The organism is Howardella ureilytica, assembly GCF_054657495.1.
In genome coordinates this window covers 115,343-166,213 of the sequence record NZ_BAAHYP010000002.1, presented here as the reverse complement: position 1 = coordinate 166,213, position 50,871 = coordinate 115,343, and the positions used below count along the sequence as shown (strand labels likewise).

Here is a 50,871-nt window from a genome sequence, read left to right as displayed (position 1 = left end):
TTTTTACCATCGGATTTTAATATCTAAAGATGCGCTAAGGCAATCGCCTCGGCGCATCTTTTTTATTTTATTTTGAGAGCATAATCGTAGGAATAATAAGCATTTTTTACATATATATTATGAGCATATATATAACCTGTCGTAAAAGTCATGCTTTATGACAATTTTATAAAAATGATAATCAGAATATAAAATTTATTTTACATGGACTTTTCCGGATGTTGATAGATGAAAAATATTGCCTTTAGTAACATATGAGATGTCAACGGGACAAACAATTCAAAACCTAAACACAAAGAGGAATGGTATCAAATGCTTACAATCAAAGAAAAACAGGAATTAAATGTAAAAAAAGCTCTTTCATTCAGAGGAATTATTGAGGAGAGCGAACTTGAATCCATTAAAAGAGATATGGACTCTGTGATTATTAATAACAATATATCCGCAAGAGGCGAGTTTATCACGGTTACATACGGTATAGAAGGCGAAAAGCTGGATATGGAGCTTATTATACCGATAGATTCCGATGTTGACGTTACGGCAGAAGGGTATCGTATCAGAGACGATGTAAGGATTGAAAATGCTGTTGTTGCTTCTTATCAGGGAAGTCCGGATACATTTACGGATGTGTTCATGGAATTAAACCGATACATAACAGACAACAATTTAGAACCTGCAACAGCCGGATACAACGTATTCAGAGGTTCCGTATACAACGAAATTGAAGGTTGTATGGATATATGTGTTGATGTGTATTTGGGAGTTGCCAACTGATTTTTGACATATTTATTCGGTAATAACGGGTATGCCCGTATTACATATACTATTAAAAATCCGGTAAAAGGAGGTGAAGCAGATGGAAAATAAATTCAAAGTTATGACAAATGAAGAACTTATGAAGTGCGAAGGCGGAAGTGTTGCAAGAATACTTATCGATATTGCCAAAGAAGCAATTAAAGAGCTTTGGAGGGATATAAATAAACCTAATCGATTTAGACCTACACTTTGATATATAGGAAAGGTAAGAAGGAGACAGAATCATGGAAAAGTTAAGAACAATGACAGAAGACGAAATTATGGTTTGTGACGGCGGAGTGTATCATCCAAACGGCGGTTGTACTCCAACGATAGAGATTCCTATTTTAAGACCGCAGAGACCTAAAACAAGAGACATTTTTGATTCTGCCTTAAAGAGTCTTTATAAATAATTACCAAAACAAGTTTTATAAAAGGAGAAAAAGTTATGTTAAGAACAATGACAGAAGATGAAGTAATGACAGTAGACGGCGGTATTGTATGGGTACCTGTTGTTTGGGCGGGAGTTAAGTGCGCTGCGGCATTGCTCGGAGGAGTAGGCGCAGGTCTCGCAGTATCAAAAATAGTTTCAAGATGGTAATAAAGATAAATTAAAAAGGATAAAAGATATGTTAAAAGATATGACGAACAGAGAATTAATGAATGTAGAAGGCGGCTCTGTGTTGGTAACGCTCTTTTGTGCAGGTTTTGCTGCAGGTATAGCAATGGGCGTGAAGAAGTGGTTTAAATAATTTGAGGTTTCAAGAGGAGCAAAGTAATGTTAAGAACAATGACAGAAGATGAAGTAATGGCAGTAGACGGCGGTCTTGTAATTTTACCTATTATGCCAACATCTATTCTTAGATGGGTTAGAAAGTTGTTTAAATAATTTTAGATTTCAAGAGGAGAAAAGCAATGTTAAGAGCAATGACAAATGACGAAATAATGGAAGTTGAAGGCGGAATTGTGCCTATAGTAGTCGGAGGATCAGCATTGGCAAAAATATTCGCTGCAGGTTTTGCTGCAGGTATAGCAATGGGCATTAAGAAGTGGTTTAAATAATTTGAGATTTCAAGAGGAGCAAAGTTATGTTAAGAACAATGACAGAAGATGAAGTAATGGCAGTAGACGGCGGTATTGTATGGGTACCTATTCTTATAGCGGGAGCTAAGTGCGGTGCGGCATTGCTCGGTGGAGTAGCTGCAGGCCTCGCAGTATCAAAAATAGTTTCCAGATGGTAATAAATATAATACATATAAAAGAAACAAAAACAATTTTCAGAGTAAAGGGATGAGAATAATGGCGGTTGACAGCAATGTACTCTTAATTCTTTTTCTTACAGGTTTTATAGGCGGCACGGCACTTGGAATTGCAAAGTGGATAAAAAAGAAATAAGTCTGTAAAGCAATATTTATCGGTATGTAACTCTAAAAACTTGTTTATATGACAAATAAGGGTATCTATTGTGTGAAAACACATGGTAGGTGCCTTTATTTGAGATGGAGGTAAACATGAAAAAAGCGTTGACTGTTATTTTCAGTGTCGGATTTATATGCGGGACAGTAATGGGCATTAGATTATTTTTTTAATACCGAGGATCATCCGTCAATAAAATTTAAAAGTATCCGTTTAGAGGCGGATATATATGTGAACTAAAAAAATTCTTGAGGTTACTTATGAGATACTATTGTATAAAACAGCATGACATGACTGATTGCGGTGCGGCATGTATCGCAACAATATGCAGACAAAACGGTTATAAGATCAGTATTACAAAGATACGTGAGGTTGCGGGAACAGACAAACAGGGAACGAATGCCAAAGGCGTTATTAAGGCAGCGGAACAGTTGGGATTTGATGCCAAGGGAGTTAAAGGTGACAGAGAGGCGTTCTTTTCCGGATTTCAGCTTCCATGTATAGCACATGTTATTGTTGATGGGCAACTTTTGCATTATGTGGTGATACATAAGATTACAAAAAAATATGTTATTATCGCGGATCCGGGAGTGGGAATAGTTAAACTCAAACCCGAAGAATTTTTCGGTGATGTTCACGAGCCGGGGAAACCGCCGAAATACAGATGGAGCGGTGTTCTCATTTTATTGGTGAAAAAAGAAACCTTTAAAAAGGGCGGAGAAACAAAAGGATTGTTTAAGCGTTTTTTCAGTTTATTGGTTCCGCAGAGAAAATTGCTTATGCATATCTTTTTTGCGTCACTGATATATACGATACTCGGTATACTCGGAGCTTTTTATTTTAAAGAGCTTATTGACAGTGTATTGCCGGACGGACTGCAAAGGACACTTATGACTCTCTCGGTAGGAGTAATTGCCTTAAATGTATTTAAGGTTATTCTGGATGCGTTCAGATCTCATTTGCTTCTTTATTTAAGTCAGAAGCTGGATATTGCATTATTGCTTGGATATTATCGTCATATAATGGAACTTCCCATGAATTTTTTCGGGACAAGGAAAATAGGCGAGATAATTTCGAGATTTAATGATGCGGGAAAGGTAAGAGATGCAATTTCCGGTGCCACTCTTACCATGATGATTGATACCATTATGGCGGTTGCGGGCGGAATTATATTATTTATGCAGAATGCAAAGCTGTTCGGAATTGCGGTAATAATGGTAGTAATCTACATTATTATCGTTGTGGTCTTTAATAAAAAATATGAAACATTAAACCGCAGGGAGATGGAAGACAATGCTCAGCTTACTTCATACATGGTGGAATCATTAAACGGGATACAGACCGTAAAGGCGTACAATGCAGAGCGAAAGACAAAGCAGGAAACGGAAATCAGATTTGTAAAGCTCTTAAGAAGCGTATTTAATTTGAGCAAAGCAAATAATATACAGTCATCACTTAAAACATTGGTGGAATTGGTAGGAGGAGTCATTATCCTCTGGGTCGGAGGAGTAAGTGTTATAAACGGAGAAATGACGATGGGTTCTCTTATAACATTTAATTCGTTATTGATATATTTTCTTGATCCGATTAAAAATCTTATTGATCTGCAGCCGCAGATACAGACTGCGGTAGTGGCCGCAGACCGCCTCGGGGAAATACTTGATCTTGAAGCGGAAAAGACGGAAAAAGAATATCGCAAAATGTCGCCTTCAAGTCTTGCCGGAGATATAGAGATAAAGAATTTGAATTTCAGATACGGAACAAGGAGACTTATTTTACAGGATATTAATCTTAAGATAGAAAAGGGACAAAAGGTTGCCTTTGTAGGTGAAAGCGGTTCAGGCAAGACCACTCTTTCCAAACTGTTATTGCATTTATATGCTCCGGAATCGGGAGATATACTTATCAACGGAAGAAATATAGAAGATATTCAACTTGAGTGCCTGAGAGAGAAGATTGCATATATTCCTCAGGAAACATTTTTATTCAGCGGCTCAATATATGAAAATCTTACTCTGGGTATGGATAACGTTACCATGGAAGATGTTACGGAAGCGGCTAAAATGGCTCAGGCTCACGATTTTATTAATGAACTTCCTCTTCGTTATGATACGAGACTGGAAGAGAACGGTGCAAATCTTTCCGGAGGACAGAGGCAGAGACTTGCAATTACGAGAGCAATGCTTAAGAAACCTGACATACTTATCCTTGATGAGGCAACAAGCAATCTTGATGCCATTACAGAGCGTGCTCTTGATCAGACTCTCAATGAATATACCAAGGACAGAACCACAATATTTATCGCTCATCGTTTAAGTACAATAAAGAACTGCGATAAGATTTATGTATTGGACAAAGGCAGGATAATAGAGGAAGGCTCACACAGAGAACTTATTAAGCTCGGAGGAAAATACGCTTATCTCATAAAACAGCAGTCGTTGGAGGAGAATACCGAAGAGGAAGGCGGTGATGACAAATGAAATCCACAATAATAGATATTAAGGATATAACCGACAGCTCGGAAGTATACGATTCCAAACCTAACCGCTTCATGGTATATACGATATATGTAATATTAGCCGTATTGGCGGCAGCATTTCTGTGGATGTGCTTTTTCTCGATCGATATAGTGGTAAAGAGCAACGGTATCTTTAAGGGAAATGACACTTCAAATGTAATAAGCAGTGCAGTAGCCGGCAAAGTCAAAGAGACAAAGGTTAAGAACGGACAGTATGTAAATGAAGGAGATACGCTTTATACAGTTGAGGTATCGTCTCTTTCGGACACTTTAAAAAGTTACGGAGAGAGTGTTGAATCGTCGAAGAAGAGACTGGAGATTCTTGATGCATATGAGAAAAGCCTTGACGGAAACAAAGATGAACTGGACAAATATTCAGATAATCCTTACTACGGTGAATTTGTAAATCGAAGAGAACTTTTATTTGCAAATATAAGTATGAATGAAACGGATGTAAACGGTCAGGCATCCGTATATAACGGAAATATAAGCTCAACATCCGAAATGATCGATGAATATAATGAAAAAGTAAATAAACTGAACGAAGTAAAAAAATCGATTGCAAACAGGAATAATACATTATCTCCTTCGGATGAATATTATTACGGCATGGTGGAGAGTTATCTTGCCTCCTACAGTTATACCGAACTCCAATATAATAATAAAGTAAGCGATTATCAGTCACAGATAGATTCATATAGCAGGCAGCTCAAACAACTGAACGGAAATGAGACAGGCGATGAGATAGAAAGTCAAATTAACTCATTGGAAAGAGCAAAGAATTCAGCCGAAAAAGAAAAGAGCGAAGCACTTTATAATCTTGAGCTTCAGCAGACATCATCCGTGGAACAGCAGATTGAAAGCTACAAAAACAACATACTTTCGATGGAATCAAGTCTAAATGCAGACAAACTGCAGCTTGATAATCTTAATAAAGCAAACGGAAATACAAAAGAAAATGCCGCGATTCTTACCGAAAAAAATAACATTGCATCGGAGCGGTTAAGCTACAGTGACAAATTGGCTGAAGGGGAAAGATATCTAAAGAATTATGAGATACAAAACGATAATTGTACGGTAAAAGCAGGTGCTTCCGGATACTACACCATTGATAACGAGATTAAAGAAGGTTCTTTTATACAGGAGGGAACATCTCTGGGAGAGGTGTATCCCGCAAGCGAGTCCGGTTTTTATGCCGAATTATATGTTGAAAATTCGGATATTGCAAAATTAAAAGAAGGTCAGGAAGTTAATTTTGAAATTGCGGCTCTTCCGTCTTCTGAATACGGGTACTTCACAGGCAAAGTTGAATATATTTCAAAAGATATCACAGTCGATCAAAATTCGGGAAACGCATATTACCTTGTAAAAGTGAAATGCGATACTTCATCGTTGAAGAATAAATCCGGCGACGAAATCTCTCTTATTAACGGAATGGCTTGTCAGGGTAAAATTATTGTTGATAAACAAAACGTACTTACATATTTAATGAAGAACTTGGACTTATGGGGCTGAGTAAAAATTTCATATATTATTAATTATTAAATCAGCAGGTATTTTGCGGCATATTCCGCATATGATACCTGTTTTTTTTCATATTATTATATTAACAAAATCGAAAAGTTCTGTATTTATTATGTTTATTCTTTAAATTATAATCATGTAACAAAAGGGGGTGCGATAGATGTGTACCGATATAGAAAAGATAATAACGGAATTGAAGGAAGATCCGCGAAATGCGGAATATACTGAACGGGGGATTCCTCCGGTGTTTCAATTCAGCGAACATGCCCGAATATTGATTATAGGTCAGGCTCCGGGAAAGAAAGTCGAAGAATCTCTTATTCCGTTTAATGATAAGTCCGGTGAAAAATTAATAAGTTGGATGGGCATTGATAAAAATACATTTTATTCCGAAAAGACGGCAATTATACCCATGGATTTTTATTATCCGGGAAAGGGGAAGACGGGAGATTTACCTCCCCGTAAATTTGTTGCTCGTGAATATCATGAAAAGATAATTAATATGATGCATGACATAAGGATTACGATTCTTATAGGAAGCTATTCTCAAAAATATTATTTGGGAGATCGACAGAAAAAGAATCTCACGGAAACCGTAAGGTCATATAGGGAATATTTGCCGGATTACTTTCCGATAGTACATCCCAGCCCTCTTAACTTTCGATGGTTAAAAAATAATCCATGGTTTGAGTCGGATGTTGTGCCGGAATTGAAAATTGAAGTTGAAAAAGCACTTAAGTGAAAATAATTCTGATTTTATGAAAATTTACGGAATAAAAGGAGGGATATACGATGAAAAAAGGAACTGTTTATCTTGCCGGAGGATGTTTCTGGGGAGTAGAGAAATTCTTTGAACAATTCCGCGGTATTACGGATACTTTAGTTGGTTACGCAAACGGACCGACTTCGGAGCCTTCATACGGAGACGTATGTAACGGAAGCGGTCATGCCGAAGCGGTAAGACTGGAATATGATAAGGATAAAATTTCTCTTACAGAGATTATAAAATACTTTTTTATGATAATAGACCCGTTGTCCGTAAACAAACAGGGGAATGATACGGGTATACAGTACAGAACGGGAATATATTATGAAGATGCGGCTGATCTGCCCGAGATAGAGGCGGTATATAACGAAGAACAAAATAGAGTCGGCGCACCTCTTGCCGTGGAACTTGAACCAATTAAAAATTTCTACCCCGCAGAGGAGTATCACAGAAAATATCTAGATAAAAATCCTTTAGGCTATTGTCATATAAATCCGAAATTGTTCGGACTGCAAAAGCAAAGATTTAACATTGAAAACGGTATCGAAAGCGAAGAAGAACTTAAAAAACGTATAGGAGCTTTGTCTTTTGAAGTTACACAAAGGGCTGCGACGGAAAGACCTTTTACAGGCGAATATGACAATTTTTTTGAAAAGGGAATTTATGTGGATATAGTAAGCGGAGAGCCTCTGTTCAGTTCTGAAGATAAATATAATTCAGGCTGCGGCTGGCCTGCCTTTACAAAACCGATTGATAAAAACATTTTGATTGAGAAAACAGATTTGTCATACGGCATGGTTCGTACGGAAGTAATATCAAAGGAAGCATCTTCTCATCTGGGACATGTTTTTGACGACGGTCCGAAAGACAGGGGAGGACTTCGCTATTGTATAAATTCCGCATCATTAAGGTTTATCCCATACGATGAACTTGAAAAGCAGGGATACGGTGAATATAAGAAGCTGTTTGATAAATAACCGTGTTCTTTGAATCACATGACATAGTAAATAATATGTGAGGATAAAAGTTTTATATATCAGAGCAACCGATGTTGTTGATATTTTACCGATAAGTGTATTGCGGTCTAATGTCACAATGTCGGTTGCTTATTTAATTGTAAAAATATCAAAAAATCTTCAAAACAAAAGTGCGGATTAAAGATATGAATCCGGATATGAACTATTTTGCAGTATTTACATTAATAATCGAATTGGGTAAATAAGACTGTTTTAACACGAAATTATATCTAATTAGATACTATTGACGAGTTACATCTAATTAGATATAATTTGTGCAAGTCAGGAGGTGAGCCGATGAGGGAAGATTCATATATTCTCATAGGTATACACAGAATAGTTAAGGATCTTGACCGTGAGACTGCAAGGGTTAGTTCGTCATACGGATTGACATTTCCTCAGTTCATGGTGCTTGAAGCGCTGTTAAACAAGGGGAGTCTGACGGTCGGAGAGATAAAGGAAAAGATATTGAGCAGTAACGGAACTATTCCCGTAATAATTAATAATCTTGTTAAGCAGGGAATGGTACGGCGTACAAAAGATCCGGATGACCAAAGAAGGAGTCTTGTTGAACTTACGGACAAGGGAAGGGAGCTTATTGAACGTGTATATCCGGAAAATGAGAAAATATTTACCGAAAGATTCGGAATTTGGACAAAAGAAGAGAAGAAAGAACTGATGAGCCTTATCGGCAGATATCATGAACGTTTTATAAAAAGGAGGGAATAATGATAAGAGAAGTGATAAAGCAGACACGCGGTCGAAGAAGCAGAGACGGAGCCGGCGTAAATTTGGTAAGAGTACTGGGTAACGGAACGGTAAACGCATATGATCCTTTTCTTATGCTTGATTCATTTGATTCGAGCGATCCCAGAGACTACGAAGCGGGATTTCCGATGCATCCTCACAGAGGTATAGAAACGGTAAGTTTTATAAGCAAAGGACAGATGCTTCACAGAGATCATCTCGGTACGGAAGCGTTGGTACGTGACGGTGAGGCACAGTGGCTTACTGCCGGATCGGGCGCCGAGCATGAAGAGATGCCCGGAGGAGAGAGACTTCTCGGAACGCAGCTTTGGCTCAATATGCCGGCAAAGGATAAAATGAAAGCTAAACCCGCATACCACGGAATAACAAAGGATGAAATAAAAGAAATTCCTTTAAAAGGCGGAATACTCAGACTTATAACCGGCGAATATAACGGAGCAGAAGGATGGCAGGGACGTTATCTGCCTCTGGATTTTTATGATATACATCTTGAACCTCATGCAAATGCAGAAATAAGCATTCGCAAAGGTTGGTCATCATTTGCTTTTACGCTCAGGGGAAGTGTAAAGATAAGCGGTACGGATGTTGAAGAGAAGACAGCCGCAAAACTCGGTGACGGTGACAGCGTAGTGCTTGAAACCGGGGATACGGGAGCCGAAATATTGATTTATGCTTCAAAACCCCTTGATGAACCCGTTGCGTGGTATGGCCCTATTGTTATGAATACAAGGGAAGAACTTGAACAGGCATATTTGGATCTTCAAAACGGAACATTTATTAAAGAGGCTGAAGAATACGATAATTGATATAATATTGACAGTTACAACGGAAAACGATATAATAATGACGGTTACAACATAGAGCATTATAATCATAAAAATATTTTAAGATCGGAGAACGAAAATGAAACTTACGGAGATATTAGGAAAAAGAAGAAGTTATTACGGCTTAAACAAAGAACTTCCCGTATCGGAGGAAGAAGTAAAATCATTGCTTAAAAAAATTACGGAGTCAGTTCCTGATGCATTTAATATGAAGAGTGCAAGAATTGCGGTTGCGCTCGGAAGTAAACAGGATGAACTCTGGGATCGTATTTATGATACTTTCGGAGGAAAGGTTCCAAAAGAAAAGATTGATTCATTTAAAGCTGCAGCCGGAACCGTATTGTATTTCTATGATGAGGATGTTGTGAAAGGCATGCAGGAACAGTTTCCGAGGTATGCCGAGAATTTCCCTGTATGGGCCAACCAGGCAAACGGAATGCTTCAGATTAACATTTGGACGGCTCTCAGAGAAATCGGAATAGGAGCAAACATTCAGCATTATAATCCTGTTATTGATGAGACGGTACGTGAGATGTTTAACCTTCCGGAAAGTTGGAAACTCATTGCACAGATGCCGTTTGGAGGAATTGTTTCAGAACCTGATCAGAAAGAAAAAGAAGAAATTGATAACAGAGTGAAATTCTTTCAATAAACATAAAAAACTTAAAAGATAAAATGATATATAAATAAGGCAAAAGCGCGGATATCGACTTAATATCGGATATCCGTGCTTTTTTTATATGCCGCATGGAATGGCGGATCGGCGGATTGGATGGTATAATATATACAATATTAAGACAGTGTCACGTCGGACTGACAAAGCATATTTCAATATCGGTGGTAAAACTTAAGAAAAATCAAAACCCTGTAACATTCAATATATGAGACGTATAAACAACAGTAATATATCGTAAAAGTTCACGCACGGAGGTAACGAAGATGAAAAAACTTTATCTTGTAACCGGAGCAACGGGACATTTGGGAACAGTGCTTATTTCAGAACTGATTAAAAGGGGAGAAAATATACGTGCTCTTGTAAGAGCAGGCAAAGAAGGACAGGTACAGGGTGATGTTGAAATATGTTTGGGTGATATAAGAGATAAGGAATCACTTAAAAGTTTCTTTAATCTTAAGGGGTATGATACGGTAACATTATTTCACTGTGCGGCAATTATAGATATTACTTCCGGCAACAATTCCGCAGTATGGGACACAAATGTAAACGGAACAAAAAATATTATGGAATGGGCGTTAAATACCGGAGTCAATCGTGTTGTATATGTAAGTTCCGTACATGCCATTCCCGAATTGCCTAAGCCTGAAACAATAAAGGAAGTAAACTCTTTTTCTCCGGATGATGTTTACGGACAATATGCCAAATCGAAAGCAGCAGCGGCACAAATTGTTTTGGATTACGCGAAAAAGGGTCTTAATGTGAGTATTGTTCATCCTTCCGGAATTATAGGTCCGGGAGATGTAAAGTTGAGTAATCATATGATTCGTACTCTTAAAGATATGGAAGTAGGAAAAATAAGAATAGCAATAAGCGGCGGTTATGACTTTGTGGACTCAAGAGATGTTGTCGAAGGAATACTTGCATGTGAAACTAAGGGGAAGCCCGGGGAATGTTATATACTGAACGGACATTATGTAAGTGTATCTAAACTATTAAACATGGTTCGTAAGCTGTCCGGGAAAAAGCCCATAAGGAATATTATTCCATACGGACTTGTAAAATGGATAGCACCGGTGGTTGAGAAAGTTTCAATACTTCTGGGGGATAAACAGCCGCTTTTTACGCAATATTCTTTATATACGTTGCAGACAAATGCGAACTTCTCACACAGGAAGGCTGAAAATGAACTTGGATATGTTCCGAGGAGTATAAAAGAGTCCTTAAGGGATTCGCTGTAGATGTATGTACTCCGCGGGAATAACAGTAATTAAATGCGTATATACAGTGATTTTCAATATATATGCATTTAATTAAACACATTTTGATATTTTTTATCAATGTGTGTTTGTAATATTGATAACGATAATATAAAAAGAAAACTTAGAATAATTAATAATTAACCGATAAATATTTTTAAGAAGATAAGCGGCGGATAATCCGCCGCTTATTTTTGCCTTTCTTAATATAAAATCAACAATAAATTTGTGATTAGCATTGCAACAAATAATTGTAAAAAATATATTAAAAATAAAAAATATTTTAAATGTCTTTAAAACTTTTGTTAATTATATTAACAAAAGCTTATTATATAATTTTACAAAAGCTTTAATATATTTGCTTTATATACATTACATCTGTGCATTACAGTTGAATTTTTACAACAGGTAACGAAGGGGGTATTGCAGCTATGCGGTCTGAAGGAGTAACGGTGTTAATGCCGGTTTATAATGCGCAGAAATATGTGTCATACAGCATCGAAGCTTTATTAAATCAAGATTTTGATAATTTTCAAATTCTGATTGTGGATGACGCATGTACGGATGACAGTATTTCCGTTATAGAGAGCTTTGGAAGCGATAAAATTAAAATAATACACAATGATGTAAACAGAAATGTTGCTTACTCTTTAAACAGAGGTCTGGATTTAATAGATACAAAATATATTATGAGGGCTGATGCCGATGATATTTTGCATAAATCCTGGATAAAGATTATGTATGAGTATATGGAAAGAAATCCGGAAACGGCGGTTGCGGGTACAGAGTGGGTATATATCAGAGAAGATACAAAAATAAATAATAATTGGAGACTGCCGAATTTATCCGACTCTATGATTATGGATTCCGAACAAATCAGATATAGATACCTGTTTTATCCATTTATTCATCACGCTTCTCTCATAATGAGAAATTCAGTAATACAGGATAAGGGATACAGGTATGACGAGACTGTAGGGAATGCAGAGGATTTTGAACTCATCAGACGAATAGTTCTGGAAGAGGAGACTGCCGTTTTAAAACTCCCTTTGCTTGCATACAGGCGACACTCTGAGGCTGTATCTAAGAATGTTGTAAATGACAGGGCGAGAATTATGGGTAATGTTGTAAGAAAGAGTCTTGCAATGTATGACATAAACATATCTCAAGAGACTGCGGAACTCTTTATAAAGATTTCATTGACCGAAGCGCCTTTCACAATGAAAAGAGAAGATTTTGACACATTGCAGGAGGTGTTTGACGAACAAATTTACCGCAACAAAAAACTGGCACCGAAAATTAATCCGTACCTGTGCAATGAAAGTATAGCGAGAGCAAAAAAGAGGTTTGAGGAAGTAAATGGATTATGTAACAGAGACGAATTTATATGAATATATTCGAAAAAACAAAACCGCTAAATTGTATTTTGGGACGGGAAATACATATATTGACGGTTTTTTCTCTGCGGCTCCCGACAGTAAATCCGAAAAAGTAAATAAAATGTCAATTTCGGATATGAGAAATATAGGTGAAGAAACATTTGATTACATTTTGGCAGAATATATACATGAAACAGAGACAGACTGTGATTGTATTTTATTTACGGAATGCGCTCGTATTTTAAAAAAAGGCGGCGTTCTGAGAGTCGTCGGACATAATCTTGAATATTATTTATCTCTTATTGAAAACGCAGATTCTGCAAAAGAATATATACAGTGGTACTTATATAAGTATGAGAACAAGCTTCTGTCAGACCTTGCTGATTTTAACTATAACTCGAAAGCGACAATTGTATTGCAAAGCATGTACCAACGATTCGGCCGGTTGTATAACGAAGAACTTTTACACGACGTCTTGGTCAGATACGGTTTTGAATGGTTGGGAAAACAGAGATTTCGAAAAAGTCGTTATACGGACTTAGACGGAATGGACACATGTGACAAAGGTGTTCCGGAAAAATACAAAATTTTCGATACATTAGTAATTGAAGTAAGTAAATAGAGAGGAGAAAAAGATGAAAAAGAAAAAAATATTTGGACGCAGTTTAAAAATCGGTGCTTTTGCTTCTTTATCAACTGCAATAATACCGCTCTGCGGTGCTTCGGGATTGATCCCTTCATATTCGGTGTTGGCAAACGATACTGACACCGAAGATTCGGTAAACAGCGTAGTGTCAGATTTACAGTCGGGAAAAACGGGCTTGATTTCCGAATCCGTACATGATGTTAACGGGTTTGATTCACAGGCAGGCGGATATTGGGCAGCAGTAAAAAAATACAGCGGATTCCTGTATTATTTCTACGATAAAAAGCCGAGTGTATCACAGATAAAGAATGATTATGATGCCGGTAAATTTGTATCTTCTTCGGCATTATCGACAATCGGACAATTAAAATCCGACGACAAAATATATTTGATTGAAGGTTCCGATTTGGATTCATATATTGCGAATGCGGATGAACCGACGATTCAGGACAGTAACATTATATTGAGAGATAAAATTGTGTTTTTGAAAGATGTGACACAGCTTCAAAACAATGATAACATCGGCAATGAAAACCTGAATATAGATGAGATACCAAGCAGATATTCTTCGATTTACAAAATATTGCAAAACAACAGTTTTTTATATTATGTGGAAAAGGGATTTGTATCTACAAGTTGGAAATTCACCGAGGACATCGGTCATGATTCGATGTCCGGTTTGGGAGTTGATAAATCGTCTTATCTGCTTGCCACGACAAATGAGCCTTCATTTTACAACCTGGTTTCAGCTATTGACGGCAAAAGTATAGATGAGTTATTGTCGAATGAAAGAAACGGTATTGTCTTATATTTGAACGGAGAGAGAAAAATCGTAAACAATATCGAACTCACATGGACGGACGGAACTCCGGATTTTAAGGCGGACGGCGCCGGTTATAAAGGTGATAAAGACTATAAATATAAATTAAAATTTACATTTGACGACAGAAGTATTTATGAGCCTGATGATGAACATACCATAACGGTAGCTTATAACTATATACCGAAGGATTTACAGGATGCCCTTAATGACGGCAATGCAGAGGATGATTTAGAAGATGACGGAATTGCAGACGCCAAAAACGATTTCAGAAGATATATGGATATAAATGTAAAATCCGAAAATTCCGCCGATCGAAACAATATAGGAAATCAGACACGTGACTGGTTGGTAAAATATGTATTAAGTGATCCGTCTTATTTTGAAGTGGAAAGTTCATTTTTGGTAAACGGTTTTGAAGACATCACCATAGGAAGTCCGGAAGCAACCATAACAATGAAAGAAATTTCATTGGCTGAGAACCCGGCGGCATCATCAGACGGAAGTGTTCGTGTTATTTACAAAAATACAGACGGTAATGTAATATCCGAAGATTACATGGACACTCCTCTTACAAAAATAAATAACCCTGCACAGAGCTATGATGCCGATAAAGTGAGAGAGGACGGAAGTAAAGAAAAACCGTTGATTATTCAAGGCAATGACGGTAAGAATTATTACTTTGTATATTCAAACGGAAAAGAAACGGGAGTCCTTTCCGAAGGTGAAACGGTGGTGGAATATACATATGCGCCTGAAGAGTATGAAACCGAAAATCTCGAAACCTTCGGTAATGTTATTATTAAATATGAAACGGAAGACGGAAGAGAATTAAAAGTTCCCGTGACCGATACAAATAATGCAAAGGTAAGCAATACCGTTGTAACAAAGAAGTATTATATGAATGGTAATAAAAAAATATATGTTGAAAACGGAGAAAGCAGAGAGACGGAAAGCTTATCTCCGACATATAACGCTGCGGAAGAGGGCGAAAAACCGGAATATATAGATGACACATTGACAGGTAAAAGGTATTACCTGATCGGCGTCAGCGGCAATGAAACGGGAAATGTGGTTGAAGGCGATACGGTTGTAACATATAAATACGGTTTAAGAAACGAAGAACCTGATGTAGGATTTAATGCCCCGGGCGGTGGTGATAACACTTCTGACGGAGATAACAGTGGTATTGTTTTGAAAAACGGTGAGACAGCGTATGTGAACAAAGCGCCTAAAACCGCAGATGAAAGCAAAAGAGGTTTATTTGCGGGCATGTTAGGCCTCAGTGCATCTGTTACATCGATTGCTTTTCTTAAACTTCGTAAAAAGAAAACTTCGAATAATTGATAATTAACCGATAAATATTTTTAAGAAGATAAGCGACGGATAACCCGCCGCTTATTTTGTCTTTATTAATATAAAATCAACAATAAATTTATAATTAAGTACTATAATATTAAGCAGATTGATAATTTAAATAATGTTATGACAGGAGGTGTTTGATATGTGTACATGTGCGACATATAAAACAAAAAACCACTATTTCGGACGAAACCTTGATTTGGAATTTTCGTATAATGAGACCGTTACGATTACTCCGAGAAATTTTCCGATTCCGTTCAGAACAAAGGAAACATTAAGAAATCATTATTCGATTATCGGAATGGCGTTTGTAAATAAGGGCTTTCCGTTATATTATGATGCGACGAACGAATTCGGACTTTCAATGGCCGGATTAAATTTCCCGGGAAACGGTTATTTTGAAGCTCCGAAGGAAGATGAAAAGGACAATATTTCGCCGTTTGAATTTATTCCGTGGATTCTGTCTCAGTGTCGTAATGTTGATGAGGCCGAAAAGTTAATAAAAAGAATTCGTTTGGCGGATATTCCTTTCAGCAAAGAACTTCCGATAACTCCGCTTCACTGGATGGTTGCCGACAGAGACAGGTCTGTTGTTGTAGAGTCAGTAAAAGACGGACTGCATATATATGATAATCCGGTGGGAGTAATGACAAATAATCCTACATTTGATATTCAGTTATTCAGACTTAATGATTACCGCCATGTTTCCGCTGCCGCCTCGCCGGATTCATTTGCTCCGGGTCTGTCTTTGAATGAGTACAGCCGCGGTATGGGAGGCATCGGAATACCGGGAGATCTTTCTTCGGGATCTCGTTTTGTCAAAGCCGCATTTACAAAGATGAATTCCGTTTCGGAGGATACGGAAGAATCATCGGTAAGTCAGTTTTTCCATATTCTGGGCTCAGTCGAACAACAGAGAGGATGCTGTGACCTCGGAGACGGAAAATATGAAATCACAATATATTCTTCATGCTGTAATACTGATAAAGGAATTTATTATTACAGAACATACGATAACAGCCAAATATCGGCAGTGGATATGAATAACGAAGATTTGGACGGAAATGAGCTTATATCATATCCTTTGGAGGATAAACAGCAAATTAAACGGATAAATTAAATATTTCTCTGTTATGCTCTCTTATATAGCTGATAAGATTTCTTAATCGGAGGCTTTAACATGTACCATATATATGACTACAACTCTCCGTTGGGTAAAATGATGTTGGAATCTGATGAAAAGTATTTGACGGGGATTTGGTTTTACGGCGGAAAATATTTCGGAGAATCAAATGCAAAAGAACGAACCGAAAGGTGTACTCCGGTTATTGCGGAAGCCGTCAGCTGGCTGAACAGGTACTTTAAGGGAGAAAATCCGCCTCCTTTTTCCGAGTTTCGTATGACGGGATCTGATTTTCAGGTTGCGGTATGGAAAGTTCTTCTGAGCATACCGTACGGAGAAACCGTTTCATATAGGGATATTGCCTTGAGGCTTGAACGGGAAAGGGGAGCCCGTATGTCGTGTCAGGCGGTAGGTAATGCGGTGGGGCACAACAAAATATCAATAATAATTCCCTGTCACCGCGTAATCGGAACGGACGGAAGCTTAAGGGGGTATGCCGGAGGCATTGACAGAAAGATGGCATTATTGAATTTGGAGAAGGGATAAATATTTATTATTTTAAGGTTCGACACTTTTTACGTGATGACGTATTTATTGACAAATAACATATTATGTATAATATGTTATATAAAACTATTTTGGGGATGGTTTTTGCAGTTTACATATAGATAAGTCAAAGCGTAAGGAGGATATCTATGACAAAAGGATTGAAAGCTACATGGCTGTTCCCTTTATTATTTATCATAGTGCTGTGTTGGTCTGTTATTGCAAGTACCGACAAGGTATCTGCCGCGGATTCCGTAAACGGTGATACATCCGGCGGAAGTCTGATGTGTGCAGTGGGAGATGAAGTAAACGACAAGGTGGAAAATGTTACGATCACCCATGAAAAAAGAGACTATAACGGAGCGTCAGCGGATTGGCAGGTTAATAATTACCAATATGTTTTTTTAAGAATGAAGGGTGTTATTAACAATAAGTCAGGTGAAATAAGAGAAGGAGATTATTTCACGGTTAAGTTGGACAGGAAATTGAGACCTAACGGAATTATTGATGAAAACGATGTTTCGGGACTTATTCCTTATCTTACATATGAAAAAGACGGAGAAGTTCATATGCTTGCGGTTCCTGATTACAACAGGAATACAAAAACAATAAAATATTTTTTCACAAAGGACATTGAAAATATAGCCGAAGGTGAGATTAATCTTACATTTGCGGATTTTCCGGATTTAAATGAAGTAAAGGATAACGGTAACTATTCGTTTACCAACTCATATGCCGGTAAGGATTATACATACGGCTATGACATTCTGTGGTCGGAACCGTTGCCTGAAAAAGACAGCGTCAGTGAGAAGGCGGCAAAATCAATCGCCATGATAACAAATGTAAGCATTGATTCTTCCGGCAATAATGCCGTGTATACTCACAGAGCATACGGTGAGATTTATAATGCGGATGACAATGATGAAATGTCGATAACATGGAACGGAAGCGCCGAATTTACGGATAATACAAAGTTGAAAATCTATGGGTTGACGGGACAAAATGTTGACAGTTTCGGTGTCGATACTTCGAATTTAGAAAACGTAACGGATAAATTCCGATTTACGCGTACGGGTGCAAAATCCGTTGCATATGACGCAAAAATCGGAGATGTTGGATACAGAGCATTTTTGGTGGAATTGGAGAATCCGTTTAATCTTAATGACGGTATAACTTCTCATGTCGGATTTAAGATACAGGGCGGCAGAGATGCGGGAGTAACAACATTTATTGCAAAAGAATATTTTGAAAATGCAAGGGCGGCAATAGTTAACAGATATCCCGTGTCGTGAAGTGCGTCAGTTGGAAATTACAAAGGTTGATTCCAAAGACAATTCCAAAACTTTGCCGGGAGCTCATTTTGACCTTTATGAAATAAAAGACGGTGAAATGAGTACGGTTCCTTTAAAAAGTCTTGTGACTGACAGTGACGGAAAAATATTTATTGACGAAATTGATTACGATAAAAAATATGCGCTGGTTGAAACAAAGGCTCCGGAAGGGTATGTGATCGACAATACCCCTACGGAAATAGATCCGGAAAAACTCGGTAAAGATACGGCAACCGTAAGTATTGTCGTAAAGAACAGTCCTGAGGGCGGGACAGGGGAAGAGCCGCCGGCTCCGTCTCCGTCTGATCCGTTGCCGCCGGAGCCTTCGGATAAAACCGTCGGAAACAACGGCTTGGAATTAAAGAATACAACGGTAAGTCCTTCAACGGGTGACAGACAAAATACCGTTTTCTATGTATATACAGCCGTAATTTCCGTTGCGATTGCTGCAGTAGGCTTACTTGTAATAAAAAATAAAATGAATAAAAGTAAATAAGAGAAATTAAAATTTTAAAATAAAAAGTTTGGGAAAGCGATTATAGGGTATTAACCAAAATTTTTCAGGCAGAGACATACCGATATGAAGGAATGTCTCTGCTTTTTATATAAATTTTATATAATATTAACAGAACATATAAATAATAAAAAATATCGATTGAGTATATAATAATATATATTATTATATACATAGGGATAAATGTTAAGACTAAATCGACATGTTGTAATGTTTTTTGTTCTAACAGATTTGTTTTGGGGAAGGAAGTGTGTAACATGAATATGTTTTCAAAAAAGGGGAGAACCGTTATGTTAACGGCAGCAGCAACAGGAGTAACATTCGGAGCAACTATGTTTGCACCGGTAATACCTGCTTTTGCCGAGACTGTAACGGTAAAAACTGCTGACGAGCTTAAAAATGCTCTTAATAACGGAGCGGATTCCATAGTAGTAGGTTCCGACATAGAAGGTTCTTTTGAGGTAAAGAGTGATACATCCATAGATCTCGGAGGCAATACAGTTAACTCATCGGGACATGCATTTATCGTGGATAAGGGTGCCAATGCTACAATCACCAACGGTACAATTACGGCGGGGAATAAAGATGCTGCGGTATACAATAACGGATATACTACATTAAACGTTAATATAACACGTACGACTTCAGGTTCGAACTCATACTATGCAATTCTTAATCACGGTGAAATGACCATTAACGGAGGAACGATTCAGGCTCCGGAGGACAGCAAGTCCAGCCTTATAGAAAACGGATATTACAGTTACAAGAGCACAGATCCGAACTCCGGACATGTTGAAGGTGTTAATGCGGCAGAGCCTACACTTACAATTAACGACGGAAACTTTTCCGGCGGTTTGATAGGTATAAAGACAGATGAAGGCGGTGTAACAACCATTAATGACGGAAAGTTTACCAACAGTGACGTTGTGGTTCAGAACTGGAACAAGACCACGATTAATGGCGGTGAATTTGAGTCAACGGGACCGGAAGCCATTCTCTATTCAGGATTATATAACGATAAGACCGCAGGCGAGTTAAATATTGAGGGTGGTAAGTTTACAGGTGCTTCTCTTGTAGCTGCAAGCGATCAATATACAAAAGGTGCAAGTGTTACTTTAAACAATGCCGACATTACGGGAGTCGATAAGTTATTTAACAGAGATACAACCGAAAATAAACCGACATTGGATGCCGGAGAAAATAATGAACTGCCTCAGGTTACATCAGCTGAGGTTCATGATGTTATTAACTGGGATGACAAGGATGACCAAGACGGAGTAAGACCTACGGTTGAGCAGATAAAGAGAATGTTAACGGTTAAGGATAAAAACGGCAATCCTTTAAATGCAACCATAGATGTAACGGTTGATCCGGATAATCCAAACAGATATTTAATAACATTTGTATACAGCGCCGATAAGTTTAACAGTGACGGAAGTCCTGCAGAGCTTCCGGATGGCGTAGAGCTTACATTTGACAAAGATGAACTCAAAAATGCGGGATATACCGTTGGTTATGACGGAAACCTCAGGACGTTTTCTCATATTCCGGAAGTTGTAGAGACGGAAGAAACCGAAAAAACCGATACTAAGGAAACAGAGAGCGACGTTGAATTGAAAAAGGCGGATGATGTTTCATATTCAACATCGACTGCAGTAAGCCCTAAAACAGGCGACAAATCAACCGTTGCATTATATACTTTAATTGCGGTATCTGCAGCGGGAGCATGTGCAGTTGCCTGGACAATTAAAAGAAAACTTGAGAAATAATACATTTTAATTTCGAGTAAAACCGTGTAGTGGGAAAAGACCATATAAAGCATTTTGAAAATGCTTTATATGGTCTTTTTTATTTTCTTATAGGATATTCAGATTTCCGTGACGGATGTAACAATTATATTACAAATGAAGGCGGTATATTATTTAACAATTTATCCCATGTGGGGGCATCCCCGGGGATATCTTTTATACGATACTGTTAAATATGTTAATTAATCGGAAAGGAGAGACAATTATGGATTTGTCGTATATTAAAGAGCATTGGACAAAGCGCGTAAATAATGACAGATTGTCATGTATTAACGCATGGAACAGTTCGGCTAAAGATTATATTTACGACGGTTCGGTAAATTTTGAAAATAATTCTTTTTTAAAATTTATGCGGGATAAAGTTAAATTTACATCCGAAATGAATGTTTTGGACATAGGCTGCGGTGCGGGAGCATACTCTGTCGCCGTGGCACCGAAAGTCAGAAAAGTCGTGGGGGTGGATTTTTCCCCGGAGATGTTAAAAGAGGCAAAATCCGCGGCTGAGCGTAACGGAATAAGTAACGCGGAATTTATAAGACGCGATTGGTATTATTGCGACGAAAACGAATTCAAATCGCAATATGATATTGTATTTGCGCATACGACGCCTGCAATTTCCGATTATAACTCATTAATGAAAATGATGTACGCCTCAAGAAAATATTGTTTTTTATGCATGCCGGCAAGACGAAGCGATGAAATACTCGACAGCCTGAGACTGATGCTCGGAATGAAAAAACCTAATACGGATGAATCTGCGGCTTTTATATTTGATACCGTTTGGCTGAACGGTTGTAATCCGGAAACTGTTTATGAGAATAAAATATGGAACTCAAGGAAAACCTTTGATGATGCGGTGACGTGGTATCTGGGAAGGCTTAAAGAAGAAAAATGTTTAAATGAGAAGGAAGAAGAATCTGTTATACGCTTTCTTTCCAATGTGAGCATTAACGGTTATGTTTCGGAAACAATTAAAACCACTCTTGTCAGTTTTTTCTGGGAATTTAAGTAACGGTAAATACAAAATGTCTGTTACGAAACATGAAAATTTTGTAATTACATGGAGGTAAGTGTGGCAATAAGAGAAAAAGAATTAGGCGAAATTCGTGAAAATATAATTGAAAACAACGGAGGAATATGTGCATATCACCGTTCAATACGAAAGAAATGGATTATTATCGCAGGAATGGCTGTTGCTGTATTGTTCTTCATGATTATATCCGTTAATGCAGGTTCGACCGCCATGTCTCCGTTAGATGTGTTAAAGACTGTTGTGGGAGCGGGAGATGAAAGAGGATTTATTGTTGTATGGATGCTCAGAATGCCGAGAGTTATCGGAGCTGTTACGGCAGGAGCCGGACTTGCCGTTGCCGGATGCGTGATGCAAACATGTTTAAAAAATCCTTTGGCATCACCGTCTACATTGGGAGTTACATCTGCAGCAACCTTCGGAGCAAACGTGGCAATAATTATTTTCGGTGCCGGTACCGTAATGAGTTCTGCTTCAGAGGCTGTTGCAATAGGCAACCCGTATATTGTCAGCGTATGTGCATTTGTATTTTCGACAGCCGCAATTTTTTTGATTTTATCACTTTCAAAATTAAGAGGTTTTTCTCCGGAATCCATTGTATTGGCAGGTACCGCTCTCAGTGCACTGTTCGGCGCCGGGACTACGGTTATCCAATATTTCGGAGATGAAATAAGGATAGCCGCGGCAGTATTTTGGACTTTCGGAGACCTTGGCCGTATTTCGTGGACGGAGAATGCTATTTTGGGAATTATCACGGCGATATGCATTATTTATTTTATGATGATGCGCTGGAATTATAACGCTCTGTCAAACGGCGAAGATACGGCTAAGAGTTTGGGAGTAAAGACGGCAAGAGTCAGATTTTTGGGACTTATGGCCGCATCGCTTCTAACCGCAATATCGGTTTCATTTATGGGAACCATAGGATTTATAGGACTGATAGCTCCGCAAATTATGAAACGGGTTTTGGGCTCGGATCACAGATTCCTCATTCCGGCTTCGGCGTTGATGGGAAGTATTCTTCTGTTGGTTGCGGATACATTTGCAAGATCCGTAATGTCACCTATTGTACTGCCGGTGGGAGCAATAACCTCACTGCTCGGAGCACCCGTGTTTTTTTATATGTTGTTAAGAGGAAAACGGAAGAAATGAATTTAGAAGTAAAAAATCTTAAATTCTCATACGGACATCACGAAATAGTAAAGGATATCTCGTTTTATGCGGAGACCGGGGAATTGGTTGCGGTTCTCGGAGTTAACGGAGTCGGAAAATCGACAATGATAAAGTGTATAAACAAAATACATAAACCTGATTCCGGCGAAATATTGATAAAAGGAACCGACATTTCCGCCATGGGAAGCAACGAACTGGCAAGGAATATCGGATATGTTCCCCAAAGCAGTGAATTTGCTGACGGTACGGTATTTGATTCGGTTTTGCTGGGGCGAAAACCGTTTATTAAATGGGACGTTACGGAAAAAGATCTGGAGACCGTACATGAAATATTGCACTTATTGTCTTTGCAGAAATACGCAATGAGAAACGTAACGGAACTCTCCGGAGGAGAAAGGCAGAAAGTTGCAATAGCCAGAGCGTTGGCTCAGCAGACGCCTGTATTACTGTTTGATGAGCCGACAAGTAATCTTGATTTAAAGAATCAGTTGGAAGTATTGAAAATTATAAAGAATATTGTAAAAGATAAGGCACTTTCTGCAGTGGTTGTCATACATGATTTGAATCTTGCTTTAAGATTTGCGGATAAATTTCTCATAATACGGGAAGGAAGAGTATATGATTTCGGCGGAGATGAGATTGTAAACGAAAGAAGTATATCCGAAGTTTACGGAGTTTCTGCATCTGTTATTGTTCATGACGGATGCAGAATAGTAGTGCCACAGTGAGTTTAAAAAGGAGATAAGTATGAATAAAAATAAGCTTTTTGCGGTTGCTTTGACGGTATGTGCGGCTTTACCGCTTGCCGCCTGCGGTTCCGGTAAAGAATCGTCAACGGAAAGTAAAGCGGTCTCTGAATCAGGTGCGGAAAACAAAGAAGATTACGAAGTAACGGATATGCTTGGGAGAAAGGTTAAGATTCCGGGTAATGCATCTAAATATGCCTGTATAGGCGCAGGAGCACTTCGTATGTATACATACGTTGCCGATGACAAAAACCTGGTTGGGGTTGAAGATGTCGAACTTTCCTGGGGAGAGAAAGGGCGCCCTTATAATATGTCAATTCCTAATTTAAAAGAACTTCCGGTAATAGGTCCGGGAGGTCCGGGCAACGGTCCTAATGCAGAGGCTTTGTTTGCCGCAAAACCCGATGTGATTTTCACCGGATATAATACGGATATTTCAAGTGTTAACGAGTTACAGGAAAAAACGGGAATTCCCGTTGTGGCAATAAGTTACGGAAAGGGTAAGACCGGTGCGGGTAAAATATTCGACCGTAATATTTACGATTCCATATCTCTTGTGGGAAAGATAACAGGTAATGAGGATAGGGCGAATGATGTTGTAAGTTACATTCAGGCAGCAAAGACGGATTTGGAGAAACGTACGGAAAATGTGAATCCGGTAAGAGTATATCTGGGAGCGCAGTCATTTAAAGGGGCACACGGCATCGAGAGCACAACCGGAGATTATGAGATATTCGATGTTTTAAAAGCAAAAAATGTCGTAAATGAAAAAGGTATAAACGATTACATTATGCTTGATAAAGAAACTGTTTTGGAGTTGGATCCGGAGGTTATTATATTGGATGCCGGCGGAATGTCTCTTGTAAAGGAAGATTATAATAACAATCCCGATTTCTATAAATCACTGTCAGCAGTAAGAAACGGCAAAACATATATACAAATGCCGTTTAATAATTACATAACCAATATAGATATTGCCCTTGCGGATGCGTATTATACAGGCAAGGTATTGTATCCGGATGCATTTTCAGATATTGATCCGGCTGAGAAGTTTGACGAGATAACGCAATATCTTCTCGGCATTAACGCATATGAAAAAATTGCTTCACAATATCACGGGGGATATCAACAGGCAAATTTTGATAAATAATGATTAAAATACGAAAGGGGGATATTTATGGTTAATAAAGAGAAACTTTGGGAGAGAGCCGCGGACTTTCACGGACATGTATGCGGTGGATTAACGATAGGATACAAAGCCTCTCTGTATGCCGCTGATTTATTAAATTTAAATTTTTCGAATGACGAAGAAATAGTTTGTATCGCAGAAAATGATGCATGCGGCTGTGACGCAATACAGTCTGTATTGGGATGCAGCGTGGGAAAAGGCAACCTTCTGTTTCATATGAGGGGTAAACAGGCGTTTTCGTTTTATAACAGAAAAACAGGTAAATCGGTTCGCCTTGTTTTAAAGGACAAGCCTGAAGGTATGACAAAGGAAGAGAGTTTTGAGTATTACCGGGGATGTGAGCCTGAAGAGATGTTTGACGTAAAAGAAACAACCATAAAGCTTCCGACGCAGGCAAAGCTTTTTGATTCATATAAATGTGAATGCTGCGGTGAAGTAACCGGAGCAAATTGGATAAGAATACAAAACGGAAAGAAAGTTTGCTTAGACTGTTATGATCACTATGACCGTTTTAATGTATAATCCGTTACACTGTGTAAAAAAGTGCCGTATCAGGTGTTTTGTAAATTGACACCGTTTTTGAATTTATATACTTTCAGAATATGATCTTTATATGAAATATTTATGTCATTCAATGTGACTATGTCACTGAAGAGCATATATGAATAAGATAATCTTTAGTAAATAAAAAATAACAATATTTAATTTGAAAGTATACGGAGGAAATAAAAATGGGTTTCTTTGGATTTTCAAGACAACCTGACATTAACACGGGTGTGGCTGAATATAAGAATACGGAAGGAGCGGTACTTGTGGATGTAAGGAACATCGGCGAGTATGCCGCCGGACACATAGAGGGAAGTATTAATGTTCCGTTACAGTTTATAACGGATATAAAAGGAAGAGTAACGGATCTTAATACTCCGCTGTTTGTATATTGTCTGAGCGGAGGACGAAGTGAGCAGGCCGCTTTATTGCTGAAGAGAATCGGATACACCAATGTCAAAAACATAGGCGGAATCAATTCCTATACAGGCATGGTCGTGAGATAATAATCAATAACCAAAATAATTACTGCCATGAAATTGCATTGAAAAAGTGCAGAAATCGTGGTAGTATTTTTGTTGTTGATTTTTAGTAAAAGAGGATGCATATGGAAAGAATTACTGGAACTATTTCACGAGGATTGCGTGCGCCGATTATCAAGCAGGGAGATGATTTAAAGAATATCCTTGTAGATACCGTATTAAAGGCGCAGGAACAGAATGAATTCACTATCGGAGATAAGGACATTATAGCCCTTACGGAGTCAATACTTGCAAGAAGCCAGGGCAATTATTGTACGGTTGACGACATTGCGAGCGATGTAAAAGATAAATTCGGAGATAGTACAATAGGTGTTATTTTCCCGATTTTAAGCAGAAATCGTTTTGCGATTGTTTTAAGAGGCTTTGCCAGAGGTGCTAAGAAGATTGTTCTTCAATTGGGATATCCGTCTGATGAAGTAGGTAATCATTTGGTTGACTATGATGCGTTGGACGCAGCGGGAGTCGATCCTTACGAAGATGTTCTTACGGAAGATGAATTTGTAGAGAAGTTCGGAAGACCTCGTCATACATTTACGGGTGTTGACTACGTGTCTTATTATAAAGATATTATTCAGTCAGAGGGATGTGAAGTAGAGATTATTTTCGCGAATAAACCGAAAGCGATTCTTTCATATACAGACTGTGTTTTAAATTGTGACATTCATACGAGATTTCGTACAAAACGTTTATTAACGAGTGCGGGAGCAAAAAAAGTATACGGTATGGATGATATTATGACGGCTCCGAGAAACGGAAGCGGTTATAATGACAAGTACGGATTGCTCGGATCAAATAAGGCAACTGAAGAATCCATAAAGTTATTCCCTATTAACTGTATGGAATTTGTGGAATCCGTTCAAAAGCTTATGTTTGAAAAAACAGGTAAACTTGTTGAAGTAATGGTATACGGTGACGGAGCATTTAAAGACCCTATCGGAAAGATATGGGAACTTGCGGATCCTGTTGTATCTCCCGGATATACCGACGGACTTGAAGGAGCGCCGAATGAGCTTAAGCTTAAGTATCTTGCGGATAACAAGTATGCTGACTTAAAGGGCGAGGAGCTTAAGGAAGCAATTAAAAAATCTATTACGGAAAAAGACTCTCAACTTAAAGGTCAGATGGCTTCAGAGGGAACAACACCCCGCAGATTGGCAGATTTAGTCGGTTCCCTGGCGGATCTTACATCAGGTTCCGGTGATAAAGGTACACCATTTGTATATATTCAGGGATACTTTGATAATTATACAGACTAATATTTAACAAAATCACTTTTTCGCGTAATTGAATTTTATTAAGCGGAGAAGTGATTTTTTTTGCTCTATGGGTAATATGGGAGGAATTTTATGACAGTTGCACAGATTATTGTTGTTATTGTGGCATCTGCGGCCGGATTTGCAGGTATAATGCTGAGCTTATATGTTAAAAAACATAATAAGGATTTTGAAGAATTTAAAGTAGAGGATGACACATTGTACTTTTCCAAAGGACTCGGCGCGTTCAGAAAGACAAAAAGCGTAAAAAGAGAAGATGTTTCCGAAGTCAGGTTCGAAATAAAGACTAATAAGAGAAACAGCTACGGTGTTGCGCTTATCATCAGAAAGAACGGATTAAAACCCGTTAAATGTACATTCTCAAGTGCCATGTACTACAAAGAAGATAAAATGGTAAACTCAATTGACGATATGGAGTTGACCGTCGAAATGGTAATGAGATATTTAAGACAGAATAAGTTCATATGCAGAAAAATTGTTCAATGAGTCAGATGATTTTAATAAAACAACAAAGGTCGTTTTATTTTACGGGAGAATGGCATGCGTTTAGATAAATACCTGGCTGATATGGGTCTCGGTACACGAAGTGAACTGAAGAAAGCCATAAGAAAAGGAGCCGCCCGTGTAAACGGTGTTGCGGAAAAGGATCCGGGGGCGTCTGTATCTCCTGAAGATAATATATTTTGGTATGACGAGCCGGTAGAGTATGAAGCTTTTGCATATTATATGTTGAATAAGCCTGCGGGCACGGTCTCCGCTACGGAAGACAGTAAGCATAAAACGGTGACGGATTTAATTTACGAATACGAAGAGTCGGAAGATAAGGTCAACGTAACGGTCAGAAAAGACTTATTTCCCGTCGGAAGGCTTGATATAGATACGGAGGGTCTGCTTATTATTACAAATGACGGTGAATTGGCACACAAGTTATTGTCTCCTAAGCGCCACGTGGATAAGACTTACTTTGTACGCCTTGACAAAGCCGCCACATCGGATGATGCAGAGCTTTTTGCAAATGGGTTCAGAGTTGACGATGAGCTTACGGCAATGCCTTCAAAGCTTGATATTCTTCCTGGTAAAAACGAAGCATTAATAACCGTTCGGGAGGGGAAGTTTCATCAGGTTAAAAGGATGTTTTCGTCCGTGGGAAAAGAAGTTACATATCTTAAAAGAATTTCTATGGGGCCGATAGCGCTTGATGAGTCGCTTCCGGTTGGATCATGCAGAAGACTGACTGAAAATGAAATTGCTTTATTGAAAAATACATAAGTATAACATTTATAAATACCGAGAGGGTGATAATATGTCAGAGACGGAAAAGAAAGAAACGGGTAAACTCGGATTTGGTCTGATGAGGCTGCCGAGGAGGTTATTCAGCACGGATATACCTCAAACAAAGAAAATGGTTGATATGTTTATGGCGGCGGGATTCACATATTTTGATACGGCTCACATTTATCCGGGATCCGAAAAGGCGACAAAAAAAGCTCTTGTTGACAGATATCCGAGAGAATCTTTTACCCTCGCAACAAAGCTTTTTGCCGCATTATCTCCAACGGCAAAAATGGCAAAGCAGCAGTTTTATACAAGTCTTGAGCGTACAGGAGCAGGCTATTTTGACCATTACCTGTTACATTCTCTTATGGGATTTAATTATAACAGGTATGAGAAGCTTGGAATTTGGGAATTTGCCGAAGAGCAAAAGGCAAAGGGCCTGATTAAACATATCGGATTCTCTTTTCACGACGGACCGGAACTGCTTGATGAATTACTGGAAAAACATCCGGATGTGGATTTTGTACAACTGCAGATTAACTATGCGGATTGGGAGAATCCGTCGGTATCTTCGAGAGCCAATTATGAAGTTGCGCGTAAGCACGGTAAGTCAATTGTTGTAATGGAACCGGTAAAGGGCGGGAAGCTTGCAAACCCTCCGGAAAAGGTACGTGAATTATTTGATTCATATGCTCCTAATATGTCATATGCTTCATGGGCCATAAGATTTGCAGCATCATTGGACGGGATTTTAACCGTTTTATCCGGCATGTCAGACGTGAAACAAATGGCTGACAATTTGTCATACATGAAGGATTTTAAGCCGTTAAACGACGAAGAGAGGGAAATAATAAGAAAGGCCAGAGAAATCATCGGCAAATCTTCTCTTATTCCATGTACGGGATGTGGTTATTGTGTGGAAGGCTGCCCTAAAAACATACCTATTCCGGATATATTCGAAGCCATGAATAAAAGGCTGGGTAACGGTTTGATTGACGAAGCGAAGAGAGATTACGGAAATGCCGTAAAAGGAAAGGGAAGGGCAGATGAGTGTATTGCCTGCGGAAAGTGCGAACAGGTATGTACTCAGCATATAGATATTATTAATCAGCTTAAGATCTGCTCCTCAAATTTTGAAAATATTAACTGACAGTGTATTATATAATATAATCGGTCGAGTTAAAAATACATTTTGTTTTGACCCTGTAAAGCATTGCTTTGCAGGGTTATTGTTAAAAATGGGCAATGATTATATTATACGCAAATCGGGTAGTTTTATGGAAAATTTGACTTTAAATACATTAAAAAACGCAAAAAACAGTATAGAGCAATTTCTTTTGTCTGAATCTGTTGTATCAGACAGGTTTGAAGCTTCATCCGAAGCATCGATTATTCTGTGTGAAATTCATAAATGCAAAAAAGCGGACATTGTATTTAATCCTGAGGATGAACTTAATGATGATGAGATCAGACAAATAAACGAAGTGATCGGGAAAAGAAAAGAGAGGATTCCTCTGCAGTATATATTCGGGAAAGCGCCGTTTTACGGAAGGGAATTCAAAGTAACAGCCGACACACTCATACCCAGATTTGACACGGAAGTATTGGTTGAATATACGCTGGATATTATCCGATCATATATTGCAGACGTTTGGAATGGTGAAGGTACATTAAATGTATTGGATATGTGTACGGGATCGGGGTGTATTATAATAACCTTGGCAAAGGAACTTGAAAAAATGTCTGATATACATTTTGCGGCGACGGATATAGATCATAATACATTAAACGTGGCCCGTGAAAATGCAAAGAATCTCGGAGCAGAAGTAATGTTCATAGAGAGTGACATTTTTAAATCAGATTACTTTAAAAATAAAGAAAACAGTATTGACATATTGGTATCCAATCCGCCGTATATTACTGAGGAAGTCATAAAAACCCTCGAGCCGGAAGTAAAACATGAACCGTATAAGGCACTTTACGGCGGAGAAGACGGATTGTACTTCTACAGAAAAATAGCCGAAGAAGCATATGACAGAATAAAAGACAACGGAAGTCTTGTATTTGAAGTGGGATATGACGAAGGAGAAAGCGTATGCGACATATTAAAGAAAGCCGGTTATGTGAATATTGAGATTATAAAGGATCTTGCAGGAAATGACAGAGTCGTAACCGGAACAAAGCAATGTAAAATAACCTCACATACATAGGTGCTGCATATATTGAAGTCCGGAATGTGAATAATTCGCATTTTAATGTAAAAGCACATAAATCATTTCGTTATATAAAAGGAGATATAAGATGGATATATATGGTAAGTTATCAGACCTTGAACATAAATATGAGGATATTGTGCATGAATTATCCCTTGAGGGAGCGGCAAACGATACAAAAAGGTTCACGGAACTGTGCAAAAAACAGGGCGAATTGGAGCCCATAGTAAACACGTATAATAAATATAAAAAAAACAAGGAGTTGGAAGCGGAAAGCCTTGAGATTATTTCGACCGAAAAGGACGCGGACATGATTGCGCTTGCAAAGGAAGACTTATCAACGGCAAGAGTAAATATGCATGAACTTGAAAATGAATTAAAGATTTTACTTATTCCGAAAGACCCAAACGACGATAAAAATATCATTGTGGAAATAAGAGCAGGAGCAGGCGGAGAAGAAGCGGCTTTGTTTGCGAACAGTTTGTATAGAATGTATACACATTTTGCGGAGAAAAGGGGATGGAAAACGGAACTGCTTTCATATGAAGATACAGGTATAGGCGGAATGAAAGAAGTCGAATTTATGGTAAAAGGTTCGGGAGTCTATTCCATTCTGAAATACGAAAGCGGCGTTCACAGAGTACAAAGAGTACCGGAGACGGAAACAGGCGGACGAATCCACACTTCAACGGCTACCGTTGCAATTATGCCTGAGGCGGAGCCGGAAGATGTGGTTCTCAATGAAAAGGATTACCGTATAGATGTCATGCGTGCTTCCGGAAACGGAGGGCAGTGTGTAAATACCACGGACTCCGCCGTTCGCCTTACACATTATCCCACGGGTATAGTGATATATTCTCAGACCGAGAAATCACAAATACAAAACAAAGCAAAGGCATTTGCTCTTCTGTATGCTAAGTTAAATGCTCTTGCAATCGCCGAAGCTCACGAAAAGGAAGCAAGCGAAAGGAAATCCCAGGTAGGAACCGGAGACAGATCCGAAAAAATCAGAACATATAATTTTCCTCAGGGAAGAGTTACGGATCACAGAATAAAGATGACGCTTTACAAAATCGATCAGGTCATGGACGGAGATCTTGACGAAATTATTGACGCATTGATTGCCGATGACAGGGCCAAGAAACTCGCAGGCAGTGAAAATGAGTAACATTTCAAACGGTAAAGATTTATTTTGTTAAAATCTCCATATAATGTATAATAAAAAGGATTTTAACATCATTTTTTTAAATTAAAGGCACATTTACACTTACGCTTATTAGGAGGAAAAATGAGTACAGTTATAAATGCAGCGCTTTTGGGAGCGGGTACGGTAGGCGGAGGTCTTTACAGACTTCAGAGCATAATGAGTGAAGAAATAGAAAAAAGAGTCGGAGCAAGACTTAATATTAAAAAGGTACTTGTAAGAGATACAGCTAAAAAAAGAGAAGGTATCGACAGTGAAGTAATGACATCCGACTGGAATGAAATTATCAACGACCCTGAAATTCAAATCGTGATAGAACTCATGGGCGGCACAACCCTTGCAAGGGAAAGAATCCTGGAAGCTTTGGAAGCGGGAAAGAACGTAGTAACGGCCAATAAAGATTTAATTGCCGAACACGGCGAAGAGATATTCGAAAAAGCACGGGAAAAAGGCTTGGATATCCAATTTGAAGCAGCCGTTGCGGGAGCGATTCCGATTATTCGCCCTATTATGCAAAATATGGACGGTGATAACATTACGGAAGTTATGGGTATCGTAAACGGAACGACCAACTATATTTTAACAAAGATGGCAGAAGAAGGTTTAAGCTATGAAAAGGCACTTGCGGACGCCACTGAGTTGGGATATGCGGAAGCGGACCCTACGGCAGACGTTGAAGGTATAGATGCCGCAAGAAAAGTGGCGATTATTTCACAGCTTATATTCCACTCAAATGTTACTCTCGATGATGTTTATAAAGAAGGAATAAGCAATATAACAAGCGATGATATCAGTTATGCAAAAGATTTCGGTTATGTTATCAAACTTGTCGGAACATCCAAGATGACAAACGGAAAAATAGAGGCAAGAGTTCATCCGTTACTTATAGAAGAAAAGCATCCTCTTGCGGGAGTACGCGATTCATTTAATGCCGTATATGTATTGGGCGACGCTCTTGACGCAGCCATGTTTATGGGCAGGGGAGCAGGTGATATGCCTACTGCCAGCGCTGTACTCGGAGACGTTCTTGATGTAATGAGAAATATTATGAACAATTGCACAAACAGGGTTCCGGTAAATTATTACAACAATTTTGAAGTAATGCCTATCGATAATGTTGAAAGCAGATTTTTCCTTAAGACGGTTGTTGAAGATAAACCGGGCGTTCTTGCACTTATAGCGGGAGATATGGGAGAAAACGGAGTAAGTGTTAAGAAGGTTGTTCAAAAGAATGCGAGAGACGGCGTGGCAGATCTTGTATTTATAACAGACAGTGTCGAAGAGAGTAAATTCATGTCATTTGTCAACGCGATCAAACAGCTTGAATGTGTTAAGGAAATTTCAAGTATTATCAGAGTTAAGTAAGAAAACGGCAAAACATTACAGATACGTTCAATGTATCCGTAATGTTTTTTATTCATTGTACGATGAATGTAAAGACAGAGCGGTTGTATGAGATTACATGGAAAGAGCAGGTAATTGTATTGGGGAAATTTTATGCGGTAAAAAACGGTAAAAATATCGGGATATATGATACTTGGGATGAGTGTAAATCTCAGGTGTACGGATATCCCGGAGCGGTTTATAAGAGTTTCAAAACACTTAAAGAGGCCGATGAATACATGAGAAGATCGGATGATTATGAAGAAATAAACGGAAAAGGCGGTATGATTTCGGAAACGGACGGTAACATACCTGTTGCATTTGTCGACGGATCCTACAATATTAAGACAAAAGTATACGGTTACGGCGGATATATAAGCTTTAAGGGGAAGAAAACAATATTTTCGGGAAGCGGCTCAGAACCTGAATATGCGGAAATGAGAAATGTCGCGGGAGAAATAAAAGGCTCCATGGCGGCAATCCAACTGGCCATTGACATGGGATTGCCGACTTTGATAGTTTATTTTGACTATATGGGGATAAAGTCATGGGCAAACGGCGATTGGAAAACCAATAAGCCGGGTACAAAAAAATATAAAGAATTTATTGACAATGCATCCGAAAAAATAAATATCATATTCAGGAAGGTTCGCGCGCATACCGGTGTTGACGGTAATGAAGAGGCCGACCTTCTTGCAAAAAAATCGGCGGGTATCGGATAACAATTGATTTGGCCGATATAGTGAAAAAGAGGCTTTTCACATGCCGATATCCATTTTTTAATTATTATTTAATGGTATTATTGAAAAAAAGTAGTAATATATAGCGTAGTAATATTAAGAAAATATTAATTTTTATTATCACATTGTATGAATTTCAAGCAATCATGCAAGTGTATATAGAAGTGGCACATTGACACACGGATACATTTATGTATGAGAACTTTCACAGAGAAATCCATATTAATGCAGTCAGACGGAAGAGGTGTAGGATATGATTTCAAAAAAAATGCAGGATCAGCTTAATCAAAGATCGGCCATAAGAGAGTGTTACGGACTTGCAACCAAACTTGCAAAGAAGGTTGGAAGAGAAAATGTATATGATTTCACACTCGGCAACCCAAATGTTCCGGCACCGGCGTCTGTTAATGAGTCCATAAAAAGAATAGTAGACACGACAGATTCGGTTCAGCTTCACGGATATATGCTTAACGCAGGATTCCCGGACGTAAGAGAAACAGTTGCTGAATCAATTAACAGAAGGTTCGGCACTAAATTCGACGGTTCAAACATTGTTATGACCGTAGGAGCCGCAGGCGGAATGAATGTAATATTTAAAGTGCTTCTTAACCCGGGGGATGAAGTAATTACATTTTCACCGTTTTTCAGTGAATACAGAAATTACGTAACCAATTACGACGGTGTTCTGGTGGAAGTATTGTCGGATCCTAAGACTTTTATGCCTGACATTGAAGGACTCAGAGCTGCCATAAATGAAAAGACTAAAGTTCTCATTCTTAATACGCCTAACAATCCTACGGGAGTTGTATATCCGGAAAGCGTAATTAAGGCAATTGCGGATTGCTTAAGAGAAGAATCGGCAAAATACGGCAATGACATAGTCATAATTTCGGATGAACCATACAGAGAATTGGTTTACGAAGACATAGAGGTGCCTTATATTACAAAGTATTATGACAATACAATAGTAAGTTATTCATACAGTAAATCTTTATCACTTCCAGGTGAAAGAATAGGCTATCTCGTAATTCCGGATGAGCTTACTGATTCCGAAACGGTAAAGGCGGCATGCGGAGTTGCCACAAGAATAATGGGATTTGTAAATGCTCCAGCCATTATGCAGAAGGTTGTTAAAGAGAATATCGATGCGGAAGTTGATGTTGAAGCATATAACAAAAACAGATTGGCATTATATAACGCTCTTACGGAATATGGTTTTGAATGCGTAAAACCGGACGGAGCTTTCTATTTATTTATGAAGACTCCTACGGAAGATGAGAGAGAATTTACGGACAGAGCAAGAGAATATAATATCCTGGTTGTTCCATGCAGCGATTTCGGCGGAAGCGGATATGTCAGAATCGCATATTGCGTGTCATACGATACAATAGAGAGATCGTTGCCTGCATTTAAGAAACTGGCAGAGTCATACGGTCTTGTAAAATAATTTTTGCGAATAGAGGATAATCGAGTTTAAATGGATAATTGGAAAGATAACATTAGAAGAGTGGATCCGTATGTGCCCGGAGAACAGCCGAAGGGCGACGGTATAATAAAGCTTAACACCAACGAGAACCCATATACACCGGCTCTCGGAGTGGTTAACGCCCTTAAGGATTTGTCAGATATGAACGGAGACATACTCAGAAAATATCCGGATCCGGATGCTTCCGTTATTATTGAGAGTATTGCGAAATATCACAAGGTGAACAGGGAAAATGTCTTTGTCGGCGTGGGCTCCGACGATGTACTTGCTACGGCGTTTTTGACATTTTTTAATTCAGACAAACCGATTATCTTTCCCGATATCACATACTCATTTTATAAAGTTTGGGCTGACGTTTACAGAATACCTTATGAGGAAATTCCTTTGAGTGACGATTTCACCGTTAATATCGGGGATTATAACAGGGAATGCGGCGGAATAGTTATTGCCAATCCAAATGCACCTACCGGCGTAGTATTGCCCTTGGAAGATATAGAAACTATAGTAAAGAATAACAGGGACGTTGTTGTAATAATCGATGAGGCATATATAGATTTCGGCGGCGAATCCGCACTTAAGCTCATTGATAAATATGAAAATGTCCTTGTTACGAGAACGTTTTCCAAGTCAAGATCGCTTGCGGGTCTTCGCTTAGGTTATGCAATGGGAAGCAAAGAACTGATTTCCGCCATGCTTGACGTTAAGTTTTCAATAAACTCATATACAATAAATGCTCCGACTCTTATCTCCGCAAGTGAATCCATCGAGGACGAAACGTACTTCAGAGAAACCGTTGCAAAGATTGTTTATACAAGAGAAGAAGTCATAAGGGAGTTGGAAAGCAGGGATTTTGAGGTGCTTCCTTCGTCAGCCAATTTTATATTTGCAAAACATAAAGTAAAGCCTGCCGAATTAATATTTGAGGAACTTAAAAAGAGAAATATCTATGTCAGATATTTTAAGAAACCCAGAATAGACAATTATCTCAGGATTACGATAGGTACGGAAGAAGAGATGGAGATATTCCTTGAAGTAATAGATTCCGTTATCAACGCATGATTTTGTAAAGCGGTAACATATGAACAATATCAATTATCAAAAAGAGATGGAAAAGAAACTTGAAATCATGGCGAAATCCGCGCAATCATCCGAATCGGTTCCGACATTGCTTCTCCACAGCTGTTGCGCGCCGTGTTCAAGTTACTGTATTTCATATCTTTCGGATTATTTTAAAATTACGGTTTTTTATTATAATCCCAACATAACCGAACAGGAAGAATATTTGAGAAGAGCAGAGGAGCAGAAGAGATTTATCGGAGAATACGGTACGAAATATCCTGTATCCTTCATTGACGGAGGATATGATAACAGGCTTTTTTTTGAATCGGTAAGGGGGCTTGAAAAGTGTCCGGAAGGCGGAGAGAGGTGTGAAATTTGTTTCAGACTTCGCCTCAGAGAAGCGGCGCGAGTTTCTAAAGAACTTAATATGGACTGTTTTACGACAACTCTTACAATAAGTCCGATGAAAGATGCGGCCCTTCTCAATAAAATCGGAGAAGAAGAGGCTCTGAAAGCCGGTACGGTATTTCTTAATTCCGATTTTAAAAAGAAGAACGGATTTAAATGTTCCACGGAACTGTCAAAAGAATATAATTTATATCGCCAGGATTATTGCGGCTGCGTCTTTTCTAAACATGAAAGCGAGCTTAGAAGAGAGAGTATGAAATCAAAAACGGAAAAGAGCTTTTAATTTCATTATAATTATATTTGGTAAGAGGATAATATTATGAGATATAATACTAATGGATATAACAATGGGAGGAACGGATTTGATTCGCTGTCAAGATTTTTAAGCATAGCAGGCTTAATAATTCTTTCCGCATCAATCGCATTGAGAATATTTCATTATGATATTTTTGGATTAGTATTAAGTATAATCGCAATTGTTTTGTTTGCTTATGCGTACTTCAGAGCTCTTTCAAGAAACATTTCCGCAAGACACACGGAAAATCAGGCATATTTAAATCTTATCAGCGGAGTAAAAAGGAATTTAAACAACAGAAAAGATATACATAATGACAAAAAAATAAATAAAGTTGTTAAATGTCCGAATTGTTCACAGAAGATAAGAATTCCGAAGGGAAAAGGCCTTCTACAGGTCAAATGTCCTAATTGCAGAATTGAATTTCGTGTTAACTCGGGAAAAAGGCAATATCAATGACATTATAAATATTAATATTTATTAATAGAGGCTTGCGGCCTCTATTTGTCATTTTATCACGATACGGTTACATTATCAGGGAACGTATATAAACATTAATTAAAACAGGTTTAGAAAGGTTATTAATAAATGCTCACTTATGATTTGAACAAATCAGGCAAACTTCCAAAATATGATTATTTATATCAATGCATCAGAGATGACATAATCTCAGGCAAGATAAAGAGCAATGAGCAGCTCCCCTCAAAGAGGACTCTTGCCAATCACTTAAGTATAGGTCTTATTACGGTTGCCAACGCGTATGAGCAGCTTCTTACGGAAGGCTATATTGTGGCAAAGGAGAGAGTCGGATATTTCGTCCAGGAATTACCGGATGAATATATCAAAAGGACACAGGAAAAAGCCGTTATGGCAAAAGAAGAGCCGGAACATGAATTTTTTGCGGATTTTAAGGCGAACAGAATAAGTCTTAAATTATTTCCCGTTTCAATATGGAATCAGATGCTCAGACAGGCTCTGTATGACAACAGCGACACGTTGTTTAAAACCATCCCATATAACGGAATATTTGAATTAAGAGAGGCGATAGCGGATTATCTTCATAAAAACAGAGGTATGTCGGTTTCGCCTTCACAGATAATAATAGGAGCCGGAACCGAGTATCTCTACAGTAGGCTTATTCAACTGTTCGGAAGAAAAAGCACATTCGGATTCGAGGAATCAAGTTTCGATAAATTATCAACCATTTGCAAAGCTTACGGTAACCCGTATAACTTTATTCCGATAGACGAGAGCGGACTGATTGTGGATGCATTAAAGAAAAGTGCCACGGACATTGTTCATGTATCGCCGTCCAATCACTTTCCGACCGGCATAGTCATGCCAATCAAAAGAAGGCTTGAACTCATGGAATGGGCAGATGAATCCGACAACAGATATATAATAGAAGATGATTATGACAGCGAATTCAGATACAGAGGAAAGTATATAGCTCCCATATATACTGAAGACAGAAATAATAAAGTTATATATATGAACACATTTTCAAAAACCATGGTACCGTCATTGAGAATAAGTTACATGGTTTTGCCGGTTAATATACTTGAAAGATACAAGGAAACCATGAGTTTTTATTCATGTACCGTATCAAGTTTCGAACAATATGCTCTTGCAAGATTTATTTCGGGCGGATATTTTGAAAGACATATTAACAGAATAAAGAATTATTATAAGAAATTAAGAGTTCAGATTATTAACGCAATTAAAGAATCGTCAATCGGGAAAATTTCGGAGATCATAGAATATAATTCCGGAACCCATTTTCTCCTGAGAGTAAAAACGCCTATGTCTGAAGAAGAAATTAATAAAAAGAGCCTTGAAAACGATCTTCATATAATGACATATGCGGATTATATAAAAGATAAAAAAGAATCCGAAAAAAGTATGACACTAGTTATCAATTATGCAGGCATCGATCCGGAAAAAATTGATGACGTAATAAAGAGAATAGAAAGAGTATTTCAGTGAATATAAAATTTCTTTGTAAAAAAATTAAAAATATATTAAAATGGTTCTAATTGTTATGTGTTGTAACTTTTGTTTGTCATGGCGTGCCATTTGACTGTTAATTACGTTAAAGGAGAGTACATTTGAGTTTAAGTAATACGGAAAACGAAGAAAAAAAGGGCAGCGTTGACAGCGAATTCAACAGTGCTTACGAAGAAGCTCTCAACGAAAGTGAAACCCTTGAAAAGAAAAGTAAAAAGAGCAGGGCAATAGGAGGAGCCATTGCAATAGCAGCCATAATTGTTCTGATGATTATTGCGGCTCTTACAACCAATTCGGATACGGTGAAAAATACTTTCTGGGCATTAGTTCCTCCGATAGTGGCTATAGGTCTGGCTCTTATTACAAAGGAAGTATACAGTTCTCTGTTTGTCGGAGTTGTGGTGGGCGGTTTGCTGTATGCAGGTTTTAATTTCCAGGGAATGATCACCCACGTATATTCGGAAGGTATAGTAGCCGTTCTTTCGGATCCCTACAATGTAGGTATCTTGGTGTTCCTTGTTGTTCTGGGAATTATAGTATCGCTGATGAACAGAGCCGGCGGTTCGGCGGCGTTCGGTAAGTGGGCACTTAAAAAAATAAAGGGAAGAAAAGGCGCGCAGATTTCCACCATCGGACTGGGAATTCTCATATTTATTGATGACTATTTTAACTGCCTTACGGTAGGCAGCGTTATGAGACCGGTAACGGATTCCCATAAAGTATCAAGATCGAAGTTATCTTATCTGATTGATGCAACGGCGGCTCCTGTGTGTATTATTGCTCCTATTTCATCATGGGCAGCGGCGGTTTCGGGATTTGTACCCGGAGAAGAAAGCGGTATATCATTGTTTGTGAGTACAATTCCATATAATTTATACGCTCTTCTTACAATCCTGTTTATGTTCATGGTGGTGGCGCTTAAGGCCGATTATGGTTCAATGCTTCGCCATGAATTAAACGCAATTAAAAACGGAGATCTCTATACTACTGAAGACAGAGATTATGATGAAAAGGAAGAAGAGATTTCGTCAAAGGGCGGTATCTCCGATATGCTTGTACCGATATTTGCATTAATAGGATGCTGTGTTGTCGGAATGCTTTGGAGCGGCGGATTATTTGAAGGAAGTGACTTTATCACGGCATTTTCAGCCAGCGATGCTTCCGTAGGTCTCGGAGTCGGTTCGATATTTGCACTTCTGATTACCCTTGGATATTACATGGCAAGAAGAGTAATTTCATTTAAGGAATTTATGGATTGCGTACCGAAGGGATTTGCATCCATGATTCCTCCGATACTTATTCTTACATTTGCGTGGTCTATAAAGGCCATGACTGACAGTTTGGGAGCTAAAGAATTTGTGGCTTCCATAATAAGCGGTTCCGCTTCGGGACTTGTAAACTTCCTCCCTGTTATAATATTTATTATTGCCGTATGCCTTGCTTTTGCAACGGGTACGAGCTGGGGAACATTCGGAATTCTCATTCCGATTGTGGTTGCTTCTTTCCAGGAAACGGATCCTAACCTTATGATTATTGCCATGTCCGCATGTATGGCAGGTGCCGTTTGCGGAGATCACTGTTCACCTATATCCGATACCACAATTATGGCTTCGGCAGGTGCAAAATGTAATCATATCAATCATGTAAACACTCAGATGCCTTATGTTATGACGGTAGCCGTTATATCCGCAATCGGATACATTATTCTCGGATTTACGAGAAGCATATGGATATCACTTCCGGTATGTGCCGCAATTACCATTGTTTTCTTGTTGATAATGAGAAACAGAAATAAAAAAAGATATCCGGAATTATTCTAAATATAATAAAAACCCCGTTATTGTTTTATTATTATCACGTCAATTATCGATAATAACGTAAAACACATAATGGGGTTTTTGTATATTCGTAAATAAAAATCGATCGGCAAATATTAAATGTCGGACAGCAGCAGAGATTCTATAATTTTTGCGGTATTTTCCAAATCATTTACATGAGAAGTTTCTTTGCATGAATGAACCGTGCTCATTCCGCATGCGATAACTATTCCCTTAACGTCTTTTTCCGTAAAGTAATTATTATCGCTTCCGCCGTAAGTGGAAATAAGATTTACGGGTAAATTATTTTCCTTACATGCATTTTCAAATCTTTTAACTGTAATGTCATCCTTAGGTGTATTAACGGCTGAAAAAAGAATATCTATGTTAAATGTAAATTCAGCTCCGTTGTCACGGCATGCTTTTTCTATTTCTTTTCTTACAAGCTCAATCTGTTCAAGGGCAAGTTCATTTTGAAAGCTTCTTGCTTCACCTTTTATAATACATTCTTCCGGAACAACATTTGTTGCCGTACCGCCGGATATTAATCCGATGTTGATTGTTGTATCGCCGACTTTTCCCAGCTTGCATCGGCTTATGGCTTCGGAGGCTGTTTTAATTGCATGTATACCGTCATTCGGATTAAATGCAGCATGTGCGGCTCTTCCGATTATATGTGCTTCAAATGCAATGATACATGCAGCCTGAACAGCTGCCGTTCCTATACTTTCGGTAAGATCGAATACATACGCTTCATCGGATTTTAATCTACTGAAATCGAATTTTTTAATTCCCTGACAATATATTTCTTCGCCTACGTCAAATAATAATTCAAAGGGTCTGTGAGGCTTGCCGGATTCTCTTACGGCTCTTACGGCTTCCAGTATGGAAGCAACTCCCGACAAATCATCGGCGCCAAGTACGGTGTCGCCTTCTGATGTTATAAGCCCGTCGGGATGAACCACCGCTTTCTTGCCTACCGCAGGATCGACAGAGTCCATATGGGCTGAAAGAATAATCGGTTTTGCGTTTAAATCCCCATCCACATATGCATAGAGATTGCCGGCATTGCCTCCGATAAGTTCACCCGCATTGTCTTCATCGTATGAAATATTCAGGTCGTCCAATTCTTTTTTTATTCGCTCACACATTTCCTTTTCGTGTCTTGACGGATTATCTATTGAAACGAGTTCCGTAAAGAGTGATATCAATCTGTTCTTATTAATCATTATGTCATTACTTCCTTTCCGCAATATGGTTTTATTATTATACCATTAAATTAACGATTAATAATTGTCATATAAGACAATTATGGATAATAAGCAATGGTATAGCTTTTTGCTATAACTCGTGATATTTATATGGTATATCAAATAGGAAATTATATATGTTAATATATTCAAATACAAAAAGGAGGAATTAATTAAGTGATTTACTTAAAGCATATATGTAAAACATTCATTGATGATAACAAAAAAGAGGTACATGCCGTAAACGACGTAACTCTTACAATCAATGACGGAGATATATTTGGAATTATCGGATTCTCCGGAGCCGGAAAATCTACTCTTGTAAGATGCATAAATCTTCTTGAAAGACCTACTTCCGGCACCGTTGAAGTTGACGGTAAAGACCTCACAAAGCTTTCGGACAGAGAACTCAGGGAATCAAGGAAGAAAATCGGAATGATATTTCAGCATTTTAATCTTTTTCCCTCAAGAACAATATTCGGAAATGTGGCATTTCCTCTTCAGGGAAGCGGATTATCAAAGGAAGAGATAAAGGTTAAGGTAAGAAAGCTTCTTGACCTTGTGGGGATTTCAGAAAAGGAAAATGCATATCCGAGTCAGTTATCGGGAGGACAGAAGCAGAGAGTTGCCATTGCAAGAGCCCTTGCCAATGATCCTGATATTTTATTGTGTGATGAGGCTACAAGTGCTCTTGACCCTCAGACAACAAAATCCATACTTGATTTGCTCAAGAACCTTAATAAAGAACTGGGAATTACAATTGTTGTCATCACTCATGAGATGGCGGTGGTAAAGGAAATATGCAACAGAGTAGCCGTAATGGAAAAGGGAAAAGTTGTTGAGGAAGGCGATGTATTCTCAATATTTGCCAATCCAAAAGAAAAGCTTACCCAGAACTTTATTAAGACAACATCCAACTTAAGAAAGATAGAGGATCTTGTAAATGAAGATTCTCCGGTTGTGAAACTTAAACCGGGAGAACTGATAGTAAGACTGTCATATATTGAAAAAAATATTTCAGAACCTTTGATTTCAAGTATGACTGAAAAATACGGTGTTATTTTAAATATTATATTTGCCAATATAGAAATAATTCAGGATGCGCCTATAGGCGGAACCGTTGCAATAATGAGCGGTGAACCGGATAGCATTGAGGCGGCGCTTGATTATCTTAGAGATAAAAATGTCGGAGTGGAGGTAATTAAAGATGCAAGACTTCCTAAATAATATTATGCCTAATGTTGTCGAAAGATTTCCAACATTTGTACAGGCAATTTGGGATACCATAATAATGGTAGTATGGTCCGGATCCATTTCTTTCGGACTCGGAATGCTGTTCGGCGTTATGCTTACGGTGACTAAACCGGGCGGAATAATGCAGAACAGAGTTGTATATCAGATACTTGATAAGGTAATCAACTTCTTCAGATCGATTCCTTTTGTTATTCTTCTTACATGGTTGATTCCTATTTCAAGAGCAATCATGGGAACAGCCATTAATGTTGAAGGTGCAATTATCCCTCTTATTGTGGGAACTGTTCCTTTCTTGTCACGTCAGATTGAATCCGCTCTCGCCGAGACGGACAAGGGAATGATTGAGGCGGCAACTTCAATGGGAATCAGCAAAATGGGAATAATATTCAGAGTATATCTTCGCGAAGGAATAGGTGCCATTGCAAGAGGAACAACCATTACAATGATAAGCCTTGTGGGACTCACCGCCATGGCGGGAGCCGTAGGTTCGGGAGGCCTCGGTGACTTCGCCATCAGATACGGTCACGACAGAAATATGATGGATGTAACCTGGGTAACGGTTATTGCCGTATTTATACTTGTAAGTATTATTCAGATCATCGGTAATATTGTCGTAAAGAAAAACAAACACTGATTTTTGGAATTTCAAAAATTGTTTATATAATTAAAAATGTCTGTATAATACGGAGAAAAATCCGTATTGTACGGACATTTTTTATGTTTTAATACTATTATATATATGTTCTTATTTTTAAGAACATATATAGTTTGAAGCTATAACGGGTGATATATATACTGTATTGGAATATATTTTTATTGAATGTTAATATATGAATCACAGAAACGGAAGGAGAAAGGATGAACAACGGAAACACTAACAGAAAGGTCGTAATCATCGGTGCGGGTCATGTGGGATCACATGCCGGATATTCGCTCATTTCACAGAACCTGGTGGAAGAAATAGTATACATCGATGTTGACGAAAAAAAGGCGGAGGCACAGGCATTAGATTTATATGATTGTACACTGTACCTTCAAAAGGGGGCAACGGTAAAGGCGGGAGATTATTCGGATCTTGAAGATGCCAGCCTTGTAATTGTTTCGGCAGGTCCGCTTCCGGATCCCACAACAGGCGAAACCAGAATGGATACGTTATCTAAAACGGTTGCAATAATGAAAGATATTGTCAAAAATATCAAATCGACAAGTTACGACGGTCTGATACTTAACATATCCAATCCTGCAGATGTTGTGACGCATTATCTTCAGCATGAACTCGGCTGGGATGAAAAAAAGATATTCTCAACAAGTACAACTCTTGATTCCGCAAGGTTAAAAAGAGCGATTGCAAATGAAATAGGAATTAATCAAAAATCAATAATTGCCTATGCTCTCGGAGAGCACGGAGAGAGTCAGATGGTTCCGTGGTCAACGGTTACGATTGCCGGAAAACCTCTCTTTAAACTCATGGAGGAGAGACCTGATACTTACGGTAAGTTAGATCTTCGGAAACTGGCGGATTTGGGAAGAGCCGGCGGATGGACAATCTTACACGGAAAGGGTTATACGGAATTCGGCATAGGAGCTTCCATTGCGGAGGTTGTAAGAGCCGTATTCGGTGATGAGAATAAGATACTTCCCGTATCCGTTAAACTCAACGGAGAATACGGGCAGACAGGGGTTTATGCCAGTGTGCCGGCGGTAATTAACCGCAACGGTATCGCCGACATAATACCGCTTGATCTGAATGAAGAAGAACAGAAACAGTTCGATGCATCGTGTAAAACGATGAGAGAAAATTTTGAATTAGCATTAACATTATAATCAGTTTGTTTTGGAGGTATTTAAAATGGGATTTAAAAAGGCATTAGCTATAGGTGGAATTGTTGCTGCGGCAGGCGTTACATTTGCGGGATGCGGAGCAGGTGCAAGCGGAAACGGAAGCGCTGAAAAGGCAGATACGGTTACTGTAAAACTCGGAGTTGTAGGCGCTATTTATGAGGATCTTTGGAAGCCTGCTCAGGAGAAGCTTAAGGATGAAGGCGTTAATCTTGAATTTGTTCAGTTTTCCGATTATGTAACTCCTAACAATGCGCTTAACAGCGGAGATATCGACTTAAATGCATTCCAGCATCACATCTATCTCGATACGGAAATTCAGCAGTATAACTACTCAATAGAGCCTGTAGGTTATACATTTATTATTCCTCTTAACCTTTATTCAAATAAAGTTAAGTCAGTTGACGAGATTAAAGACGGAGATACAATAGCAATCCCTGATGACTTAACCAACGGCGGAAGAGCGTTAAAGGTACTTGCATCCGCAGGCCTTATCAAGCTTAAGGACAATGCAAACTTCAGCCCTACATTAGACGACATTGAAACATACAACAAGAAGATCACAATTAAGGAATTAAAGGCAAATACAATTCCTTCTACACTTAATGACGTAACCGCAGCTATCATCAACGGTAACTATGCGCTTGACTTCGGTTTAAAAACAGATGAAGCAATCTTCAAAGACACATCATTAAATGAAGAAAAATACTGGAACTTAGTTGCGGCACGTACAAGTGATTTACAGGATCCAAAGAAGAAAGAAGCATACGAGAAGGTTATTAAGGCATTCCAGACAGAAGATACTGAAAAGGTATTTAATGACAAGTTCGGCGGATACTTCATCAAAGTAGGCTGGGATAAGGATTTATTTAACAAATAATAAGTTGACCGTCTAACAGGATACAAAAATTACCATACATTACAAATCCCTGTCGTTTTAATACGGCAGGGATTTAGTGCATAAGCAAAACGGAGACAGTCTATGGATATAAATGAATTAAAAAATATAATTACAGATGAAAACAGAATTTTTTTCGGAGACAGTATACCGGAGGAATATTTATCGGACACATTCGGAAGATTCAGAACCGAAGCCGACGCCCTTGTATTCCCGATAACAACCGAAGAGGTAAGCGGTATCTTAAAGTTTGCGCATGATAACAGGATACCCGTTACACCGAGAGGAGCCGGTACAAACCTTGTAGGTTCCACGGTTCCGTTGGATAAGGGAATCATAGTGGATATGTCAAAGATGAATAAAATTATCGAAATTGATGAAGAGACCATGACTGCAACCGTGGAAGCGGGAATATTGTTGTGTGATTTTCAGGAATATCTTAAAAACGGAAATACGGGTCTGTTTTATCCTCCGGATCCGGGTGAAAAAGCGTCGTCAATCGGCGGCAATATCGCAACAAATGCCGGCGGCATGAGGGCTGTTAAATACGGAGTTACCAGAGATTACGTAAGGGGACTTGAAGTTGTTAAAGCCGACGGAACGGTTCTTACTTTAGGAAGCAAGAATGTAAAGGATGCGAGCGGTTTATCTCTTAAGCATTTATTTATCGGCTCAGAGGGAACGCTGGGTATCATTACAAAGTGCATTTTGAAATTGGTGCCTGCACCTGTATACAGCCTTTCGGTGCTTGTTCCTTTTAAGAATCTTGAAGACGGAATAAGCAATGTTCTTAGAATATTAAAGTCTAATACGGATCCTACCGCAGTTGAATTTGTGGAGAGAAATGTTATAGAACTCGGTGAAAAGTTCTGTAATTTAAAATATCCGTGTCCGGAAGCCGGTTCATATATTATATTGACATTTGACGGAAATGAATCTTCCGTAAGGGAGAACGCCGAAAAGGTTAAAAATATCACTCTTGAACACGGAGCAATGGACTATATTATTCTCGATGATCCTAAGCTCCTTGAGGACATATGGAAAGTACGCGGATGTCTCGTTAAAGCCGTTGATGCGGTATCAAAACAGGAACCCGTAGACATTGTTGTTCCTATTAACAAAATCACGGATATAATGGCGTTTGTTAATAAGTTATCTGCCGAAACTAAAATGAAGATGATTGGCTTCGGACATGCCGGCGACGGCAATGTTCATCTTTGTGTTTTAAGAGAAGACAGGGATGAGGAAACATGGGACAGGGAACTTCACGAAAATATGGATATTCTCTATTCCAAGGCCTATGAGCTTGGCGGTTTAACATCGGGAGAACACGGAATAGGCATAAGCAAACAGAGATATTTTTTAAAAGGAAGCAATCCGGCAAATATAGAAATGATGAACGGGATAAAGGATGCTCTCGATCCTTTACATATATTGAATAATAAAAAGGTCTATATGAAGTAAATTCAAAAACTGCCGAGAAGAAATTTTGATTTCTTCTCGGCAGTTTTATTTAGAAAATTAATATTAAGTGTTTAATGTTTTTGTTTTGCAATATTTCCGTGTTAATCGGAGAAACATGTTTCAGTTATGTTTTATTGTTTTATGTTTAGTTTTACTGTTTTATGATTAATTATATTTGTTTGTTTTACTGTTTTATGATTAATTTTATCTGTTTGTTATAATTGTTTTAGTTTGGTTTTAATTATATGTTTTAGTATTACGATATGATTTTATTTACTTATCCGAAAATAAGATAAATAATCACTGAAGCCACGGTGCTTGTAAGACCGATAATTGCTTCGTAAGGAATGAGTTTCATTCTTTCCTTGATTTCCATAAACACCGAACCGCCTGTTGCGTGGAAAAATGAACCGTGCGGAAGCGAGTCGATAACTGTTGCGCCTGCATGTGTCATTGCTGCGGCAGATATTGCCGGTACACCTGCGTCAATAAGAGGTGTGGCAAATGTCTGTGCCGCAATCGTTGAACCTGCGGTTGTGGAAGCGGTAGCACCCGCCATAAGAATACCTGAAAGAGGAGCAAGCAGGAATGCAGGCATATTCATAAAGTTAAGGATATTTATAAGATCGAACTGAAGTGCGGAAGCCTTAATAATACCCGCGATTGTACCCGTACCGATCAAAAGAATGGATACGCCTATAACTTTACTGATACCGAATTCCGTAAATGAAACCGTATGTCTTGCATTTCCCGTAACAAGTATGGTTACAAATCCGCCTATCGGAAGTGCAATCAAAGGATCCACCGTGATTCCGAAAATAGGTCTTAATGCAAGTAATATGATTACAGCTAAAGGACCGAGTATTGCGGTAAAGAAGTTCGGAAGGTCTTTAGATACGGCTGAATCTTCTTCAACGCCCTCAAATGCCGCAACTCCCTTTTTAGACAGAACATTTGAAATCAATATTGTAACCACAACCGCACAAATTGCAGGTACAATGTTCTGAATCATAAGCGATGTCATGTCAACACCGAAACCTTCGGCAGCCGCAATGGTGTTAGGGTTAGGCGATATAATGTTGCCGGCCTTGCCTCCGCCGATCATGGCAAGAAGAATACCCGGTTTTGAAAGCTTTGCTTTCTTGCCTATTGCGATTGCTATAGGAGCAACCGTAATAACTGCAATATCAATAAATACGCCTACGGCACATATGATCATAGTTGAGATCGAAAGAGCGATTATAGCGCGCTTTTGTCCCAATTTATTTACTATTGCTTCGGCTATTTTTTCGGCAGATCCCGTTTTAATAAGGGCGCCGGCGAGAATACCTGATGTAAGAATACGAAGTACTGACGACATCATACTTGATGCACCGCTGACCATCGTGCTTACTGTCTGTACAAGATCTCCGCTGCCGATAAGTCCGCCGATAAGAGCGCCGGCAATGAGACTGTATGCCGGATGAACCTTACGGATTATAAGAAAAATTGAAATTCCGAGTCCGATAAGTGCTCCGGCGGTAGAAAATGTGTAATCCATACATTCTCCTTTCTATTAAGAAAAGGTCTTAATAGTTCTAAATACCTGTTCAACGGTTGCAATCATATTTTTTTCGGCATTATCGTGATCCATTGCTTCCTGAAGAGTAACAATATTTCTGAGAATAGGGAAAAATGCATCAATTCCGTTCTCGTTGCATAAATACGAATCTTCGGAGACCGAACCCGAAAACGCCAGGACTTTTTTGTTGTGTTTTTTTGCAATTTCGGCAACGCCTATAGGGGCTTTTCCCATGGCTGTCTGGCTGTCGAGTCTGCCTTCGCCTGTTATTACTATATCGGCATCTTTTATATATTCTTCAAGCCTTGTTTCTTCAAGCACTATTTTAATACCTGATTCCAATACGGCGTTGGTAAATGTCAGAAATGCAAAGCCCAGACCGCCTGCGGCACCTGTTCCCGGAAAGTCCTTATCCGCATTGGGATATTTTTCCTTACAGAGAGCTGCGTAATTTGACAGCCATCTGTCCATACGCATTATCATTGTCGGAGTAGCTCCCTTTTGAGGACCGAAAACGGCGCTGCATCCCAATGCACCGCAAAGAGTGTTATTTACATCGCATGCGATACGAAACGTACACTCTTTAAGTTCCGGAATAACTTCTTCTTCCGTAATGCTTTTGAGCTCTTTTAATCCGTTTGCACCGAATAAAACAGGCATACCGTTTTTATTATGAAAACCGTATCCGAGCGCTTGAAGCATTCCTATACCGCCGTCATTGGTGGCACTGCCGCCGATACCCACAATAAAATGTCTGCATCCTTTGAAAATGGCATCTTTTATAATTTCACCCACACCGTAAGTAGTGGTATTCAGTGGATTTCTGTCTTTTTCATCGACTAAGGTAATTCCTGCCGCTGCAGACATTTCAATAATGGCTGTTTTTTTATCATTTGAAGTCAACGGCTCCAAAATACCGTATACGGCATTTACCGGTTTACCGAGAGGACCCGTAACAAGAACATTTTCCAGTCTTCCGCCCATTCCCAGCGTCAATGCTTCAACTGTTCCCTCGCCGCCGTCGGCCAACGGTCTTATGGTAACGCCCGCATTAGGATAAACTTTTTCAATTCCTTGCTTAATTGCGCCTCCGGCTTCCAAAGAAGTAAGACTTCCCTTTAAGGAATCTA

51 protein-coding genes (1 of these 51 running past the window's edge) are annotated in these 50,871 nt (G+C 38.7%); 48 read left to right on the top strand and 3 right to left on the bottom strand.

The features are described from left to right. Positions 1–312: 312 nt before the first annotated feature. From ACYQ1N_RS02040 to ACYQ1N_RS01830, 43 genes are all read left to right on the top strand, one after another. Complete coding sequence (locus tag ACYQ1N_RS02040) at positions 313–774, top strand: GyrI-like domain-containing protein (protein ID WP_459832132.1); 462 nt, start codon at positions 313–315, stop codon at positions 772–774. A gap of 82 nt (positions 775–856) precedes the next feature. Beyond that, complete coding sequence (locus tag ACYQ1N_RS02035; protein ID WP_459832130.1) at positions 857–1,009, top strand: bacteriocin class II family protein; 153 nt, start codon at positions 857–859, stop codon at positions 1,007–1,009. A gap of 31 nt (positions 1,010–1,040) precedes the next feature. After that, positions 1,041–1,208 carry a hypothetical protein gene (locus tag ACYQ1N_RS02030; RefSeq protein ID WP_459832128.1) on the top strand — a complete coding sequence of 56 codons (168 nt, stop codon included), beginning with the start codon at positions 1,041–1,043 and terminating at the stop codon, positions 1,206–1,208. Positions 1,209–1,243: 35 nt separating this feature from the next. Next, positions 1,244–1,396, top strand: a complete 153-nt coding sequence (locus ACYQ1N_RS02025) for a hypothetical protein (protein ID WP_459832126.1) — start codon at positions 1,244–1,246, stop codon at positions 1,394–1,396. A gap of 28 nt (positions 1,397–1,424) precedes the next feature. Further along, complete coding sequence (locus tag ACYQ1N_RS02020) at positions 1,425–1,547, top strand: class IIb bacteriocin, lactobin A/cerein 7B family (RefSeq protein WP_459832124.1); 123 nt, start codon at positions 1,425–1,427, stop codon at positions 1,545–1,547. A 163-nt stretch (positions 1,548–1,710) separates the two neighbouring features. Further along, on the top strand, positions 1,711–1,857 hold the full coding sequence (locus tag ACYQ1N_RS02015) for a class IIb bacteriocin, lactobin A/cerein 7B family (protein WP_459832122.1): 147 nt from the start codon (positions 1,711–1,713) through the stop codon (positions 1,855–1,857). A 26-nt stretch (positions 1,858–1,883) separates the two neighbouring features. Beyond that, positions 1,884–2,036: a class IIb bacteriocin, lactobin A/cerein 7B family gene (locus ACYQ1N_RS02010; protein WP_459832120.1), complete on the top strand. Its 153-nt coding sequence runs from the start codon at positions 1,884–1,886 to the stop codon at positions 2,034–2,036. A gap of 435 nt (positions 2,037–2,471) precedes the next feature. Beyond that, the gene (locus ACYQ1N_RS02005; protein WP_459832118.1) at positions 2,472–4,691 is read left to right on the top strand and encodes a peptidase domain-containing ABC transporter; all 2,220 of its coding nucleotides are present in this window, start codon (positions 2,472–2,474) and stop codon (positions 4,689–4,691) included. Further along, positions 4,688–6,244: a beta-barrel domain-containing protein gene (locus ACYQ1N_RS02000; RefSeq protein ID WP_459832116.1), complete on the top strand. Its 1,557-nt coding sequence runs from the start codon at positions 4,688–4,690 to the stop codon at positions 6,242–6,244. The genes ACYQ1N_RS02005 and ACYQ1N_RS02000 overlap by 4 nt, the downstream gene beginning before the upstream one ends. 169 nt (positions 6,245–6,413) lie before the next feature. Continuing rightward, on the top strand, positions 6,414–6,995 hold the full coding sequence (locus ACYQ1N_RS01995; RefSeq protein WP_459832114.1) for a uracil-DNA glycosylase family protein: 582 nt from the start codon (positions 6,414–6,416) through the stop codon (positions 6,993–6,995). 50 nt (positions 6,996–7,045) lie between these two features. Then, positions 7,046–7,996, top strand: a complete 951-nt coding sequence (gene msrB / locus ACYQ1N_RS01990) for a peptide-methionine (R)-S-oxide reductase MsrB (RefSeq protein ID WP_459832111.1) — start codon at positions 7,046–7,048, stop codon at positions 7,994–7,996. A 336-nt stretch (positions 7,997–8,332) separates the two neighbouring features. Next, on the top strand, positions 8,333–8,764 hold the full coding sequence (locus ACYQ1N_RS01985) for a MarR family winged helix-turn-helix transcriptional regulator (protein ID WP_459832109.1): 432 nt from the start codon (positions 8,333–8,335) through the stop codon (positions 8,762–8,764). Continuing rightward, positions 8,764–9,609: a pirin family protein gene (locus tag ACYQ1N_RS01980; RefSeq protein ID WP_459832107.1), complete on the top strand. Its 846-nt coding sequence runs from the start codon at positions 8,764–8,766 to the stop codon at positions 9,607–9,609. Before ACYQ1N_RS01985 ends, ACYQ1N_RS01980 begins: the two co-directional genes overlap by 1 nt. A gap of 97 nt (positions 9,610–9,706) precedes the next feature. Continuing rightward, on the top strand, positions 9,707–10,279 hold the full coding sequence (locus ACYQ1N_RS01975) for a nitroreductase family protein (protein ID WP_459832105.1): 573 nt from the start codon (positions 9,707–9,709) through the stop codon (positions 10,277–10,279). Positions 10,280–10,566: 287 nt separating this feature from the next. Continuing rightward, positions 10,567–11,541: an NAD-dependent epimerase/dehydratase family protein gene (locus tag ACYQ1N_RS01970; protein WP_459832103.1), complete on the top strand. Its 975-nt coding sequence runs from the start codon at positions 10,567–10,569 to the stop codon at positions 11,539–11,541. 449 nt (positions 11,542–11,990) lie between these two features. Further along, on the top strand, positions 11,991–12,950 hold the full coding sequence (locus ACYQ1N_RS01965) for a glycosyltransferase family 2 protein (RefSeq protein ID WP_459832101.1): 960 nt from the start codon (positions 11,991–11,993) through the stop codon (positions 12,948–12,950). Next, positions 12,919–13,560 carry a hypothetical protein gene (locus ACYQ1N_RS01960; protein ID WP_459832099.1) on the top strand — a complete coding sequence of 214 codons (642 nt, stop codon included), beginning with the start codon at positions 12,919–12,921 and terminating at the stop codon, positions 13,558–13,560. The genes ACYQ1N_RS01965 and ACYQ1N_RS01960 overlap by 32 nt, the downstream gene beginning before the upstream one ends. Positions 13,561–13,573: 13 nt before the next feature. Next, positions 13,574–15,751 carry a hypothetical protein gene (locus ACYQ1N_RS01955; RefSeq protein ID WP_459832096.1) on the top strand — a complete coding sequence of 726 codons (2,178 nt, stop codon included), beginning with the start codon at positions 13,574–13,576 and terminating at the stop codon, positions 15,749–15,751. 157 nt (positions 15,752–15,908) lie between these two features. Then, complete coding sequence (gene bsh / locus ACYQ1N_RS01950) at positions 15,909–16,886, top strand: choloylglycine hydrolase (RefSeq protein ID WP_459832094.1); 978 nt, start codon at positions 15,909–15,911, stop codon at positions 16,884–16,886. Between the two features lie 60 nt (positions 16,887–16,946). Beyond that, on the top strand, positions 16,947–17,435 hold the full coding sequence (locus tag ACYQ1N_RS01945) for a methylated-DNA--[protein]-cysteine S-methyltransferase (RefSeq protein WP_459832092.1): 489 nt from the start codon (positions 16,947–16,949) through the stop codon (positions 17,433–17,435). A 149-nt stretch (positions 17,436–17,584) separates the two neighbouring features. Then, positions 17,585–18,727 (top strand): Ig-like domain-containing protein, encoded by a 1,143-nt coding sequence (locus tag ACYQ1N_RS01940; protein ID WP_459832090.1) that lies wholly within the window; start codon positions 17,585–17,587, stop codon positions 18,725–18,727. A 10-nt stretch (positions 18,728–18,737) separates the two neighbouring features. Then, on the top strand, positions 18,738–19,262 hold the full coding sequence (locus ACYQ1N_RS01935; protein WP_459832087.1) for a prealbumin-like fold domain-containing protein: 525 nt from the start codon (positions 18,738–18,740) through the stop codon (positions 19,260–19,262). Between the two features lie 308 nt (positions 19,263–19,570). Further along, a complete protein-coding gene (locus tag ACYQ1N_RS01930) occupies positions 19,571–21,049 on the top strand; it encodes a hypothetical protein (protein ID WP_459832084.1) in 1,479 nt (492 codons plus the stop codon). Between the two features lie 244 nt (positions 21,050–21,293). Continuing rightward, on the top strand, positions 21,294–22,100 hold the full coding sequence (locus tag ACYQ1N_RS01925; protein WP_459832082.1) for a methyltransferase domain-containing protein: 807 nt from the start codon (positions 21,294–21,296) through the stop codon (positions 22,098–22,100). A 60-nt stretch (positions 22,101–22,160) separates the two neighbouring features. Next, positions 22,161–23,270 carry a FecCD family ABC transporter permease gene (locus tag ACYQ1N_RS01920; RefSeq protein WP_459832080.1) on the top strand — a complete coding sequence of 370 codons (1,110 nt, stop codon included), beginning with the start codon at positions 22,161–22,163 and terminating at the stop codon, positions 23,268–23,270. Beyond that, the gene (locus ACYQ1N_RS01915) at positions 23,267–24,019 is read left to right on the top strand and encodes an ABC transporter ATP-binding protein (RefSeq protein WP_459832078.1); all 753 of its coding nucleotides are present in this window, start codon (positions 23,267–23,269) and stop codon (positions 24,017–24,019) included. The genes ACYQ1N_RS01920 and ACYQ1N_RS01915 overlap by 4 nt, the downstream gene beginning before the upstream one ends. 19 nt (positions 24,020–24,038) lie before the next feature. After that, positions 24,039–25,187: an iron ABC transporter substrate-binding protein gene (locus ACYQ1N_RS01910; RefSeq protein ID WP_459832075.1), complete on the top strand. Its 1,149-nt coding sequence runs from the start codon at positions 24,039–24,041 to the stop codon at positions 25,185–25,187. Between the two features lie 27 nt (positions 25,188–25,214). Then, positions 25,215–25,748 carry an FmdE family protein gene (locus ACYQ1N_RS01905; protein ID WP_459832073.1) on the top strand — a complete coding sequence of 178 codons (534 nt, stop codon included), beginning with the start codon at positions 25,215–25,217 and terminating at the stop codon, positions 25,746–25,748. 209 nt (positions 25,749–25,957) lie between these two features. Continuing rightward, positions 25,958–26,278 carry a rhodanese-like domain-containing protein gene (locus ACYQ1N_RS01900; RefSeq protein ID WP_459832071.1) on the top strand — a complete coding sequence of 107 codons (321 nt, stop codon included), beginning with the start codon at positions 25,958–25,960 and terminating at the stop codon, positions 26,276–26,278. Positions 26,279–26,379: 101 nt separating this feature from the next. Continuing rightward, on the top strand, positions 26,380–27,570 hold the full coding sequence (locus ACYQ1N_RS01895; RefSeq protein WP_459832069.1) for a coenzyme F420-0:L-glutamate ligase: 1,191 nt from the start codon (positions 26,380–26,382) through the stop codon (positions 27,568–27,570). A gap of 90 nt (positions 27,571–27,660) precedes the next feature. Further along, on the top strand, positions 27,661–28,074 hold the full coding sequence (locus tag ACYQ1N_RS01890) for a hypothetical protein (RefSeq protein ID WP_459832067.1): 414 nt from the start codon (positions 27,661–27,663) through the stop codon (positions 28,072–28,074). A 54-nt stretch (positions 28,075–28,128) separates the two neighbouring features. Then, positions 28,129–28,857, top strand: a complete 729-nt coding sequence (locus ACYQ1N_RS01885; protein WP_459832065.1) for a pseudouridine synthase — start codon at positions 28,129–28,131, stop codon at positions 28,855–28,857. Between the two features lie 34 nt (positions 28,858–28,891). Continuing rightward, positions 28,892–30,013 carry an aldo/keto reductase gene (locus ACYQ1N_RS01880; protein WP_459832063.1) on the top strand — a complete coding sequence of 374 codons (1,122 nt, stop codon included), beginning with the start codon at positions 28,892–28,894 and terminating at the stop codon, positions 30,011–30,013. Positions 30,014–30,140: 127 nt separating this feature from the next. After that, on the top strand, positions 30,141–31,073 hold the full coding sequence (gene prmC / locus ACYQ1N_RS01875) for a peptide chain release factor N(5)-glutamine methyltransferase (RefSeq protein WP_459832061.1): 933 nt from the start codon (positions 30,141–30,143) through the stop codon (positions 31,071–31,073). A 97-nt stretch (positions 31,074–31,170) separates the two neighbouring features. Then, a complete protein-coding gene (gene prfA, locus ACYQ1N_RS01870) occupies positions 31,171–32,244 on the top strand; it encodes a peptide chain release factor 1 (RefSeq protein WP_459832138.1) in 1,074 nt (357 codons plus the stop codon). 120 nt (positions 32,245–32,364) lie between these two features. Continuing rightward, positions 32,365–33,645, top strand: a complete 1,281-nt coding sequence (locus tag ACYQ1N_RS01865; RefSeq protein WP_459832059.1) for a homoserine dehydrogenase — start codon at positions 32,365–32,367, stop codon at positions 33,643–33,645. A 119-nt stretch (positions 33,646–33,764) separates the two neighbouring features. After that, complete coding sequence (locus ACYQ1N_RS01860) at positions 33,765–34,385, top strand: ribonuclease H1 domain-containing protein (protein ID WP_459832057.1); 621 nt, start codon at positions 33,765–33,767, stop codon at positions 34,383–34,385. Positions 34,386–34,656: 271 nt separating this feature from the next. After that, entirely contained in the window at positions 34,657–35,850 is a 1,194-nt protein-coding gene (locus ACYQ1N_RS01855) for a pyridoxal phosphate-dependent aminotransferase (RefSeq protein ID WP_459832054.1), read from the top strand. Positions 35,851–35,880: 30 nt separating this feature from the next. Further along, a complete protein-coding gene (hisC, locus tag ACYQ1N_RS01850) occupies positions 35,881–36,948 on the top strand; it encodes a histidinol-phosphate transaminase (protein WP_459832052.1) in 1,068 nt (355 codons plus the stop codon). A gap of 19 nt (positions 36,949–36,967) precedes the next feature. Continuing rightward, positions 36,968–37,639, top strand: coding sequence for an epoxyqueuosine reductase QueH (locus ACYQ1N_RS01845; protein WP_459832050.1), 672 nt, complete (start codon positions 36,968–36,970; stop codon positions 37,637–37,639). A 36-nt stretch (positions 37,640–37,675) separates the two neighbouring features. After that, entirely contained in the window at positions 37,676–38,110 is a 435-nt protein-coding gene (locus ACYQ1N_RS01840; protein WP_459832048.1) for a hypothetical protein, read from the top strand. A 129-nt stretch (positions 38,111–38,239) separates the two neighbouring features. Next, positions 38,240–39,637 (top strand): MocR-like pyridoxine biosynthesis transcription factor PdxR, encoded by a 1,398-nt coding sequence (pdxR, locus tag ACYQ1N_RS01835; protein WP_459832045.1) that lies wholly within the window; start codon positions 38,240–38,242, stop codon positions 39,635–39,637. Between the two features lie 287 nt (positions 39,638–39,924). Continuing rightward, on the top strand, positions 39,925–41,478 hold the full coding sequence (locus tag ACYQ1N_RS01830; RefSeq protein ID WP_459832136.1) for a Na+/H+ antiporter NhaC family protein: 1,554 nt from the start codon (positions 39,925–39,927) through the stop codon (positions 41,476–41,478). 113 nt (positions 41,479–41,591) lie between these two features. Here the strand turns inward: ACYQ1N_RS01830 and ACYQ1N_RS01825 are convergent, their stop codons facing one another. Next, the gene (locus tag ACYQ1N_RS01825; RefSeq protein ID WP_459832043.1) at positions 41,592–42,704 is read right to left on the bottom strand and encodes a M20/M25/M40 family metallo-hydrolase; all 1,113 of its coding nucleotides are present in this window, start codon (positions 42,702–42,704) and stop codon (positions 41,592–41,594) included. Positions 42,705–42,902: 198 nt separating this feature from the next. Between ACYQ1N_RS01825 and ACYQ1N_RS01820 the strand changes: the two genes are divergently transcribed. The 5 genes from ACYQ1N_RS01820 (at position 42,903) to ACYQ1N_RS01800 (ending at position 48,180) form a co-directional block, all read left to right on the top strand. Then, positions 42,903–43,952 (top strand): methionine ABC transporter ATP-binding protein, encoded by a 1,050-nt coding sequence (locus ACYQ1N_RS01820; protein ID WP_459832041.1) that lies wholly within the window; start codon positions 42,903–42,905, stop codon positions 43,950–43,952. Then, a complete protein-coding gene (locus tag ACYQ1N_RS01815) occupies positions 43,933–44,613 on the top strand; it encodes a methionine ABC transporter permease (protein ID WP_459832038.1) in 681 nt (226 codons plus the stop codon). Before ACYQ1N_RS01820 ends, ACYQ1N_RS01815 begins: the two co-directional genes overlap by 20 nt. 224 nt (positions 44,614–44,837) lie before the next feature. Beyond that, complete coding sequence (locus ACYQ1N_RS01810; RefSeq protein ID WP_459832035.1) at positions 44,838–45,803, top strand: L-lactate dehydrogenase; 966 nt, start codon at positions 44,838–44,840, stop codon at positions 45,801–45,803. A gap of 25 nt (positions 45,804–45,828) precedes the next feature. Next, entirely contained in the window at positions 45,829–46,698 is an 870-nt protein-coding gene (locus ACYQ1N_RS01805) for a MetQ/NlpA family ABC transporter substrate-binding protein (protein WP_459832032.1), read from the top strand. Between the two features lie 102 nt (positions 46,699–46,800). Beyond that, on the top strand, positions 46,801–48,180 hold the full coding sequence (locus ACYQ1N_RS01800) for an FAD-binding oxidoreductase (protein ID WP_459832030.1): 1,380 nt from the start codon (positions 46,801–46,803) through the stop codon (positions 48,178–48,180). 277 nt (positions 48,181–48,457) lie between these two features. Here ACYQ1N_RS01800 and ACYQ1N_RS01795 read toward each other — a convergent pair whose 3' ends face one another. Together ACYQ1N_RS01795 and ACYQ1N_RS01790 are read right to left on the bottom strand one after the other, a co-directional pair. Continuing rightward, positions 48,458–49,720 (bottom strand): GntP family permease, encoded by a 1,263-nt coding sequence (locus ACYQ1N_RS01795; protein ID WP_459832027.1) that lies wholly within the window; start codon positions 49,718–49,720, stop codon positions 48,458–48,460. Positions 49,721–49,735: 15 nt separating this feature from the next. After that, positions 49,736–50,871: the 3' portion of a glycerate kinase family protein gene (locus ACYQ1N_RS01790; protein WP_459832024.1), read on the bottom strand. 19 nt of this gene lie beyond the right edge of the window; only the last 1,136 of its 1,155 coding nucleotides appear in the window; its start codon lies off the right edge, out of view; it ends in the stop codon at positions 49,736–49,738.

What these genes read in the sequence shown, in the direction of transcription:
- ACYQ1N_RS02040 (WP_459832132.1), top strand. Translation starts at nt 313, where the DNA reads ATGCTTACAATCAAAGAAAAACAGGAATTAAATGTAAAAAAAGCTCTT.
- ACYQ1N_RS02035 (WP_459832130.1), top strand. Translation starts at nt 857, where the DNA reads ATGGAAAATAAATTCAAAGTTATGACAAATGAAGAACTTATGAAGTGC.
- ACYQ1N_RS02030 (WP_459832128.1), top strand. Translation starts at nt 1,041, where the DNA reads ATGGAAAAGTTAAGAACAATGACAGAAGACGAAATTATGGTTTGTGAC.
- ACYQ1N_RS02025 (WP_459832126.1), top strand. Translation starts at nt 1,244, where the DNA reads ATGTTAAGAACAATGACAGAAGATGAAGTAATGACAGTAGACGGCGGT.
- ACYQ1N_RS02020 (WP_459832124.1), top strand. Translation starts at nt 1,425, where the DNA reads ATGTTAAAAGATATGACGAACAGAGAATTAATGAATGTAGAAGGCGGC.
- ACYQ1N_RS02015 (WP_459832122.1), top strand. Translation starts at nt 1,711, where the DNA reads ATGTTAAGAGCAATGACAAATGACGAAATAATGGAAGTTGAAGGCGGA.
- ACYQ1N_RS02010 (WP_459832120.1), top strand. Translation starts at nt 1,884, where the DNA reads ATGTTAAGAACAATGACAGAAGATGAAGTAATGGCAGTAGACGGCGGT.
- ACYQ1N_RS02005 (WP_459832118.1), top strand. Translation starts at nt 2,472, where the DNA reads ATGAGATACTATTGTATAAAACAGCATGACATGACTGATTGCGGTGCG.
- ACYQ1N_RS02000 (WP_459832116.1), top strand. Translation starts at nt 4,688, where the DNA reads ATGAAATCCACAATAATAGATATTAAGGATATAACCGACAGCTCGGAA.
- ACYQ1N_RS01995 (WP_459832114.1), top strand. Translation starts at nt 6,414, where the DNA reads ATGTGTACCGATATAGAAAAGATAATAACGGAATTGAAGGAAGATCCG.
- msrB (WP_459832111.1), top strand. Translation starts at nt 7,046, where the DNA reads ATGAAAAAAGGAACTGTTTATCTTGCCGGAGGATGTTTCTGGGGAGTA.
- ACYQ1N_RS01985 (WP_459832109.1), top strand. Translation starts at nt 8,333, where the DNA reads ATGAGGGAAGATTCATATATTCTCATAGGTATACACAGAATAGTTAAG.
- ACYQ1N_RS01980 (WP_459832107.1), top strand. Translation starts at nt 8,764, where the DNA reads ATGATAAGAGAAGTGATAAAGCAGACACGCGGTCGAAGAAGCAGAGAC.
- ACYQ1N_RS01975 (WP_459832105.1), top strand. Translation starts at nt 9,707, where the DNA reads ATGAAACTTACGGAGATATTAGGAAAAAGAAGAAGTTATTACGGCTTA.
- ACYQ1N_RS01970 (WP_459832103.1), top strand. Translation starts at nt 10,567, where the DNA reads ATGAAAAAACTTTATCTTGTAACCGGAGCAACGGGACATTTGGGAACA.
- ACYQ1N_RS01965 (WP_459832101.1), top strand. Translation starts at nt 11,991, where the DNA reads ATGCGGTCTGAAGGAGTAACGGTGTTAATGCCGGTTTATAATGCGCAG.
- ACYQ1N_RS01960 (WP_459832099.1), top strand. Translation starts at nt 12,919, where the DNA reads ATGGATTATGTAACAGAGACGAATTTATATGAATATATTCGAAAAAAC.
- ACYQ1N_RS01955 (WP_459832096.1), top strand. Translation starts at nt 13,574, where the DNA reads ATGAAAAAGAAAAAAATATTTGGACGCAGTTTAAAAATCGGTGCTTTT.
- bsh (WP_459832094.1), top strand. Translation starts at nt 15,909, where the DNA reads ATGTGTACATGTGCGACATATAAAACAAAAAACCACTATTTCGGACGA.
- ACYQ1N_RS01945 (WP_459832092.1), top strand. Translation starts at nt 16,947, where the DNA reads ATGTACCATATATATGACTACAACTCTCCGTTGGGTAAAATGATGTTG.
- ACYQ1N_RS01940 (WP_459832090.1), top strand. Translation starts at nt 17,585, where the DNA reads ATGACAAAAGGATTGAAAGCTACATGGCTGTTCCCTTTATTATTTATC.
- ACYQ1N_RS01930 (WP_459832084.1), top strand. Translation starts at nt 19,571, where the DNA reads ATGTTAACGGCAGCAGCAACAGGAGTAACATTCGGAGCAACTATGTTT.
- ACYQ1N_RS01925 (WP_459832082.1), top strand. Translation starts at nt 21,294, where the DNA reads ATGGATTTGTCGTATATTAAAGAGCATTGGACAAAGCGCGTAAATAAT.
- ACYQ1N_RS01915 (WP_459832078.1), top strand. Translation starts at nt 23,267, where the DNA reads ATGAATTTAGAAGTAAAAAATCTTAAATTCTCATACGGACATCACGAA.
- ACYQ1N_RS01910 (WP_459832075.1), top strand. Translation starts at nt 24,039, where the DNA reads ATGAATAAAAATAAGCTTTTTGCGGTTGCTTTGACGGTATGTGCGGCT.
- ACYQ1N_RS01905 (WP_459832073.1), top strand. Translation starts at nt 25,215, where the DNA reads ATGGTTAATAAAGAGAAACTTTGGGAGAGAGCCGCGGACTTTCACGGA.
- ACYQ1N_RS01900 (WP_459832071.1), top strand. Translation starts at nt 25,958, where the DNA reads ATGGGTTTCTTTGGATTTTCAAGACAACCTGACATTAACACGGGTGTG.
- ACYQ1N_RS01895 (WP_459832069.1), top strand. Translation starts at nt 26,380, where the DNA reads ATGGAAAGAATTACTGGAACTATTTCACGAGGATTGCGTGCGCCGATT.
- ACYQ1N_RS01890 (WP_459832067.1), top strand. Translation starts at nt 27,661, where the DNA reads ATGACAGTTGCACAGATTATTGTTGTTATTGTGGCATCTGCGGCCGGA.
- ACYQ1N_RS01885 (WP_459832065.1), top strand. Translation starts at nt 28,129, where the DNA reads ATGCGTTTAGATAAATACCTGGCTGATATGGGTCTCGGTACACGAAGT.
- ACYQ1N_RS01880 (WP_459832063.1), top strand. Translation starts at nt 28,892, where the DNA reads ATGTCAGAGACGGAAAAGAAAGAAACGGGTAAACTCGGATTTGGTCTG.
- prmC (WP_459832061.1), top strand. Translation starts at nt 30,141, where the DNA reads ATGGAAAATTTGACTTTAAATACATTAAAAAACGCAAAAAACAGTATA.
- ACYQ1N_RS01865 (WP_459832059.1), top strand. Translation starts at nt 32,365, where the DNA reads ATGAGTACAGTTATAAATGCAGCGCTTTTGGGAGCGGGTACGGTAGGC.
- ACYQ1N_RS01855 (WP_459832054.1), top strand. Translation starts at nt 34,657, where the DNA reads ATGATTTCAAAAAAAATGCAGGATCAGCTTAATCAAAGATCGGCCATA.
- hisC (WP_459832052.1), top strand. Translation starts at nt 35,881, where the DNA reads ATGGATAATTGGAAAGATAACATTAGAAGAGTGGATCCGTATGTGCCC.
- ACYQ1N_RS01845 (WP_459832050.1), top strand. Translation starts at nt 36,968, where the DNA reads ATGAACAATATCAATTATCAAAAAGAGATGGAAAAGAAACTTGAAATC.
- ACYQ1N_RS01840 (WP_459832048.1), top strand. Translation starts at nt 37,676, where the DNA reads ATGAGATATAATACTAATGGATATAACAATGGGAGGAACGGATTTGAT.
- pdxR (WP_459832045.1), top strand. Translation starts at nt 38,240, where the DNA reads ATGCTCACTTATGATTTGAACAAATCAGGCAAACTTCCAAAATATGAT.
- ACYQ1N_RS01830 (WP_459832136.1), top strand. Translation starts at nt 39,925, where the DNA reads ATGATTATTGCGGCTCTTACAACCAATTCGGATACGGTGAAAAATACT.
- ACYQ1N_RS01825 (WP_459832043.1), bottom strand. Translation starts at nt 42,704, where the DNA reads ATGATTAATAAGAACAGATTGATATCACTCTTTACGGAACTCGTTTCA.
- ACYQ1N_RS01815 (WP_459832038.1), top strand. Translation starts at nt 43,933, where the DNA reads ATGCAAGACTTCCTAAATAATATTATGCCTAATGTTGTCGAAAGATTT.
- ACYQ1N_RS01810 (WP_459832035.1), top strand. Translation starts at nt 44,838, where the DNA reads ATGAACAACGGAAACACTAACAGAAAGGTCGTAATCATCGGTGCGGGT.
- ACYQ1N_RS01805 (WP_459832032.1), top strand. Translation starts at nt 45,829, where the DNA reads ATGGGATTTAAAAAGGCATTAGCTATAGGTGGAATTGTTGCTGCGGCA.
- ACYQ1N_RS01800 (WP_459832030.1), top strand. Translation starts at nt 46,801, where the DNA reads ATGGATATAAATGAATTAAAAAATATAATTACAGATGAAAACAGAATT.
- ACYQ1N_RS01795 (WP_459832027.1), bottom strand. Translation starts at nt 49,720, where the DNA reads ATGGATTACACATTTTCTACCGCCGGAGCACTTATCGGACTCGGAATT.